Below are 57,671 nucleotides of genomic sequence, written 5' to 3'. Positions count from 1 at the left end.
GTTCGGCCGCCTCCTCCACGAGGGCGAGGACGAGGGGGACGGCCTGGAGGCGTGCCGCGGCGATCCGCGCACCCGGCGCGGTCCCGATCACGAGCCCGCGCGCCTCCTGCGCCTCGCGGATCCGCGCGAGGCGGGCGCCCACGGTGGATGCGAGGCCCAGGGTTCCGGCGAGGACGTAGCCCAGCTGGGCGGGAACGCCCCGGCGCACGAGCGCGGCGCGCAGTACCGGGACGTCGGCCCACGCCGAGAACGCGAGCATGACCACGACGAGCGCGGCCGTGCGCAGCACCGTCCTGCCCGCATGCGCGAGGCCCTCGGCCGTCACCCTGGCCGGGCCCAGCTCCGCGAGCACGGCACGGCCCTCCGGGAAGAACAGGCCGTGGATCCCGAACGCCCACAGCGCGAACGGGACGAGCACCACCGCGGCCGCCGCCGCGACCCGGCGGCCCACCCCGGCGCGCGCGGCGAGTACCGCCGCCGCCCCGAGCGCCGCGGTCCACACGGCCCAGTGGGGGAACGCCAGGCACGCCACGGCGCCGGTCCCCGCAAGCGCGAGGCCCGTGAACGGGTGGAGCCGTCCTGCCACGGGGGGCGGCTGGGGTCAGTCCTCGGACGGAGCAGCGCCAGCGCCTGCGAGGGCGTCCGCGCGCGGGCTTCCGAGGACCCTGTGGCGCCGGACGAACTCGAAGCGGCGGGCCGATCGCCGCGGCAGGGCGTAGACGAGGGCGGCGGCGAGCGTGAACGTCACGAGCTTGTCCACGAGGTCGGAGAGGATCGCCCCGGTCGTGACGGACTCGACGAGCCCCTGGCCGGTGGCGCGCGCGAGGGCGATGACGGCGCCGGTGGCCCCCGTGGCGGTGCCGCCGAACACGACGATCGCCACGGGGGTGGCGACGAGCGCGGCGACGAGGCCCGTCGCGAGGCCGGCCACCGGGACCCAGCCCCAGCGGCGCACGGCGCCGGCTCTGGCGGCGAGGCCCGCGAGCGCCCCGATCGCGGCGGCACCGGCCGCGAACGGCAGAACGGTCGGGTTGATGAAGGACCACACAAGGGTGCTCGCCAGGCCCGTCGCCGCGCCCGCGGCGGGGCCTGCGAGGAAGGCGATGAGCACGGTGCCGATCGAGTCCAGGTAGATGGGCACGAGGGCGCTTCCGACGAACTGCCCGAGCACAATGTTGAGCACGAGGGCGACCGGCACGAGGGCAAGGGTCGAGGTGGGCAGCGTGGGGAGGATCCCGGCGAAGAGGAGCACCATCGCAATGCCGTAGCCGGTCAGCGCGACGAGTGCGGAGGCGGCCGAAGGGCCGTTGATGACGTCGGCCGGCTGCGCGGCCAGGAGGAAGGCGTAGGTCGCCACGACGGCGGCTGCGCCGAGCACCGTGAGGAAGATGCGCAGGCGGGAGCGGCCGGGCGCGTCGACGGCGGATCCGGTGGTGAGGGGATACGACATGGCGGGCGTGTCCTTCGGTGGACGGCGGCGGTGCCGCCTGCGGGGTCTTCGCCTATGTCACCTCGGCGCCTGCGCCCGTCGGGGGCGCGCAGCCGAGTCTACCGCCCGGCACAGCGCTGGGCCCGTGGGACTCAGCCCCGGGCCGCCGCGAGCGCGCCGAGGGAGCGCACGACGTCGGAGAAGACCTCGGCGGGGTGGTTCGCGCTCACGATCCGCGCGGAGGGCGGCTCCCCCCACAGGCCCCGGAAGTCCGCGACGGTGGTTCCCCGCAGCCTCCCCGGGGCGGTCTCGACGTGGACGCTGGCCGCGCGGGTCGCGCAGCGCGCAGTCCCCGCCGCGACGGCCGCGGCGAACACGTCGTGGATGTGGGCCACGTAGCCCTGGTCGTAGAGCCGGTGGAACTCGAAGTAGAAGCGCAGCATGTCGCTCACGTGGCGCACGAGCGGCCGCGAGGCCCTGCTGCGCGTTCCCTCGGGGTCCTCGGGGCGGAGCAGTTCGGGCTCCGCGCAGCCTGCCGCGGCCGCGAGGGCCGCCACGTGCTCCGGGCGCATCTCGATCCGCTCGGTCGTCTCGAGAGCGCACACGATCGGGAGCCGGTCAACGGGCTGCCCCGCGAACGCCGCGAAGACCTCCGCCGCCGCATGCGGGTCCACGTGCGTGTTCCACTCCGCGGTCGGGGTCGTGTTGCCCTGGTGGTTGTAGGCGCCCCCCATGAGCACGACGCCGGCGAACAGCTCGGGCAGGCGCGGCTCGGCGCGCAGTGCGAGGGCGAAGTTGGTCAGCGGCGCGGTCACGAGTGCAGTGAGCTCGCCGGGGCGGGCCCGCGCGGCGTCGATCCAGAGCCCGACGGCGTCGCGCTCCTCGGGTGCGCGGCGCGGCGGCGGCAGCTCGGCGTACCCGATCCCCTGGGGGCCGTGCGTCTCGGGCGTCGTCACGAGCGGCACCTCGAGCGGGCGGCGGGCGCCGATGGCGACGGGAACGTCCCCGCGGCCGCACAGCTCGAGGACCGCGAGGGTGTTGCGGGCCACCTGGTCGGCGTCGACATTCCCCGGGGTGGCTGTGACGGCCACGAGCTCGACATGCCGCTGGCCCGCGAGGTACGCGAGCGCGAGGGCGTCGTCGATCCCGGTGTCGCAGTCCACCAGGAGGGAGACCGGTGCTGTCGACGGGTTCCGGGGCACGGGTCTGGACGCCTCGTTGATCGGCACGGCGGGCGGCTAGAAGAGCGCGATCTTGGGGACGGCCGGGAAGATGTCGTCGAGCTCCGCGAGGTCCTCGGGGCTCGGCTGCCACGAGGCGGCCTCGGCGTTCTCCCGGATCTGCTCGGGACGGGTGGCCCCCGCGATGACGCTCGCGACCGAGGGCTGCGCCGCGAGCCACGAGAACGCGACCTCGAGCTCGGTGAGCCCGCGCTCCTGGGCGAACGCCGAGAACCGGTCCAGCTGCTCCCAGTCGGCGTCGTGGACGAGGTGCGTGCGGGTGTGGGCCAGACGCGTCCCCTCGGGTGCGGTGCCCCGCGAGTACTTGCCGGTGAGGAGCCCGTTGGCGAGCGGGAAGTACGGCAGCAGGCCGAGCCCGTAGGCCTCTGCGGCCTGGGTGACCTCGAGCTCGGCCCTGCGGTCGAGGAGGTTGTAGTGGTTCTGGCTCGAGACGAACGGCGTCAGGCCCCGCATCCGTGCCACGTACTCGGCCTCGGCGATCTGCCATCCGGCCCGGTTGGAGTGGCCGATGTAGCGGACCTTGCCCTCGTGGACGAGGTCGTCCAGGGCGGAGAGCGTCTCCTCGATCGGCGTGTGGGGATCGGGCGTGTGGTACTGGTAGAGGTCGATCCAGTCGGTGCCGAGGCGCCGCAGGGAGGCCTCGACCGCGGTGCGGATGTAGCGGCGGGAGCCGCGCGCCCCGAAGTCCTTCCCGTTCGTCCCGTGCATGTCCATGCCGAACTTGGTCGCGATGACCACGTCCTCCCGCCGGCCTGCGAGGGCCCGCCCGAGCATCTCCTCGCTCAGGCCGGGCACCGCGCCGTAGACGTCGGCGACGTCGAACAGCGTCACGCCGGCCTCGATCGCGGCGTCCACGACAGCGTCCGTGCCCTCCTGGGTGGCGGTGGGCGTGTTTGCGCGTCCGAGGTTGTTGCAGCCGAGGCCGACGGTCGAGACGGTGAGGCCCGAGCGGCCCAGACGGCGGTAGTCAGTCATGCTGCCAGCCTAGCCATGGGGCGCACCTGCCGGGAAGCGCGACCGTCGCCGAAGCGCACCCCTCAGAGCGAGAACGAGCGCACGCCCGCCGGGGCGTGCTTGAGCCTGAAGGCCTCTGGGTCCGTGGCCGGGGCGACGGCGAGGGAGAGCTTCGTGAAGTCACTCGTCGCCTCGCGCAGGCATGTCTTGGCGGCTGCTACGGCCTTCCCGGGCTCGACGCAGCGCACGAACACGTTCAGCCGGCCCCCCGAGATCTCCGAGCCCTCGACCGTCCCGAGCCCGCGCCAGGCGAAGTGCGCGGAAAGGGCCTGCACGGCCTGGCGCTCGAGGCTCCGGTCCCGCTCGGTGCCCTGGGCGGTCTTGAGCGCGAACTGCGCCACGAGGCGCCACTGCTCGTCCTCGGGGACAGGCCCGAAGCCGTCCTCGGCGCACTGGGCCTCGAAGGCCGTCAGCAGCGCCTCGCCAGCGGCAGCGTCGACGTCGTCCGCGGAGTCCGTCGTGGACTGGTGTCCCACCGTCCCGTGGTTGACCACGAACTGGCCCGCCTCGGTGTCGTGCCAGGCCTCGCGGAACTCGAGGGTCCCGTCCTCGGTGCGGCGGTAGAGGCGTGTGTAGCTCATGGTGTCCTTCTCGTCGGTGTGCCGGTGGGAGCCGCTGGACGGCGGCCGTCAGAGCTGCGGAAGGCTGCCCGTGGTGGGAGCCGGCTGCCCGGGAAGCGGGCGCGCGAACGGCACCTTCGTGCCGAGCACCTGGGCCACGATGTCGTGGGTGATCTGGCGCGGCGTGAGGCCCACGCGCTCGAGCACCTGGGCGCGGGAGCCGTGGTCGAGGAACTCGGCCGGAAGGCCCACCTCGTTCAGCGCCGTGTCCACGCCGGCCGCGCGCATCTCCTGTCGGATCCGCGACCCGACGCCGCCCGTGCGGACCCCGTCCTCGAGGCACACGACGATCCGGTGCTGGGCCGCGAGGGAGACGACACTGCGCGGCACCGGCAGCACCCAGCGGGGGTCCACGACCGTCGAGGAGATCCCCTGGCGCTCGAGGCGCTGGGCGACGTCGAGCGCGATCTCGCTCATCGCCCCCACCGAGACGAGCAGGACGTCGGCCGAGCCGGCACCCTCGGGGCGGGGCCCGCCGTCGTGCGCGTCCGCGCCGGTGCCCACGCGGGCCAGCACGTCCACGCCGTCCTCGAGGCGCTCGACGGCCTCCGTCTCGGCGCCCACCGTTCCCTTCGAGAAGCGCACCACCGTGGGCGCGTCCTCCACGGCGACGGCCTCGCGCAGCTCCTCGCGGAGCCGGGTCGCGTCGCGGGGCGCGGCCAGGTGCAGGCCGGGGATGCTCTGGACGAGCGCCATGTCCCACTGGCCGTGGTGGCTCGCACCGTCCGGCCCGGTCACGCCGGCCCGGTCCAGCACGAGCGTGACCCCGGCCCTGTGCAGGGCCACGTCCATGAGCAGCTGGTCGTAGGCGCGGTTGAGGAACGTCGCGTAGACGGCCACGACCGGGTGGAGGCCGCCGTAGGCCAGGCCCGCCGCGCTCGCGAGGGCGTGCTGCTCGGCGATCCCGACGTCGATGACCCGCTCGGGGTGCCGCGCGGCGAACTTGTGCAGCCCCACCGGGATGAGCATGGCGCCCGTGATGCCGACGACGTCGGGACGCTCGTCCGCGATGGCCGCGATCTCGTCCGCGAACACGCTCGTCCAGCTCGTGCCGCCGCGCGACTCGGCGGGCTCGCCGGTCTCGGGGTCGATCACGCCCACGGCGTGGAACTGGTCCGCCTCGTGGTTGCGGGCGGGCGCGTAGCCGTGGCCCTTCTCGGTGATCGCATGGACGATCACGGGGCCTCCGTAGTTCTTCGCGGTGGTGAGCGCCTCCTCGAGCGCGGACTCGTCATGGCCGTCCACGGGGCCGACGTACTTGAGTCCCAGGTCCTCGAACATGCCCTGCGGCGCCCACCAGTCCTTGATGCCCTTCTTCGTGGCGTGCAGGCTCCGGTAGACGAACCGTCCGAACGGGCCGCCCTCCTGGAGGCGCCGCTTGGCGAGGTCGAGGAAGCCCTCGTACGCGGGCGCGGTGCGGACCCTGTCGATCGTGGGGCGCAGCGAGGCGAGGTAGTCGGCGAAGCCGCCCACCGTGGGCGCGTAGGAGCGGCCGTTGTCGTTGACGACGATCACGACCCGGCGGCGGGCGTCCGCCGCGATGTTGTTCAGGGCCTCCCAGGCCATGCCTCCGGTCAGGGCGCCATCCCCGATCACCACCACGGTGTACCGGTCTCCCTCGCCGGTGAGCTGGCGCGCGCGGGAGATGCCGTCCGCCCAGGACAGCGACGAGGAGGCGTGGGAGGACTCGACGATGTCGTGCTCGCTCTCGGCCCGGGACGGGTAGCCGGAGAGGCCGCCCTCCTGGCGGAGCGTCGAGAAGTCCTGCCGGCCGGTGAGGAGCTTGTGCACGTAGGACTGGTGGCCCGTGTCGAAGACGATGCTGTCCCGCGGGGAGTCGAAGACCCTGTGGATCGCGAGGGTCAGCTCGACGACCCCGAGGTTCGGGCCGAGGTGCCCGCCCGTCTGCGCGACCGTGCGGATGAGGAAGCCGCGGATCTCCTGGGCGAGGTCCGTGAGCTCCTCGTGGCTGAGGCGGGTGAGGTCCTCAGGACCTCTGACGGACTCCAAGATGCCCAAGGGCCACTCCTTGCTCGAAACGTGCACGGACCACTCTAACGCGTTCCCGCCGGTCGTCTGCCGGGCCGGGCCCGTATGCGGCAGAAGGGCCCCCACCGGTTCTGGTGGGGGCCCTTCGCGTTTTCACCCGCTCTGCCGAGTGGGCTCAGTTCGCCGAGATCTGCCGCAGCACGTACTGCAGGATGCCGCCGTTGCGGTAGTAGTCCGCCTCCCCGGGGGTGTCGATGCGCACGACGGCGTCGAAGGACTTCGCGCTGCCGTCCTCCGCAGTCGCGGTCACCTTCACGGTCTTCGGAGTCGTGCCCCCGTTGAGCGCAGTGACGCCCTCGACCGAGAACACCTCGTTGCCCGTCAGGCCCAGCGTCGCGGCCGACTCGCCGGCCGGGAACTGCAGCGGCAGGACGCCCATGCCGATGAGGTTCGAGCGGTGGATGCGCTCGTAGCTCTCGGCGATGACGGCCTTGACGCCCAGGAGCGCGGTGCCCTTCGCGGCCCAGTCGCGGGACGAGCCGGAGCCGTACTCCTTGCCCGCGAGGACCACGAGCGGGGTGCCGGCGGCCTGGTAGTTCACGGCAGCGTCGTAGACGTACGCCTGCGGCGCGCCCTCCTGCGTGAAGTCCTTCGTGAACCCGCCCTCGACGCCGTCGAGCAGCTGGTTCTTGATGCGGATGTTCGCGAAGGTGCCGCGGATCATGACCTCGTGGTTGCCGCGGCGCGAGCCGTAGGAGTTGAAGTCCTTGCGCTCCACGCCGTTGGCCAGGAGGTACTGGCCCGCGGGCGTGTCCGACTTGAAGGAGCCGGCCGGGGAGATGTGGTCGGTCGTGACCGAGTCGCCGAGCTTGAGCAGGACGCGCGCGCCCTCGATGTCGCTGACCGGGTCCGGCTGCGCCTTCATGCCCTCGAAGTACGGGGGCTTGCGGACGTAGGTGGACTTCGCGTCCCACTCGAACGTGTCGCCGGTCGGCGTCGGGAGGGACTTCCAGCGCTCGTCGCCGTCGAAGATGGTCGCGTAGGACTTGGTGAACATCTCCTGGTCGATGGAGGCGTCCATGACCTGCTGGACCTCGACCGGGTTGGGCCAGATGTCCTTCAGGAACACCGGGTTGCCGTCCTGGTCCTTGCCCAGCGGGTCGACGTCGAAGTCGAAGTCCATGCTGCCGGCCAGGGCGTAGGCGATGACCAGCGGCGGGGACGCGAGGTAGTTCATCTTCACATCCGGGTTGATGCGGCCCTCGAAGTTGCGGTTGCCGGAGAGGACGGCGGTCACGGCGAGGTCGTTGGCCTGGACGGCCTCCGAGATCTCCGCCTCGAGCGGGCCCGAGTTGCCGATGCAGGTCGCGCAGCCGTAGCCGACCGTGAAGAAGCCGAGCTTCTCCAGGTACGGGACCAGGCCGGACTTCTCGTAGTAGTCGGTGACGACCTTCGAGCCGGGCGCGACCGAGGTCTTGACCCAAGGCTTGGAGGTCAGGCCCTTCTCCACGGCGTTGCGGGCGAGGACGGCGGCCGCGAGCATCACCGAGGGGTTCGAGGTGTTCGTGCAGGAGGTGATCGAGGCGATCGTCACCGCGCCGTGGTCGAGGTCGAACTCGCGGCCGTCCTCCATCTTCACGGAGACCGGGTTGGACGTCCGGCCCGCGGCGCCGTGGGCGGCCGAGTACTTCGGCGGCTCCCGGTCCGTGTCGGTGACGTGGGTCGCGCCGGCGGTGAAGGAGGGCGCATCCGAGGCCGGGAAGGTCTCCTCGAGGGACTCGTCCAGGGTGCCGGCGTCGGCGTCGTGCGCGACGTAGTTCTTCAGGTCGTGGCGGAACTCGTCCTTGGCCTCGGAGAGCTCGATGCGGTCCTGCGGGCGCTTCGGGCCGGCGATCGAGGGGACCACGGTGGAGAGGTCCAGCTCGAGGAACTCGGAGAAGCGCAGTTCGCGGGACGGGTCGTGCCAGAGGCCCTGCTCCTTGGTGTACGCCTCGACGAGCGCGAGCTGCTCGTCGCTGCGGCCGGTCAGGCGCAGGTAGTCCAGGGTCACATCGTCGATCGGGAACATCGCGGCGGTCGAGCCGAACTCGGGGCTCATGTTGCCGATCGTGGCGCGGTTGGCCAGCGGCACCTGCGCCACGCCCTCGCCGTAGAACTCGACGAACTTGCCCACGACGCCGTGCTTGCGCAGCATTTCGGTGATCGTGAGCACCACGTCGGTCGCCGTAGCGCCGGCGGGGATCGACCCGGACAGCTTGAAGCCCACGACGCGCGGGATGAGCATCGATACGGGCTGGCCGAGCATCGCCGCCTCGGCCTCGATGCCGCCGACGCCCCAGCCGAGCACGCCCAGGCCGTTGACCATGGTGGTGTGCGAGTCGGTGCCGACGCACGTGTCGGGGTAGGCGCGCACAACCCTGCCCTGCGGCCCCTCGACCTCGCGGGTCATGATCGTGCGGGCCAGGTACTCGATGTTGACCTGGTGCACGATTCCCATGCCCGGGGGGACGACCTTGAAGTCGTCGAACGCCGTCTGGCCCCACCGCAGGAACTGGTAGCGCTCGCCATTGCGCTGGTACTCGATCTCCATGTTGCGCTCGATCGCGTTGGCGTTGCCGAACACGTCGATCTGCACCGAGTGGTCGATGACCATCTCAGCCGGCGCCAGCGGGTTCACGCGCTTCGGGTCGCCGCCGAGCTCCTTGACGGCCTCGCGCATGGTCGCGAGGTCTACGACGCACGGGACACCGGTGAAGTCCTGCATGATGACGCGGGCGGGGGTGAACTGGATCTCGGTGTTCGGCTGGGCCTCCGGGTCCCATCCGGCGAGGGCGCGGATGTGGTCCGCCGTGATGTTCGCACCGTCCTCGGTGCGGAGCAGGTTCTCCAGGAGGACCTTGAGGCTGAAGGGGAGGCTCTCGGCGCCTTCCACGGAATTCAACCGGAAAATTTCATACTCGTTGCCGCCGACGTTCAGGACGCCTTTGGCTCCGAAGCTGTCCACAGTGCTCAATGCAGGACTCCTCTCGCAACACTGCCATCTTTGTCCCGGCACCATGGCGTTGCTAGTTAGGCATGCCTAAGCCGGGCAGGGCGGCCCGAGCGGACCGCGTGCCATCGCGGCCCATCCTAGTTCGCACAGCCGTTCACGTCGCGGGTCACGCCGGGTCACGCCCCCGGGCCGGCTACCTGCCGGGCGGCAGGAGCAGACCCACCGTCCGCCCTCCCCCGGCCCTGGTCCGGGCCGGCTACCTGCCGGGCGGCAGGAGCAGACCCACCGTCCGCCCTCCCCCGGCACTGGTCCGGGCCGGCTACCTGCCGGGCGGCAGGAGCAGACCCACCGTCTCCACATGATGCGTCTGCGGGTACAGATCGAATGCCCTCAGCCGCTCCAGACGCCATCCCGCCTTGCGGAACAGCCCGACGTCCCGGGCGAAGGATGCCGGGTCGCAGGCTACGTACGCAATGGCCTGCGGCGCCGTCTCGACGAGCTGCCTCACCACCTCCTTGCCGGCGCCCGCCCGCGGCGGGTCGAGCACCACGGCGTCGAACGACCCCGCTCCCCCGTGCTGGCGCAGGACCCGCTCCACCCTGCCCTGGACGACGGCGACCTCCGGCTGCCGCTTGAATGTCCGCCGCGCGTCCCGGCTCGTGCCCGGCGCGCCCTCGACGGAGAGGACATGGCCCGCCGGACCGACTGCCGCGGCCAGCGGAGCCGTGAACAGCCCCGCGCCCGCGTAGAGGTCCGCGACCTGCGCCCCCGGCGCCAGCACGCCGTCGAGCGCCTCGAGGACAGCGCCCACGAGGGTCTCGGGAGCGCGGCGGTGGATCTGCCAGAATCCCTCCCCCGTGACGGTGTAGTGGTGCCCGAGGACATCCTCGCCCACCGCCCCGCGCCCGCGCACCGTGAGCGGCGTGCGCTCCCCGGGCGCGAGGGCACTCGCCGAGACCGCCGGATCCAGATCGGCGAGGACCTCCGTCAGGCGCGCGGGCGGGACGCCCTCTGCGAGGGTGAAGACCGCGAGCGGGGCACTGCCGGACGCAGGGGCGGCGACCTCGACGCGCTCGATCCCGCGCAGGTCCAGCTCCCACAGCCGCAGCGCGTTGACCTCCTCGGTCGCGAGCGGCATGCGGGTGACCGGGATGAGCGCGTCCGAGCGGTGGGCGTGCATCGCGAGCCGCCCGTCCGGCGTGACGTCGAAGCTGCACCGCGTCCGCCAGGCCAGCCCATCGGCGTCGCCCGCGGCCGGCCCAGCCCCCACCGGGACGGCCTCCACCACCGGGTCCCAGTCCAGCCCGGCGAGCCGCTCGAGCTGCTCTCGGACCACCGCGGCCTTGAGCGCGCGCTGCTCGCCCAGCCCGATGTGGCCGAACTCAGCTCCGCCCACGGGCAGCGTCCCGGCGGCGTGGGCGCGGAGGGAGTCCGCGAGGTCCCACACGTGCTCCCGGCGGTGCTCAGATGGCTCGAGGACCTCGACGACGTCGGCGCGCCAGAACTTTCCCTCGGGCTCCGCCTCGGTCAGGACGGCACGGACGAGCTCGCCCGGGATGCCGTGGCGGACGAAGACCACCCGGCCCTCGTGCCGTGCCACCACGTGGCCGCCGTGCGCCACACGGCCGAGCCTCAGTTCGAGCACGCTGCCCGGGCCGGCCGGTTCGCTCATGATGCTCACAGTTCCTGCAGCCTCCTGGCTTCCTCGGACGATTTGAGCTGCCACGGGACCGACGCGACCATGACGCCGGGCTCGAAGTGCAGCCGCGCCTTGATGCGCAGAGCGGTCTGGTTGTGCACGAGCTGCTCCCACCACTTGCCCACCACATACTCGGGGATGTAGACGACGATGAGGTCCCGCGGCGACTCGCTCCTGAGGTCCCGGATGTAGTCCATGAGCGGCGTGATCGTCTCACGGTATGGGCTCGCGAGCACGGTGATCGGGACCGGGATCTGGAGCTTCTCCCAGTCCGCGAGCGTCTGCGCGGTCTCATCCGGACTGATGTCCACGGTCACCGCGGTGAGCGTGGACGGGCGCGACGCGCGGGCGTAGGCGAGCGCGCGCAGCACCGGCTTGCGCACGTGCGAGACGAGCAGGACAGCGTGCACGCGGCTGGGCAGGGCACGCACCGAGACGTCGTCCCCCACCGCGAGCTCGCGCGCGACATTCGCATAGTGCCGGTGGATGCTCCACATCATGAGGAAGAGGCCCACCATGGCCAGCAGTGCGATCCAGGCACCGTACTCGAACTTCGTGACCACGACGATGACGAGGACGAGTGCCGTCATGCCGAGCCCGATCGAGTTGATGATGCGCGAGCGCTGCATCCGCACCCGCACGGGCCGGTCCTTGACCCGCTTGAGCTCGCGCGTCCAGTGGCGCACCATGCCGAGCTGGCTCGTGGTGAAGGACACGAACACGCCCACGATGTAGAGCTGGATGAGGTGTGTCACATCCGCGTCGAACACGAGGATGAGCAGGATCGCGCCCGCCGCCAGCGCGAGCACGCCGTTGCTGAACGCGAGGCGGTCACCGCGCGTGCGCAGCTGGCGCGGGAGGTAGCCGTCCTGGGCGAGGATCGAGGCCAGGACCGGGAAGCCGTTGAACGCCGTGTTGGACGCGAAGACGAGGATCAGGCCCGTTGCCGCGACCACCAGGTAGAACGGGAGGCTGCCCGAACCGAAGACGGAGCCAGCGATCTGGCCCAGCACGGGCGTCTGGATGTAGTCCCCGGGGAGGGGGCTGCCGTTGAGGAGCAGCTCGGTTGCGGGGTCCTGGACGATGTGGACCCTGGTCGCGTTCGCGAGGAAGATGATGCCGGACATGAGGGCCACGGCGATGGCGCCGAGCATGAGCAGCGTCGTGGCCGCATTCCGGCTCTTGGGCGGGCGGAAGTTGGGCACGCCGTTGCTGATGGCCTCGACGCCGGTCAGTGCCGCCGCCCCGGAGGAGAACGCCCGCAGGAGCAGGAACGCCCCCGCGAGGCCCACGAGACCCTGGTCGAACTCCGGCAGCGGCACGATCTCGAGCTCCGCGCTCTGGGAGGGCCGCAGCGTCCCGGTCATCCACTGGATGAGGCCCGTGGCGATCATCCCGAAGACCGCCGCCATGAAGACGTAGGTGGGCACCGCGAAGAGCGTCCCCGCCTCCCGCACGCCGCGCAGGTTCACGAGGGCCAGCACGAGCACGCCCCCCGCAGCGAGCAGTGCCTCCCGCCCATGCAGGGCCGGAAGGGCGGTGGTCAGGTACGTCGCCGCCGAGGAGATCGACACGGCCACGGTGAGGACGTAGTCCACGAGGAGGGCGCTCGCGACCGTGAGGCCGGCGCCTCGGCCCAGGTTCACGGTCGCGATCTCGTAGTCGCCGCCGCCCGAGGGGTAGGCATGCACGTTCTGGCGGTAGGACGCGACCACGATCAGCAGCACGAGCATGACCGCGACTCCCACGCCGGGCGAGAAGGCCACGGCGCTCACGCCCGCCAGGGCGAGGGTCAGGAAGATCTCGTCCGGGGCATAGGCGAGGGAGGACAGGGCGTCCGCGGCGAACACCGGGAGCGCGATCCTCTTGGGCAGGCGAGTGTGAACGAGTCTGTCGTTGCGCAGGGCCCGCCCCACGATGACGCGCTTTGCCGCGTTCACAATGGAGAGCACCCTGACACGGTATGCGCAAAGCAGTGCCCGTGTCATGGCGGGGTAGATTGGGAGTGCGCCCGCGTCGGGCGCGCCGTCGGGCCCGCCCCGCCGCGGACGGACCTCACGAGCACGATCGGCCAGGAAGAAGCTATGGCGCACTACGTGATCATGGGCTGCGGGCGCGTGGGCGTCACGCTCGCCCACACCCTCGAGGACGCGGGCCATTCCGTCGCCATCATCGACCAGGACGACCGTGCCTTCCGGCGGCTGCGCCGCACGTTCGGCGGGCGGAAGGTCACCGGGGTCGGATTCGACCGCGACACGATGAAGCAGGCCGGCATCGAGGAGGCCTACGCGTTCGCGGCGGTCTCGAGCGGGGACAACTCGAACATCCTCGCCACCCGCGTGGCCCGCGAGACCTTCCACGTCCCGCACGTCGTCGCCCGCATCTACGACCCGGGCCGGGCGGAGATCTACCAGCGCCTCGGCATCCCCACGGTCGCCGCCGTGCGCTGGAGCGCGGACCAGGTCCTGCGGCGCATCCTCCCCGAGTCCGGTGTCGCGGGAGACTACCGCGAGCCCTCCGGCAGGCTCGTCCTCGCCGAGGTCGAGCTCGACCCGTCATGGTACGGGCACCCCCTCAGCGCGATCGAGCGCGCGGCGCGCGTCCGGATCGCGTACCTCACCCGCTTCGGGGAAGGCCTGCTGCCCTCCCCCGGCACGAGCTACCAGGAAGGCGACACGGTCCACGCCATGATGGCCGTCTCCGACGCCTCCGAGGTGGCCCGCATCCTGTCCGCACCACCCGTCAAGGAGCCCGAGTGAAGGTCGTCATCGCGGGAGCCGGCAGCGTCGGCAGCTCGATCGCACGGGAGCTCCTCGCGCACCGCCACGACGTGCTCCTCATCGACCCCAAGCCCGAGGTGATCGGCCGCAGCGGCCTGCGGGGCGGGAAGTGGCTCGTCGGCGACGCGTGCGAGCTCGCGACGCTCAAGGAGGCCCATGTCGAGGAGGCCGACGTCGTCGTGGCCGCGAGCGGCGACGACAAGGTCAACCTTGTGGTCTCCCTGCTCGCCAAGACGGAGTTCGGCGTCGGCCGCACGGTGGGCCGTGTCAACAACCCCAAGAACGACTGGATGTTCGACGACTCGTGGGGCGTCGATGTGGCGGTCAACACGCCCCGGCTCATGACGGCGCTCGTCGAGGAGGCTGTCGAGATCGGCGACGTCGTGCGCCTGCTCACGCTCAAGACCGGCGGGTCCTCGCTCGTCGAATTCACCGTCCCGGCGGACTCCGCGATCGTGGGGCAGACCGTGGGGCAGGTCCCCTGGCCGCACGACTGCACCCTCGTCGCCATCCTGCGCGACCAGGCGCCGATCGCGCCGAGCCGCGACGACGTGGTGGACCACCGCGACGAGCTGTTCTTCCTCACGACCATCGAGGCCGAGGACCAGCTCCGCCGCCTCCTCGCGCCCACCGGGCCGGGGATGGAAGCTGAGGCCCAGGCTGTTCCGGCTGCCCCGTTCGAGGACGACGACGACCCGTTCGACGGCTGAACGGCGAGATCGCCCACGGGCACGATCGGCTGGCTTCCGCGGACCGGCGCCAGCGGACGACCACGTCAGCCGGCCGGCCGCTCCGGCGTGATCGGCCGGGTGACGAGCCACGCGAGCCAGAGGCCGAGCGCGTAGAGCGGGACACCCATGAGGAGGCGGGTGGTCCCGAGCGCCACGAGGCCCTCACCGCCCATGAAGTAGAGCGGGAGCTGCACGGCCAGTCGCAGGCCGAGGACCGCGACCATGATCCAGGTCCCGATCCGGTACTGGCGGACGCGCTGCGGATCGTCGCGCCAGCGCAGCCCCTCCGCGCGCAGGAAACCGAAGACGACGCCCATGAGCGGCCAGCGCACCGCGATCGAGACGACCATCGCGAGGATGTACACCGAGTTCGTGATGAAGCCCGAGACGTAGAAGTTCTCCGCCTTGCCCGTGAACAGCGCGAGCGCCGCGGAGACGGCGATGCCGCCGACGCCCACGAACGCCTGAGTCGGCGTCGTCCGGCCAACGAGGCGCGCCACGACGAAGACTGCGGCGACGGCGAGGGCGAGCACGACCGAGAGCACGAGGTCGGCGAGGACCGTGAAGGCCACGAGGAAGACGAGGCCCGGCAGGATGCTCTCGAGGACCCCGCGGACCCCTCCCGCGCTGCGGAGCACATCGATCCGGCCGTCGCCGTGCCGGTGCAGCCCGGCCCGCGCGGCGTATGCGGCCGCGAGGTCCGCCGCGCTCGGCGCGGCAGGTCCCGACGCTCGGTCTGCGCCCGGCGCGGGATCGGGAGTGCGCGGTGCCGGGCCTGCCTCCGGCCCACCCGGCACCGCGGGCCGCTCGGGCTCGCGCTCGTTGTCGCGGGGTGCCACGTCAGTCCTCCTTGGCCAGGATCTCGTAGCGCGGGTTGAAGATCGTCGGGACGCCGTGCTGGCGGGCCACCATGCCGGTGAAGCGCAGCCGGGTGCCCGCGCCGAGGCCGCTCACGCGCCTGCGCCCGAGCCACACGAGGGAGACCGATGCGCCCGCGCGGTGCTCGGCGTCGTCGTCGGAGACGAGGGCACTCACCTGCGGGCTGTCGGTGACCGGGACGTATGTGATGGAACGCACCACTCCGGACCCGGCCACGAAGCCGCGCTCGGGGAGGTCGGCCAAGGAGGCTGCCAGGAGCGGGGCGGTGTCAGCCAAGATGGGTCGTCTCCGGCCCCCGCTCGGGAGCCTGGGGTGGCTCGGTGGAACCGGCGGCGTCGGGGGCGGCGGCGTCTGCCTGGGCCGGAATCCGCAGGGGCAGGAGCTCGCGGGGCGGGAGGGGCGTCTCGCCGCGGTCCACCACAATGTGGCGGAACAGCTCTTCGAGCGGGCGGGCGGCCTCGCGGTCCTCGGCAGCCGGCCCGCCGATCACTCCGCGCAGGAACCACCGGGGGCCGTCAACCCCCATGAAGCGTGCAGCGCGGTAGCTGCGGCGCTCGCCCGAGGAGTCGGCGGGGAGCCGGGCCAGTAGCTCGGGGCCGAAGCCTGACTCGCTCTCCTCGACCGTCCCGCCCTGGCTCGCGACAGACTGGGCGATCTGCGCCCGGATCTCTCCCCAGAGCCCCTCGGAGCGGGGGGCGGCGAAGGCCTGGAGCTGGAGGCTGGAGCCATTGAGGTCCATCGTCACGGCGACGACGCGCTGGGTCGCCTCCTCGAGCTCGAGCCTGAGCTGGAGTCCCTCGGCAGGACGCACCAGGATGGCCCCGAGATCGACGTATCCCGTCTCGGTGCTCGCCTCGCTCGCGTCGAAGGGCCCCTTCTGGGCACGGCCGTACCCGCTCTTGTCAGGCTCAGACCGCCGCTCCTTCGACTGCCCGAGGACCGATGGGTCCTCGGCTGTCAGCTTGGCGTTCCTGCCACGTCCGAACAGCACTGCACAACTCCTTAGTCTCGCCGGCGGCCCGGCCCCCCTCGGGCGGTCCGGGCTGCCTCCCGCGCTACGGGGCGGTGAAACCGCCGGTCGAGCCGAAGCCCGACGCGCCCCGCACTGTGTCGGAGAGCTCGTCGACGGGGATGAACCGCGCGTGCTCGACGCGCTGGATCACCATCTGGGCGATTCTATCCCCGCGGCGCAGCACGATGGGCTCGGTGCGGTCCGTGTTCAGCAGCGTCACCGCGATCTCCCCGCGGTAGCCCGCGTCCACGGTCCCGGGCGCATTGACCACGGTCAGCCCGTGGCGGGTCGCGAGGCCCGAGCGCGGGTGGATGAGCGCTGCATAGCCGAAGGGGAGCGCGATGCTCACGCCGGTCGGCACGAGGGCCCTCTCGCCGGGGCCCAGGGTGACGTCCTCGCGCGCCCGGAGGTCGGCACCGGCATCCCCGGGGTGCGCGTACGACGGCGGCTCGAGCCCCTCGTCCAGCATCCTGATCTGCACCTCGAGCGTCGGCGCCCACCCGGTGTCCGGGCTGGCATTCGTACGGGATGCGGGGGCCACGGCGGCCTGCTGCTGAGGGATCACCCGACCACTCTAGCCCGCGCACGGGACGTTTGGCCCGGCGCCGCGGGGGTGGGAAGCTGGTGGCCATGCCTGACTCGACTCCCGCGCCCGCCCCGCGCCCCGGGGACACTGCCGTCTACTCCGAGCGCCTCTGGCCCGCCTGGTGGGTGTGGCTCGTGGCCCTCGGGATCTCCGGCGCCGGCATCCTCGTGTTCGCCCCGATCGGGCTTGCCGCGGGCTACGGAGCGGCCGCGGTGATCTTCGCGCTCCTCGCGGGGGGTCTCATCGCCTCGACGCCCAAGGTCGCTGTCACGGCCGAGGGCTTCCGTGCCGGACGCGCGTTCCTCCCGGCCTCCGCACTCGGTGAGGCCACGGCCCACGACGGCGAGGAGGCGACCGCGGAGCGCGGCCCCCGGCTCAACGCCCTCGCCTACCTCTGCATCCGCGGATGGATCCCCGGGCTCGTCCGCGTCCAGGTCGCGGACGAGGAGGATCCGACGCCGTACTGGCTCGTCTCCACGCGCCGACCCGCCCGGCTCGCCTCCGCGCTCGGCGCGGCCCGGACGGCGCGCTGACCGCCTCGAGGCTGCCAGTGCCGCCCAAGCGGCCGTGGAAAGCGTCAGGCCCCCGGTGCGGCTGCTCCGGGGGCCTCCTCTCCAGGCGGTGCGGGACTCAGCCCTCGCACTCCTTGCAGTACACGAGCCCGTTCTTCTCGCGCGCGATCTGCGAGCGGTGGCGGACCAGGAAGCACGAGGCGCACGTGAACTCGTCCGCCTGGGCGGGGAGCACGCGCACGAGGAGCTCTTCGCCGGACAGGTCGGCGCCCGGCAGCTCGAAGCTGTCAGCGGCCTCCGCCTCGTCCTCGTCGACCGAGGCCGACTGCTTGTCGGTGCGGCGGGTCTTCAGCTCCTCGAGCGAGTCCTCGCTGAGCTCTTCCTCGTTCTTTCGCGGCGCATCGTAGTCAGTCGCCATAGTTCTTCGTTCACGCTCCGATAGCTATCCATGTCACGTGGGCAATTCCACGCAGTCCTCTCCAACGCACTCGGCCCCCATTTTGTGCCCAGTGACGGGGAGATTGTTCCCGATGGAGGCCGAAAACGCCACTCGGCCGGGCGGCACGGCCTCCGCGATCATGCCGCAGTCTCCCAGATGACGCGTGCCGGGCCTGGTACTCCCGCCCGGCGAGCCGGGCAATTCGGGGCACACCGGGCGCGTCCCGCGCGAACCGGCAGCTGGAGATGGCACAGTGCTGTGAAGGACATCTATGCAAGGCTGGAGGCTTTCTATGCGGGAGCAACCGCAGGACCACGCGCAGCAGCTGCGGCTCGTCGGCGTCCATGAGGACGGCGCACACCTGCTCGTGAGCGCATCGTCAGGCGAGGTGTTCCGCCTCCCGCTCGACGAGGCCCTCCGGCGGGCGGTGGCCCGCCCCGCGCCCCAGAGGAGTGCCGGCGGCGACGGCTCGGCCATGTCCCCCCGCCAGATCCAGGCAGAGATCCGCGCCGGCGCCACGGCAGAGGAGGTCGCGGAGTCGTCAGGCGTCCCCCTCGCACGGGTCCAGCGCTACGAGGGCCCGGTCCTGGCCGAGCGCGAGCACATGGCGAGGCGCGCCCAGTCCGTCGAGGTTCCCGGACGGCTTCCCTCGCATGACGTCCTGCGGGGCGTGGCGGCAGAGCGGCCCGTGACGCTGGGCGAGATGGTCGCCTACCGGCTCTCGCTCCACGGAGTAGGGGCGGACGACGTCTCCTGGGACTCGTGGCGGCGCTCGGACGGCCAGTGGACGGTCGTGGCGCGGTTCCCGCTTCCCCAGGGCTCGCCTTCCACGATCGGCGAGGAGCCTCCCGCCCAGTGGACGTACCACCCCGTGCACCGCACGGTGGCCAACGCGAACCGGTGGGCCCAGCAGCTCAGCGAGCTCGAGCCGCTCGACGGGCCCGCCCCGCGCCGCCGTCTCGCCGCCGTCTCGGACCGCCCCTTCGACGTCGAGGCCGACCTCACGCCCGAGCCGCCGCACGCCGCGGCCCCGCCCGCCGCGACGGCCGCGCCGGGCAGCGACCCCGAGGGCGAACTCCTGGACATGCTCCGCGCCCGCCGCGGCCAGCGCCTGGGGGTCGACGAGGACGGCGACGACGCCCTCGCGCTCCTGCTGACCCACGGGATCCCCGCTGCCCACCCGCGGCCCTCCGAGACGGCCGCCGACGAGGGGGACGGACGGCAGGAACAGCACCCCTTCGAGGGCGAGGGCACGTTCGCCGCGACGCCGGCGGCCCAGGCATCCGAGCCTGAGCATGGAGCGCACGGTCTGCACGACGACGACGCGGAGGCCCGCGGCGGCATTACCTCGCTGCTCACCCGGCTCGAGCGGCGCGCCGAGGATCCGATCCGGGGGCACCTGGGCCTCATGCCGGGGCTGAGCACCGCGACGACCGAGATCTCGATCTCCGCGGCCACGCCGTCCGCTGCCACGTCCGGCGGCACCGACGGGGCCGAGGAAGACGGCGCACCGGCGCCGCCCGAGGGACCGCGCGGAGGCAGTGACGCCGACGATGCCCGCGAGGAGCCCTCCCCACCGCGCAGACGGGGCTCTGCCGAGCAGCCCTCCGGCACGGGCCAGCCGTCCGACCCCCCGCGCCGCGCCCGTGCGAAGCGGTCGTCCGTGCCGAGCTGGGACGAGATCGTCTTCGGAACCAAGGGCGACTAGCGCCGCCTACTCCTCGAACGGCAGGAGCTGCTCCCCCTCGCTCATGACGCCTGACATGGCAGCGGTCTGGCCGGCCATGTGGTGGCGTCGGCACAGGGTCTCGTACACCACCTCCGGCTCCTCCCCACCGTCCGGCTGGGCGCCCGCCCCCGCGACCGGTGCGACGTCGGCAACCAGGACCTGCTGGCCCTCGAGGACCATGCGCCCGCGCACCGTGCGGGCGTTGTGCGTCGCGCGGCGCCCGCACCAGCACAGCGTCTCGACCTGGAGCACCTCGACCCTGTCCGCGAGCTCGATGAGCCGGCGCGAGCCCTCGAAGAGCCTCGCACGGAAGTCCGTCGTGATCCCGAAGGCGTAGACGTCCACGCCCAGCCCGTCGACCGTGCGCGCGAGGTCCTCGACCTGTCCCGGGAGGTAGAACTGCGCCTCGTCGCACACGAGGTAGTCCACCTCCGCGGCGCGGGTCCTCTCGCGCACCACCTCGTCCCAGAAGCTCGTCTCGGTCGTGACCTCCATGGCCGGAACGCACAGTCCGAGCCGGCTCGTGATCGCCGCGGCGCCGGAGCGGTCGTGCCGCGTGAAGAGGAGCCCGCGGCGCCCGCCCGCGCGGTGGTTGTAGTCCATCTGGAGCGCGAGGGTGGACTTCCCGCTGTCCATCGTCCCGGTGAAGAAGACGAGCTCAGCCACGGCGCCGCCGCGGCTGGGCGGGCCCTGTGGCGCGGAAGGCGATCAGCGGTACGTGCCGCTCGGCCTTCGTGAGTGATCCGTGCTGGCCGACCATGGAGAACGCCGTGGGGCGGACGCGCCTGCCGTCGAAGAAGGCGACCTCCCCATGCGCCGCCACGAGAATGTCCCCGATCCGCTCCCGCACGGCCTCGGAGACGGGCCCGAAGAGCCCGTGGGCAAGCGCCTCCTCGCGGGTGAGGATCCAGGCCTGGCGTCCGAAGCGCTCGCGCCAGCGGTCCAGGACGGCGTCCCGGGCAGTCTCGTCGGCCCCCTCCTCGAGGTGCAGGTGCACCATGCGCGGCTCCCCTGCGGTGTGCCGGATGCCGTGGGTGAGCGCTGGGTCCGCGCCGAAGTCGATCCGGCCCGCCTCGGGCACGTCCACCATGCCGTGGTCGCCCACCACAAGGACGAGGGTGCCCTGGGGCAGCTGGGCGTCGAGGCGGCGGACGCACGAGTCGACCTCCTCGAGCGCCTCCTCCCACTCGCGGGAGCCGCAGCCGAACTGGTGGCCCGCCTTGTCGAGCTCGTTGAGGTAGAAGTACAGGAGCATGCGCGGGTTCGCGGCCATCGCCCCGGCCGCAGCGGTGGTGCGGGCGTGGAGCCCGGTCGCGCCGATGAACCCGCCGCCGCGCAGCGCAGCCCGCGTCATGGCAGAGCCCTCGAACTGCGGGAGGCTCACGGTGGCGACCTCGGCATGGCCCTCGAGGCGTTCGAACACCGTGGGGAACGGCTGCCACTGAAGCGGGTCCACGTCGGGGTCCCAGCCGTTGAGCTGGTTGACCACCCGGTCGAGGCCGGGTGCGAGGACGTCGTACCCGACCATCCCGTGCTGGCCGGGCGGCACGCCGGTGCCGAGGCTCGCGAGCGACGCCGCAGTCGTCGTCGGGAACGCGGCGTCGAGCGTCGCGGGGATGCCGCCCTGGCCAGCCTGGAGCTTCTCGCGCAGGAACGGCGTGTGCGCCGTGCGACGAGACAGGAGCACGCGGCCGAGCCCGTCGACCATGACGAGGCACACGCGCGGGACCTCAGGCAGGCCGAGCACGTTCTCGAAGCCCTCGGCACCGAGCGCGGCGGCGCAGCTGGGCAGGATGTCCGCGACCGAGCGGGAGCCGTAGGCCGGCGGCGGGGGAAGCGGCTGGCCCAAGGGTGCAGCGCTCACGCGCGGCCCCCGTGGGTGCGCTGCGCGCGGGGGGCGAAGGAGAGGCGTGGGCGCGGCGCAGCCTGGGAGGGAGCGCTCCCGGTGTTCACGGCCCGCAGGAGCCGGGCGAAGTGCTTGGCGTCCTGGACCGCCCGGGGCCCGTCTGCCTCGGCGCTGATGCGCAGCACGAGGTCCTCGCGGGCCACCGTTCCCGTGTAGCCGTGGTCGGCGTCGCACTGCGGGTCACCGCACCCCGCCGGCATGAGGTCGATCCGCTGCCCGCCGCTCCACGCGATCGAGAGGGTGACCTCGCGCACCGGGTCACCGGGCGTGTAGTCGACCGGCTGGGCGTAGACGTAGGAGAGGACCACGGTGGCGATCTGGGACACCGGGACGGACTCGGTCGAGACCTGCGCGGACATTCGGTGCCCCTCGTCGTCCAGGGGCGCCTCGTCGACGTGGGTGACCACGAGCATGTCCTGGGTGAGCACGAGCACCGTCACGTGGCGGCGCACCTCGGACCGCTCGAAGTGCGTCTCGAGGTGCGTGAGGTGGGAGAGCGGGGCGCGGCCGTCCAGGGCGTCCGCCACGACATCGCCGACGAGCCTCGGGTAGAACCCTGTGCGCTGGAGGGCCTCGGTGAGGGTCTCCCCCGAGGGACCGCGGTTCGGAAGGCCTGCGTTGTCCTCGGGCGCGTGGTGGCTCATGTGGCCATTCTCCCAGATGCCGGGCTGGCACCCCAAGGCGGGGCGGGCACCCCCGTGGGAGGAGCGGTCCTACTGGGCCAGCATCGCGCGGCGCGCGTTGTCCGTGCGGCGGGCCGCGTTCCCGATCCATGCGGCCACGGACAGCACCGCGAGCCCGGTCTCGCTCACGACGACGGGCCGCAGCTCGACGAGCGCGACCTCGGGATGGCGGTCCTTGAGGAGGGAGACCCGCCCCACGAGGTCCTCGAGTGCTGCGACGTCGAGAGGGGGCAGGCCCTCGTGCCCGAAGAGCTTGACCGAGGTGCGCGGCGAGCGGACCATCTCGCGGACGTCGCCCGTCGTCAGGGGGGTGATCCGGTGGGCCCAGTCGTCGAGGAGGTCCACCGCGTCCCCGGCGAGGCCGAACGAGACCACCGGCCCGAGCAGCGGATCCTCGAGCGCGCGGAGCACGCAGGCCTGGCCCACGGGGGCCATGGACTGCACCTCGAACTCCCCGCCGCCCAGGGCGCTGAGTGAGTGTCCCATCTGCTCGACCGCGCTGCGGAGGGCGGGCGCGTCCTGGACATCGAGCCGCACTGCGCCCAGGTCGAGGCGGTGCCGGAGGTGGGCGCTCGCAGACTTGACCGCCACGGGCCAGCCGAGCGCCTCCCCGGCCGCGACGGCCTCCTCGGCGTCCGCCGCACGCCGGGACGGGACGACTTGGATCCCGTACGAGGCCAGGAGCCGTGCAGCGGCCTCGTCCGGGAGCCGCGTGAGCTCGGTCCCCTCGACATCGCTCAGGTACGGCTCGATGAGCGCCTCGGCGGCATCGTCGTCATGCTCCGCCTCGAACGGCACGCCCTGGTCCACCGCGAGCCACTCGCTGTACCGCACGGTCGCGGCGAGCGCCGCGAGGGCCGGCCCCGCGCTGCTGAACGCGGGGACGCGGGGCGCGCCGGCGTCCCTGCGCCCAGGGGCGGGCAGCAGCCCGTCCGTCTCGATGCGCCGGTCGAGGATGCCCGGGAAGACCGCCAGGACGGGGGCGCCCGATGCCTCGGCGACCTCCCCGAGCGCGGAGGCCACGTCGTCGACCCTCAGCCCGGCCACGGGCAGGACGGCGACGACGACCGCGTCCACCCCCTCGCCGTCCAGCAGCGCGCGGGCCGCGCCGGCAAAGTCGGCCGCTGTGGGTCTGGCGAGGCCGAGGTCCTCCGTGGCGGCGACGGCGAGCCCGAGGGTCTGGGCCGTGTCCGCGGCGACCCGGCCCAAGGCGATCGAATTGCTCAGGACGGCGACGCCCGGCCCTGCCGGGAGAGGACCGGCGGCGATCTGGGCGACGTCCACGAGCTCCTCGACCGTGCCCACGCGGATGACGCCGGCCTGCCGGAGCATGGCGTCCAGCGCGCCGGCGGGCGCCTGCGTGGTGCGGCCCGAATGGCCCGGCGGGAGCCGCAGTCCGAGGCCCTCTCCCTTGGCCACGATGACGGGCTTGGACCGGGCCAGGCGGCGCGCGATCCGCGCGAACTTGCGCGGATTGCCGAACGACTCGAGGTAGAGCGCGACCGCGTCGGTCGCGACGTCGTCCTCCCAGTACTGCATGACGTCGTTGCCGGAGACATCCGCTCGGTTGCCGGCGGAGACGATCGAGGAGAAGCCCAGATGACGGCGGTGCGCGGCGGCGAAGACGGCCACCCCGATCGAGGCCGACTGGCTGAACAGGCCGAGCCCGCCCTGCCGGGGGAGCCGCGGGGCGAGGGAGGCGTTGAGCCGCACGTCCGGATCGGTGTTGACGATCCCGAGCGACCCGGGTCCCACGACCCGCATGCCGCGCGAGCGCGCGTGGCGGACGATCTCGCGCTGCGCCGCGAGCCCCTCCGCTCCACGCTCGGCGAAGCCGCCCGAGGCGATGACCACCCCGTGCACCCCCGCAGCCGCGCATTCGGCGACCACGGCCGGGACCTCGGCGTAGGGGACGGCGACGAGGGCGAGGTCCACCGCCTCCGGGACCTCGGAGATCCTGCCGTACGGGATCATCCCCCCGAGTTCCAGCGCCTCGGGGTTGATCGCGTAGACCGGCCCCTCGAACCCTCCTTCGACGAGGTGCTCGAGCAGCTGGTGCCCGATCGAGCCCCACGCGCGGCTGGCCCCGATGACTGCGACCGAGGACGGGGCGAGGAGCCCCAGGACGCTTCGGGCCTCGGCGCGGTGCTCGCGCGAGGCCATGACCGCGCGCGACTTCTCGGTGGGGTCGATCTCGAAGGACACGCTCACCACGCCGTCGTCGAAGCGTCGGTCGAGGGCGTAGCCGGCCTCTGCGAACACGGCGAGCATCTTGCGGTTCTCGGGGAGGACCTCGGCAGTGAAGCGGCGGATGTGGTTCTCCCGCGCCGCGGCCGCAAGGTGCTCGAGGAGGATCGAGCCCAGCCCGCGCCCCTGGTGCGCGTCCGCGATGTTGAACGCGACCTCGGCCTCGGCCGGGTCGCTGAGCCGGTCATACCGGCCCACCCCGATGATCTCGTCGCCGACCGTGATCACGAGGGCGGCGCGGTCGCGGTGGTCGACCTCCGTGAAGCGCTTGAGCTCCGCGTCGGTGAGGCGGGCCTTGTAGCTGAAGAAGCGGAAGTAGATCGAGCCTTCGGACTGGCGCCCGTGGAATGCCTCGAGAGCGGGGGCGTCCTCGGGCCGGATCGGCCGCAGGTGCGCGGTCCCGCCGTCCCGGAGGACGACATCGGCCTCCCAGTGCCGGGGATATGCAGTCTGCGTGCGCGCCTCCGCCATAGGGTTAGCCTAGTTCAGGCCCCCAGACCCAGCAGTAAGGACCGACGCAGTCTTGGCACGAGGACAGAACTCCCGCAGCGGCGGACGGAAGCCCGCCGGCGCGGACACCCTCCCCGGAACGGATGATTTCGCGGAGAACATCACCGACATCGACGTCGCGGAGGAGATGGAGTCCTCCTTCCTCGAGTACGCGTACTCCGTCATCTACTCCCGCGCGCTCCCCGACGCGCGGGACGGCCTCAAGCCGGTCCAGCGCCGCATCCTCTACATGATGAGCGAGATGGGGCTGCGTCCGGACCGCGGGCACGTCAAGAGCGCCCGCGTGGTCGGCGAGGTCATGGGAAAGCTCCACCCGCACGGCGACGCGGCGATCTACGACGCGATGGTGCGCATGGCGCAGGGCTTCTCGCTGCGGCTGCCGCTCATCGACGGCCACGGCAACTTCGGCTCGCTCGACGACGGCCCCGCTGCCCCCCGCTACACGGAGGCGCGGCTGGACGCGGCCGCGCTGGCCCTCACCGGGAGCCTCGACGAGGACGTCGTGGACTTCATCCCGAACTACGACAACCAGCTCACCCAGCCCGAGGTCCTGCCGGCTGCGTTCCCCAACCTCCTCGTCAACGGCGCCACCGGGATCGCCGTGGGCATGGCGACGAACATGGCGCCCCACAACCTCGGCGAGGTCATCGCGGCGGCCCAGCTCGTCATCGAGCGCCCCGATGCGACGCTCGAGGAGGTCATGGAGCTCGTGCCCGGCCCCGACCTCCCCTCCGGCGGCACGATCGTGGGGCTCGAGGGCATCCGCGACGCGTACAGGACGGGCCGCGGCTCGTTCAGGACGCGCGCGAAGGTCGGCATCGAGCAGCTCTCCGCCCGCCGCACGGGCCTCGTCGTCACCGAGCTGCCCTACATGGTGGGCCCCGAGAAGGTCATCGAGAAGATCAAGGACGCGGTCGGGTCCAAGAAGCTCGCGGGCATCAGCGCCGTCACCGACCTGACGGACCGCAAGCACGGCCTGCGCCTCGTGATCGAGGTCAAGAACGGCTTCAACCCCCAGGCTGTCCTCGCCCAGCTGTACCGCTACACGCCGCTCGAGGACTCGTTCGGCATCAACAACGTCACGCTCGTGGACGGCCAGCCGCAGACGCTCGGGCTCCTGGACCTCCTGCGCGTGTACGTCGGGCACCGGATCTCCGTGGTGCGCCGGCGCACGGTCTTCCGTCTGGGCAAGCGCAAGGACAGGCTGCACCTGGTCGAAGGCCTCCTCGTGGCGATCATGGACATCGACGAGGTCATCCAGATCATCCGCACCTCGGACGAGGCGGCGGCGGCCCGCGAGCGGCTCATGTCCATCTACGACCTCTCCGAGGTCCAGGCCAACCACATCCTCGAGCTGCGCCTGCGCCAGCTCACCAAGTACTCGCGGATCGAGCTCGAGAAGGAGCAGGACGAGCTGCGCCGGGAGATCGCCGAGCTCGAGGCCATCCTGGGCTCCGACGGGCTCCTGCGCGGCCTCGTCTCCTCCGAGCTCGGGGAGGTCGCGGCGCAGCACGCGACGCCGCGGCGCACCGTGCTCCTCGAGGCGGACGACGCCGCAGCGACCGTCTCACGGGCCAGCTCGCCCGCCGCTGCCGCAGGGAAGGCGAAGGCGCCCGCCCTCCAGCTCGAGATCGCCGACGAGCCGTGCTGGGCGATCCTCTCGGCATCCGGGCTCATCGCCCGCACCGAGCACGCCGAGCCCCTCACGGAGCCGGGACAGCGCTCCCGCCATGACGTGTTCCGCTCGGCCGTGCGCACGACGGCCCGCGGCGAGCTCGGCGCGGTCACCTCCTCCGGCCGCATGGTGCGCCTCCAGACCGTGGACCTGCCCGTGCTGCCCCCGTCCTCCGGCCTGCCCAACCTCGCAGCCGGGGTCCCGGCCAAGGAGTTCCTCACCCTCGGCAAGGGCGAGACGCTCGTCGCGCTCGTGCCGCTGGACACCGTGGTCGCGCTCGGGACCTCGCAGGGCGTGGTCAAGCGCGTGTCGCCCGAGTACCCGCTCAACCGCGAGGACTGGGAGGCCATTGCCCTCAAGCCCGGCGACACCGTCCTGGCGGCGGCGCCGGCGGGAGACGAGGACACGCTCGTCTTCGTCACCGCCCAGGCGCAGCTCCTGCGCTTCGAGGCCTCCGTGGTGCGGCCCCAGGGCCGCGCTGCCGGGGGGATGGCCGGCATCAAGCTGGCCGCCGGCGACGAGGCGGTCTTCTTCGGCGTCGTTCCCGCGGCTGAGGCGGGCCCGGGCGACGCGACCGCCGACGACGCCGGGCCGGGAGCGGGTGCCGTTGGCGCCGTCGTCGTCACGATCGCCGGGGGCGACGCGGCGCTGCCGGGCACGAGCGCCGGCACGGCGAAGGTGACCCCGCTCGCCGAGTACCCGGCGAAGGGGCGGGCGACCGGCGGAGTCCGCGCGCACCGGTTCCTCAAGGGTGAGGACCGGCTTGTCCTCGCCTGGGTGGGCAGGGGCCCGGCCAAGGCGTCCTCCGCGGGCGGCGTGGCCCGTTCTCTGCCGAGCGAGCATGGGCGCCGCGACGGTTCCGGCGTCCCGCTGAGCCAGGCAGTGGACCTCATCGGCCCGAGCTTCGCCTAGCACCCGTTCCGGGTACGGCATCCCGGCACGGCGGAGTCCTAGACTGCGGTCATGGCGATCACCCCTGACACCAAGGACTGGACCTGGGTCCTGGACGAGAAGTGCCCCGAATGCGGCTTCGACGCGGACTCCCTCACCCCGCAGGACGTCGCGGAGAGGATCGATGCGGCGCTCCCCCGCTGGGACGCGGTCATGAGCAGGCCCGGCGTCGCGGAGCGCCCGGACGGCTCGACGTGGTCGCCGCTCGAGTACGGCTTCCACGTGCGGGACGTGTTCGAACTCTTCCGCCACCGTCTGGGCCTCATCCTCGCCGAGGACGGCGCGCAGTTCCCGGACTGGAACCAGGACGCGACGGCCCTCGAGAAGGACTACGGCCACGCCGACCCGGAGACCGTCCGCGCCGAGCTCGCCGAGCAGGGCGCACTGGCCCGTGACGCGTTCGCCGCCGTCCCCTCCGAGGCCTTCGGCCGCCGCGGGCTGCGCAGCAACGGCAGCGCGTTCACGGTCGTGACCCTTGCGCGGTACTTCCTGCACGACGTCGAGCACCACCTGGCCGACGTGGCCGGCTGACGGGCGGCCCAGACAGCCGCACAGCCTCCCAGCCCTGGAGCCGCGCTGCGCGCACCGTCAGCCGACCGGCTGTGGCGCCCTCCCGCCGTCGAGCGCGCCCTCGAGCCGCACGAGCCGGTCCCCGGGCAGGAGCTCGGAGGCGTGGTGGGTGACCATGATCACGGTCCGGTCGGCGAGCGCGGCGTGCAGGGCCGCGACGAGGTCGAGCCCGGCCTCCGGGTCAAGGTGCGCGGTCGGCTCGTCCAGGAGGACGACGTCGGCCCCGGCGAGCAGGGTCCGCGCCACCGCGAGCCGCTGCCGCTGCCCGCCCGAGAGGTACGCCCCGCGGCTTCCGATCCGGGCATCGAGGCCGCCAGGCAGGGAGCGCACGTGCTCGAGCAGTCCCACCTTCCGCAGCGCCTCCTCGAGCTCGGCGTCCGACGGCGCGCGGTCGCGTCCGCGGGCGAGGGCGAGGTTGCCCCGCACGGTCGAGTCGAAGAGGTGCCCCTCCTGCGGGCACCACGCGACCGTGCCGCCCACCGCCGCCGTGCCCGCGCGCGGTGCGAGGAAGCCGGTGAGAAGGGCGAGCAGGGTGGACTTGCCGCTGCCGGACGGGCCCGCCACGACGACCCACTCCCCCGGCGAGGCCTCGAGGGTGAGGCGCGTGACGACGTCGGCCGCACCGGGCCAGCCGAGCGCGACCCCCCGGAGCCGCACGGCGCCCGGGCGGACGCCGGTGCCCTCGCCCGGTTCCAGGAAGGCACCCGGTTCGGCGCCGGGGGCCGGGACAGTGTCCGAGACCGGGCTCGGGGAGTCCTCGGCCGCGATGCGCGCGAGGGCCGAGCGCAGCGCGGGAAGCTGCTGGACAGCGGTGCTCGCGGCGGCGAGCGGCTCGGCGAGCGCGAGCTGGAGCAGGAGTACGGCGGCGGCCGTGGTCCCGGGCGCACCGGCGGCATCCGCGGTGGCGAGGGTGGCCACCGCGGCGAAACCGGACGCGGCGAGGACGAGGCCCTGCGCGAGGCCTTCCGCGCCGGCGCTCCGCCGTTCGAGCCGGGTGAGGCGCGCGTCCTCGGCGCGCAGGCCCGCGAGCACGACGCCGGTGCGCCCGTTCGCTGCGAGGTCGCCGGCGGCGCCGAACGCCTGCCCGATGCGCGCCAGCAGCCCTGTGCGTCCTGTGGCGGCGAGCCGCGCCGAGTGGCGGTCTGCGGCGAGGGCGACGGCGGGCGCCACGAGCAGCGCTGTGCCGAGGGCCGCAGCGAGGGCGGGCACCTGCTCCGGGAGGAGGAGCCCGACGGCGACGAGGGCGCCCGCGGCGACGAGGACCGCCGTGGCGATCGGGTGGAGGACGCGCGGCAGCTGGTCCCGCACGGCCTCGGCATCGCCCACGAGGGATTCGAGGGCTGCCCCCGGGACGAGGAGCCGCCGCGCCGCGAGGCCCTGCGCGGCGAGGGCGGCCCACAGCTTCCCGCGCAGCTCCGTGAGCGTCGAGAGCACCGCGGAGTGCACGGCGAGGCGTTCGCAGTAGCGCAGCACGGCCCGCGCGATCCCGAAGAAGCGCACGCCCACGATCGCCGTGAGGAGGAACAGGATGGGCGGCTGCTCGCTCGCGCGGACGATGAGCCATCCCGAGAGTGCCGCGAGCGCCACGCCCGCGGCGGCGGCGCCGAGGCCGGCGAGGGCCGCCAGCGCGTACCGGCCCGCGTCCGGTCGGATGAGACGGGCCAGGGCACCCAGCCACGCCCCGCTGGGTGCGTCTTCGCGGCGCGACTCACGGAGCGGGGGCGCGACGGCGTCCGGGATGTCGGCGCGGAACCTCGAGGACTCCACGCCGGAGCGCCCGGCGCCCGCGCGGGTGGACACGTCGATCACATAGTCCGCGAGCGCCGCGGTGCCCGTCTCGTGCGAGACGAGCAGGACGGTGGCGTCCGCGGGGAGCCCGACGATGGCCTGTTCGACGAGGGCGGCCGAGGCCTCGTCGAGATGGGCGGTGGGCTCGTCGAGGAGGACGGTGTCGGCGCCGTCGGCCACGCGGGCGAGACCCCGGGCGACGGCGACGCGTCGCTGCTGCCCGGGGCTGAGCTCGGCCGGGTCCGCGTGGCCGAGCGCGCCGAGCCCGAGGCGGTCGAGGAGTTCCGCGACCGTGCCCGGGCGGCGTCCTGCCTCCCCGGCGTAGAGCGCCACCTCGGCCGTGACGCTGCGCTCGGTGAACTGGGGGTGCTGCGGCACCCATGCCACTCGCGCTGGGTCGATTCCGGAGACCGTGCCGGTGACGCGGGCGCCGGCCCCGTCCCGCGTGAGGCCCGCGAGGACGGCGAGCACGGTGGTCTTGCCCGAGCCGCTCGGACCGGCGAGCAGGGTGCGGCGGCCGGCGAGCGCGGTGAATGCCACTCCCGCCACGGCGTCATGCGCCGCTCCGTCGTAGCGCACCGTGAGCTCCCCGACCCGCATGCCCCCGGCGGTCCCGGCGGAGCCGCTCGTGGAAGCCCCCGCCGCAATGGACCCCCGCACCGCGGAGGTGCCCGACGGCACGGCGAGGCGCTCGCGCACACGGCGCAGCGCCTCGGCGCCGTCCTCGCTCGCGTGGTGGGCCGTGCCGAGGTCGCGGAGCGGCTGGAAGCACTCCGGGGCCAGCATGAGCGCGAGGAGCCCCGGCGCGAGCGGCATGTCTCCGTGCACGAGGCGGACGCCGATGAAGACGGCGACCACGGCCACCGAGATGGTGGCGATGAGCTCGAGCGCGAGGGCAGACAGGAACGCGACCCGCAGGGTGGCCATGGTCCGGTCGCGGTAGCCCCTGGAGAGGTCCGCGAGCGCGGCGCGCTGCTCGCCCGCGCGGCCGAGCCCCACGAGGACGGGCAGTCCCTGGGCGAGCTCGACGAGGTGCGCGCTGAGCCGGAAGAGGGACTGCTGGGCCTCGGCGACGGCCTCGAGCGTGTGGCGGCCGATCAGGATCATGAAGAGCGGCACGAGCGGGAGGGTCAGGGCGAGGATGAGCGCGCTGACCCAGTCCGCGCCGAGGATGCGCGCGCCGAGGAGCAGCGGCACGGCGGCTGTGTGCACGAGGGCGGGAAGGTACTGCGTGTAGAGGGAGTCCAGCCCGTCGAGGCCGCGTCCGGCGAGCACGGCGGTCGCGGCGGCCGACGACGACACGCGGGCCTCGCCGTCGTCCTCCCCCGAGGGAGACGCGCCCGAGGGGGACGCGCCGCCGGCGAGCCCTGCCGCGAGCAGCCGGGACCGGAGCTCCTCCTTGACGCCGACGGCCGCCCAGCGGCCCACGGCGGCGGCGCCCCAGTGCGCGGCCGCGCGGATGAGCACGCCGGCCGCGGCGGACAGGGCCGCCTCCCGTCCGGGCAGCGCACCGGCGCCGCCTGGTCCGGGGAAGGGGCCGCTCCCGGCAGCGAGGCCCGCGAGTCCGTCCGCGACGCCCTGCGCCATGAGCACGAGCCCGGCGGCCCGCGCAACCGCGAGGAGGGCGAGGAGGGCGGCGGCCCAGCGCGTGGTGGGCCCGAGGGGGATGTCCGGGCGCATGGGCCCTAGCCCTCGCGTCCGGTGACGAGCCGGCGCACGGTCGCGGGGACCACCGTGTGCGCCGTCGGGATGCTGCCCACGGTGAGGCGGCGCCGGAACACCCAGTAGGTCCAGGACTGGTAGGCGAGGATGAGCGGGAGGCCGATCAGTGCGACGACGCTCATGAGGCCGAGCGTGTAGTCCGAGGAGGACGCGTTCATGACGGTCAGGGTGTAGGCCGGGTCGATCGTGGAGGGCAGCACGGCTGGGTAGACCGCGGAGAAGACGGCGGCGACACCGAGCGTGAGGAAGGTTCCGAGCGCGATGAACGCCCGGCCCTCGGAGCCCGCCCGGCCGAGCGAGTAGGCCACCGCTGCGGCCGCGACCGCGCCGGCGGCGAGCGCCCAGCTCCACCATTCGCCCGTGGCCGTCTGGACCGCCACGACCCAGCCCGCCAGCGGGAGGATCCCCACGGGGAGCCAGCGGACGAACGCGGCATGCGCGCGGGTGCGGATGCCGCCGTCGGTCTTGAGGGCGAGGAAGGCGAGCCCGTGCACGAGCGCGAAGCCGACCGCTGCGAGCCCGCCGAGCACGGCGTAGCCGCTGAACCATGCGAAGGGCCCGCCCACGCGGTCCCCGTTCGCGTCGAGCGGGAGGCCGGTCGTGGTGAGCGCCAGGAGCGCGCCGACGCAGAACGCCGCCGTGGCCGAGCCGAGCGCAATCGCCCAGTCCCAGCCGGCGCGCCACCGGTCGGTGTGGACCTTGCCGCGGTACTCGATCGCCACCGCGCGCAAGATGAGCGCGACCAGGGCGAGCGTGAGCGGAAGGTACAGGGCCGAGAAGAGGGAGGCGTACCAGAGCGGGAACGCCGCGAACGTCGCCCCGCCGGCGGTGAGGAGCCAGACCTCGTTGCCGTCCCACACGGGGCCGATCGTGTTGAGCAGCACGCGCCGCTCGGCCTCGCCGCGCGCGAACAGCTTCATGTGCATCCCGACCCCGAGGTCGAACCCCTCGAGGAAGAGGTATCCGAGCCAGAGGACCGCGATCGCGCAGAACCAGACGGTGGGCAGGGTTTCGATGGCTGTGGTCTCCACGGTCTGCTCCTAGTAGGCGAAGGCGAGGACGTCGTCGGCGGGCTTGGTGCCGCCGGCTGCGGTGCCTGATCCGGCACCGTCCGACGGCGGGGTCCCGGCTCCCCGGGCGAGCTCGGGCATCGCGGAGGCCACCCCGCCGCGGACGTACATCCACAGCAGGCGGACCTCGACCACCATGAGCGCCGCGTACACCGAGGTCAGGACGATGAGCGAGGCAAGGATCTCGCCGGCCTCCACTCCGGGCGAGACGGCCGCCGCCGTGAACATGAAGACCTGGTCGACGCTGCCGGCCATGGCAGGGTTCGGGGCCACGACGAAGGGCTGGCGGCCCATCTCGGTGAAGATCCACCCGGCCGCGTTGGCCCCGAACGGCGCGAGGATCCCCACCACTGCGAGGCGCATGAGGCCGCGCGAGGCCGGCACCGTGCCGCGCCGTGTGGCCCACAGTGCCGCGGCCGCTGCGGCGGCGGCGAGGGCCCCGAAGCCGATCATCATGCGGAAGCCCCAGTAGGTGACCTCCATGACGGGGACGTACTGGATCTCGGTGCCGGCGCGCTCGCCGTAGAGCGGGCGGTCCGGAAGGGTCTCGCCGTAGGCTGCCTCGTACTCCGGCAGGAGGGTGTTGACGCCCTTGACCTCGGTGGTGAAGTCGCCCTTGGCGAGGAAGGAGAGGACGCCGGGGACCTCCCACACGGCCACCACGTCGTCGCAGTCCTTCGAGCCGATGTTGCCCACGGACAGGACCGAGAAGCCGGTGCCGTCGTGGCAGGCGGCCTCAGCGGCGGCCATCTTCATGGGCTGCTGCTCGAACATGAGCTTGCCCTGGAGGTCGCCGGTGACGGAGGTGCCCGCGAACGAGACCATCGCGACCACTGCGCCGATCCTCAGCGACTTCAGCCACACGGCGTGGTCCGCCCGGTCCCGGCCGGGGACACCGGGGGCCTCCCCGACGACCACGCGGGTGCGGCCGGCCACGGTGCCGACCGTGTCGATCCCGTCGTGGCGACGCTGCCACAGGTGGTACCAGGAGATGCCGAGGAGGAAGGCGCCGGCAACGCCGAGGGCGCCCATGAGGGTGTGGGGGAAGGCGACGAGGGCGGTGTTGTTGGTGAACACGGCCCACGCGTCCGTCATCACCGGCCGCCCGTCGACGACCGTGACGCCCACGGGGTGCTGCATCCAGCTGTTGGCCACGATGATGAAGTAGGCGGAGACCACCGACCCGACCACCGCCGCCCACAGCGCCGCGAGGTGGAGGCCGGGGCGCAGCTGCTTCCAGCCGAAGATCCACAGCCCGAGGAACGTCGACTCGACGAAGAAGGCGAGGAGCGCCTCCATTGCCAGCGGCGCGCCGAACACGTCGCCGACGAACCGGCTGTACTCGCTCCACGCCATGCCGAACTGGAACTCCTGGACGATCCCGGTGGCCACGCCCATGATGAAGTTGATGAGGAAGAGCTTGCCCCAGAACTTCGTCATCCGCAGGTACTCGGGCCTCCCCGTCCGGTGCCACATGGTCTGCATGATGGCGACCACGAGGCCCAGGCCGATCGTGAGCGGCACCATCATGAAGTGGTAGACCGTCGTGATGCCGAACTGCCACCGGGCGAGCTCCACAGCGTCCACGCGCGCTCCCATCCTCGACATGGAGTTCTACGGTTTGTAGAAACTCTGACTTCTACCGAGTGTAGAACACTTTCCCGCTCCACACGCTCGCCCTCCATGCTCTCGGCGAACAGCGCACGCAGAGGGGGCCGAACTGTTCTACCTCGCGTAGAATGGTTCCGGGTGCACTGCGCGCCCCGCTGCTGGCGGATCGGAGCACAGCGGCGAGGACCGAGTGAGGACTGAGCAACATGGCAAGCCTGGGTGAACTGGAGCGATCGGTGATGGACCTCCTGTGGTCCGCTCCCGAGGCGTCCACCGCCAACGACCTCCGCGACCGCCTCGCGCAGAGCGAAGGACACGGCCACGAGGGCAAGGACCTTGCCGTCACAACCGTGCTGACCGTCCTCTCCCGGCTCGAGAAGAAGGGCCTCGTCGAGCGCGAGCGCGGAACGCGCCCGCACCGCTACCGCTCCGTCTCCACGCGCGAGGAGCACACCGCCCACCTGATGCACGAGGCGCTCGGGACCGCCCCGGACCGCGAGGCAGTCCTGGCCCGGTTCATCGGCGCCGTGTCCGACTCCGAGGCCGCGACCCTGCGCAGGCTCCTGGCCCAGGGCTGACCCTCACCGCCGGGACCTCCCCGTGCTCCTGACCGCCTACCTCCTCGCGCTGCTGGCCGTGGCGCTTGCCTGGCCCGTGCCGCTGGCGCTCTCGCGCGCGCGGTGGACGTCCCGGTCCCCTTTCGCGGCGATGGTCCTGTGGCAGTCGATCGCCCTCGCCGGCGGTCTGTCCATGATCGGCGCCATGGCCGTCTACGGCCTCGAGCCCCTCGGCGAGAACCTCGTCGCCGCCCTGCGCCGGGCCGTGCAGATCGTCCTGTCCAACCAGACCTCGGACGAGCTCCACTTCTGGCACCTCTTCGCCCTCTGCGCCGCCGCGCTGCTGGGCGTCCACCTCGTCTTCACGCTCCTCCTGACGTACGCGCGCATCGTGACGCAGCGCCGTCGGCACCGCGAGCTGCTCGCCCTCCTGAGCTCGCCCTCGGGTGCCCTCGAGCGCACCGTCGTCATCAACCACCCCGCGCCGGTGGCGTACTGCCTCCCCGGGGGCTCGCGCTCCGTCACCGTCCTGTCAGACGGGCTCATGGAGACCCTCGCGCCCGAGGAGCTCGACGCCGTCGTGCGCCACGAGCGCGCCCACCTGACCCAGCGGCACCACCTGCTGCTCTGGGCCTTCGAGGCCTGGCGGGCCGCGCTCCCGTGGCTGCCCACCTCCCGGCTCGCGCGCGGCGCGGTGAGCTCGCTCATCGAGATGCTCGCCGACGACGTGGCGCGGCGCTCGACGCCGGACCCGGTCCTCGTGCGGGCGATCGCCCTGGTGGCCGTGGGCGGCGGCGGGGACGGCGTGCCCGCGTCAGCGGTGCCGGCGGCGGTCGACGAGGGCGAGGACGTGGACGTCGCAGCGCGGCTGAGCCGCCTCCTCACGCCCCGGCCGCCGCTTCCGGCCGCGGCGACCGGGCTCATCCTCGCGGCCTCAGCCCTCCTGCTCGCCGTGCCCACCGCACTGCTCCTGCTGCCGGGGCTCGGCTGAGCCGATCCTGCTGCCCGGGCCGAGGGACCCGGCGCGAGGTCCCCTACGCGTCGATCCGCTCGCGGTCGAGGCTCTCGCTGCCCGAGACGATGAAGTCCTTGCGCGGCGCCACATCGGAGCCCATGAGCAGCTCGAACACCTCCTCGGCCCGCTGGGCGCTCTCGATCGTCACGCGGCGCAGGCTCCGGTGGCGAGGGTCCATCGTGGTCTCCGCGAGCTGGTCGGCGTCCATCTCCCCGAGGCCCTTGTAGCGCTGGATCGGCTCCTTGTACTTCTTGCCCTCTGCCTCGAGCCGCGCCAGGAGCCGGTGCAGCTCGGCCTCGGAGTACGTGTACACCATCTCGTTCGGCTTGGACCCGGCGTGGACCACCTCCACCCGGTGCAGCGGCGGGACGGCGGCGAACACGCGTCCCTGCTCGACCATGGGGCGCATGTACCGGAAGAAGAGGGTCAGCAGGAGCGTGCGGATGTGCGCGCCGTCCACGTCCGCGTCGGTCATGAGGATCACCCTGCCGTAGCGGGCCGCAGCCGCGTCGAAGCTCCGTCCGGAGCCGGCGCCGACCACCTGGATGAGGGCCGCGCACTCGGCATTGGAGAGCATGTCCCCCACGGACGCCTTCTGGACGTTGAGGATCTTGCCGCGGATCGGCAGCAGCGCCTGGAACTCGCTCGAGCGGGCGTGGCGGGCGGTCCCGAGCGCGGAGTCGCCCTCGACGATGAACAGCTCGGAGCGGGCTGTGTCGTCGGTCCGGCAGTCGATGAGCTTGGCCGGCAGCGTGGAGGTCTCGAGCGCATTCTTGCGCCGCTGGGTCTCCTTGTGGACCCGGGCCGTGATCCGGGACTTCATCTCGTTGACGACCTTCTCGAGCAGCACGGTCGTCTGGTTCTTGTCTGCCCGGGCCGTCGAGCCCAGCTTGGTCGCGAGTTCCTTCTCCACCACACGTGCGACGATCTGGCGCACCGCGGGCGTCCCGAGGATCTCCTTCGTCTGGCCCTCGAACTGGGGCTCGGCGAGCCGGACAGTGAGGACAGCCGTCATCCCCGCCATCACGTCGTCCTTCTCGATCTTGTCGTTGCCGGCCTTGAGCTTGCGGGCGTTGGCCTCCACGGCCTTGCGGAACACCTTGAGCATGGCCGCCTCGAAGCCCGCCTGATGGGTGCCGCCCTTCGGGGTCGCGATGATGTTCACGAAGCTGCGCACCGTCGTGTCGTACCCCACGCCCCAGCGGAGTGCCACGTCCACCTCGCAGGACCGCTCCACTTCGGCGATCCGGGAGTGCCCACGCTCGTCCAGGACCGGCACGGTCTCGGTGAACGAGCCCGCCCCGTGCAGCCGCCACACGTCCGTCACCGGCGCGTCGATGGCGAGGAAGTCCACGAACTCGGAGATCCCGCCGTCGTGGTGGAAGACCTCCTCGTGCAGGCCTGACTCGCCGGGGGTCCCCGGAAGCCGCCGCTCGTCACGGACGGCGATCCGCAGCCCCGGGATGAGGAAGGAGGTCTGGCGGGCGCGCGCTGCGAGGTCCTCGTAGGAGAACCTGGCGTCGGGAGTGAAGATCTGGGAGTCGGCCCAGTACCGGATGCGCGTGCCGGTGACGCCTCGCTTGGCCTTGCCGACGACATCGAGCACCGAGTCCTCGACGAACGGCTCGAAGGGGGCCGAGGGGCTCGGCCTGCCTGCATCGGCGAACCGTCCCGGCTCGCCGCGGCGGAAGGACATCTGGTACGTCTTGCCCCCGCGGTCCACCTGGACGTCGAGGCGTGCCGAGAGCGCGTTGACGACCGAGGCACCCACGCCGTGCAGGCCCCCGGAGGCCGTGTAGGAGCCGCCGCCGAACTTGCCGCCGGCGTGCAGCTTGGTGAAGACCACCTCGACGCCCGTCAGGCCCGTCTTGGGCTCGACATCGACCGGGATCCCGCGTCCGTCATCATGGACCTCCACCGAGCCGTCGGGGTGGAGGATCACGGCGATCTCATGGCCGAAGCCTGCGAGCGCCTCGTCGACCGAGTTGTCGATGATCTCCCAGAGGCAGTGCATGAGCCCTCGGGAGTCCGTCGAGCCGATGTACATGCCCGGGCGCTTGCGCACCGCCTCGAGACCCTCGAGGACGGACAGGTGCCGGGCGGTGTATTCAGAACTCGGTGCCACGCGCTGGAAACTCCTTCTCGGTGCTGCCTGGGTGCTGTCCGCGGGACGGCACAGCACAGACCAAGGCTAGTCGTGTCGGAGCCGTGCGCGCGCACGCCACTCTCGAAGGTGGCCGGACTGCGCCCTCCGGCGGCCATGGCCGTTGCCGAACCGCAATACGCCCCGAGCGAAAGTTGCGCATTCTTGGCACAGATCCGGGCACCGGCAGTGTTAGATGTAGTGACCGTGTTAGACCACCCGGTTGATTGAAGGAGGCTGAGATGACTGCAGCACTGGCGGACCGCACCCTGACAGCGGCTGATCGCTGCGATCGCTGCGGCGCCCAGGCCTACGTGCGAGTGGTCCTGGAATCGTCCGGCGGGGAGCTCCAATTCTGCGCCCACCACGCCCGTGCGGTCGAGGAGAGGCTGCGCCCGCTCTCGTCGCGCTGGCACGACGAGTCCGACCGGCTCACGGAGAAGCCCGTACCGGCTGAGGACTGACTGCCCTTCTCCCCTGGCAGGACAAAGAAGAGGGAGACAGGCGAAGGCCCGGACACTGAGGTGTCCGGGCCTTCGCCATGCTGCCTCAGTCGAGGTAGTCGCGCAGGACCTGTGAGCGGGACGGGTGCCGGAGCTTGGACATCGTCTTGGACTCGATCTGGCGGATGCGCTCGCGCGTGACGCCGTAGACCTTGCCGATCTCATCGAGGGTCTTCGGCTGACCGTCCGTGAGCCCGAAGCGCATGGCCACCACTCCGGCCTCGCGCTCGGAGAGCGTGTCCAGGACGGAGTGGAGCTGCTCCTGCAGGAGCGTGAAGCTCACAGCGTCGGCGGGGACCACGGCCTCGGAGTCCTCGATGAGGTCACCGAACTCGGAGTCGCCGTCCTCGCCCAGCGGGGTGTGGAGCGAGATCGGCTCGCGGCCGTACTTCTGGACCTCGACCACCTTCTCGGGGGTCATATCGAGCTCCTTGGCAAGCTCCTCCGGCGTGGGCTCGCGGCCGAGGTCCTGCAGCATCTGGCGCTGGACGCGCGCGAGCTTGTTGATGACCTCGACCATGTGCACGGGAATGCGGATGGTCCGGGCCTGGTCCGCCATGGCGCGCGTGATGGCCTGGCGGATCCACCATGTTGCGTAGGTCGAGAACTTGAAGCCCTTCGTGTAGTCGAACTTCTCGACTGCACGGATCAGGCCGAGGTTGCCTTCCTGGATGAGGTCGAGGAAGAGCATGCCACGGCCTGTGTAGCGCTTGGCGAGCGAGACGACGAGGCGAAGGTTGGCCTCGAGGAGGTGGTTCTTTGCACGTTCGCCGTCGTGCACGATGCGCTCGAGGTCATGACGGTGCTGGGGGTCGTAGGTGTCCCCCTCCTCGTCGAGCTTGTGCTTGGCGAACAGGCCGGCCTCGATGCGCAGCGCAAGGTCGACTTCCTGCTCGGCGTTGAGCAGGGCGACCTTGCCGATCTGCTTGAGGTAGTCCTTGACCGGATCGGCCGTGGCACCTGCGCTCGTCACCTGCTGGACCGGGGCGTCGTCCTCGTCCGCGTCCGAGATGACCATGGCGGAGCTCCCGGGCGCGCCGCCCTTGGCCTCCGAGGCGAGCGCCTCGTCCTCTGCCGCGATCTCGCCCTCGTTGGGCGTGACCGAGTCGAGGTCCTCGTCCTCGACGGCCTCGGCGTCCTCGGCCTTCTTCGCTCCCGCCTTGCCCTTGGCAACCTTCGCCGCCGCAGTGCCGCGCGCCTTGGCGGCCGCTGCAGCCGGCCGGCCCGTCGACCGCTTGGCCGCTGGGCGCGCAGCAGCGCTCTGGGCCGAGCCGTCCGCTGCCGTCTCGGCGGTCTCTTTCTCCGTGGGGGGCGTCACGATTACCTTCCTGCCGCAGTGCCGGTGCCGCCCTGCGGGCAACACCACTATGACCCTGTCAAGTCCGAGCTCCGGGCGCAGGCGCCGATCGAACCGAAGGGTCTTGATAGTCAACCCGTCGGTGGCCGAATTCGTTCCCGCGCTGCGGGACTTTCTCGGCATCCGATCCTCGGACCCAACCGGGTCTGGCGTCTATTCTCGCACGGGAGGCGGGTCAGGGTCTCCACCCGCGCTTCAGGCGCGTCATCACGCCGCGGCCGAGCGCCGCCACGCGGTCTCGCGGCTGCGTGCCCAGCCGGAGAGCTCGCCCGCCTCCACGAGCCGCTTCAGGAGGCGGGCGAGCCGGTAGTCCGGATCCGCCATGAGAGCCCGTTCGAGGCATCTCAGGGAGCGGCCGCCCCTCCCGCGAGCCCAGTGGACCCAGGCGAGGAGGGTGAGCGCCGGGGCGCGGACCTCGGGCTCCTCCGACTGGGCGAGGAGCGCGCACACGTGTTCGAGACGCCCGATCCGCTCCCAGTCGGGCGCAATGCCTGTGGCCCCCACGAGCACGAGCCCGTACTCGGTCGTGGTGGTCTCCTGAGCGGCGCCCGGATGGCCCCCGTTGCCGACCGCTTCGGCTCGCGCGGGCACTCCTTCGGCGGGCGTTCCTCCACCCGCCCCCGCCGGCCCCCCGGCGTCGCGGCCCGTTGGGTCGATTGGCGTGCGCTGCGCCGCTTCCCCACGCCATCGGTCCATGGCTGCGAGCACCGTCGCCGGGTCCGCACCTCCCGGGAGCACTGGAGGAACCTCCGGCCTGGGTCCCATCCGGAGCGGCGCCGTGGCGCGGCTGCCACGCCAGGCGAGGCCCGCGCCGGCCGCGGCGGTGACGATGACCGCATCCCGCAGGGCGGGCCGGACCAAGGTGAGGGAGAGCAGGCGCAGGCGGTACCCCGCGGCGGGCACCCGCCCGTCGAGGACCTCGTCCCACGCCGCGATGGCCGCGGTGAAGGCCAGAGGATCCCACCACGCTTCCGGATCGTCGCGGTAGCGGTCCAGCTCGGCGCTTGCCGCGGCAGGCGGGATGCGGCCGGCCCGGGCCTCAGGGACTGTGTAGGCGCCGTACGAGCTTCCCCGGTACACCATCTCGGCGCCGATCCGGCCCGTGCGCAGGGCCTCCGTCGGCTTCCCAGGCCACGGACAGCATCGCGCGTCCACGCACCTCGAGGTACGCCAGTGGTCGGAGCCCACCGTCCAGGCGTCGAGGATGGGGATCCCCGCACGGACGAGCCGCGCCTCGACCGCTGCCACGACGTCGGCGTGCGGGGGCCTCCCCGGTTCCGGCCACGGCGCATCCGTGTAGACGGCGAGCACCACAGCGTCGACCGACCTGTCTCCGGCCACATACTCGCCGACGGCGCGGGCCAGCTGCGCGAGCCCGGCAGCTCTCGGGTCCGCGCCGTGGGGCCTTGGGACCGCTGATCCCGAGGCGGCGGACACTGCAGTGGCGGACTCCGGAAAGGCGGGCACCGGGCCCGTTGATCCCGGGGCTGCGGGTCCTGGCAGGTCGACCCGGAGGGTCGCGCCGAGGGTCCCGCCGCAGAGCGTGACGGCCACGAGGCTCTCGCACGGCCATTCGCCGAGGGCATGGGGGATGTATCCGAGCACGTCCTCGGCATCGCGGATCACGAGAGGCTCGGGATGGGGCGGGTCCGCCTCACCACTGGCCGCGCCGGCGGCGTGGCCGGGGGCATGGCCCTGCGGGGCCATAAGTGGGCGGATCGGCGGGGTCTGGTTCTCGTCCATTCCGCCAGTCTGGGCGGACCGGGCCAGCCGCGGGCCGCCCGCGCAGCACATGTGGACGACACGCCGCGCCGAGCAGCTGTGGAGGAGAAGTCAGCAGAGGAGAAGCCGGCCGAGGAGGTCAGCGGCCGCGGCTGCGCCAGTAGTCCGCCCAGACTTCCCGCAGAGGTGCGACCCTGATGCCCTGCACGGCAAGGTCGCGCCGCACCTTGCGCCGGGCTCCGAGGATCCCTGCCGTTCCCACTGCCATGATGAGCAGCTGGGCAGCCAGCGCGATCCGGAAGGCGTCAAGGCTGTACAGGCCCTGGGGAGAGAGTCCGAGCGCGTGCTGGACGTCCAGGAGGTAGCCGATGAGGAACATCGCCACGAGCGCGGCGACGAAGCCGCCGGAGTTCACGATCCCGGTCGCCGTGCCGAGCCGGTGGGAGGGGTTGAAGGTCCGGGCGAAGTCGAAGCCGATCATCGAGCTCGGCCCGCCGATGGCCAGGATCGCCACGAGGAGGGCCATGAGCCACAGCGGCGCACGGCCGGGGATCGCGAGGACCGCGATCCAGGCCCCCGCGGTGAGGGCGGTGATGCCGAGCACGAGGGTCGAGCGGCGGAGCGGGAAGCGGGAGACGAACCGGCCCATGGGCGGTCCCGCGAGAAGTGCCACGGCGACGAAGAAGGCCATGAGCCCGGCGGCCTGGGCCGGGCTGTAGCCCTGCCCGGCGACCATGAACGGGAAGCCCCACGCGAGCGCGAACACGTTCCCGCTGAACTGCACGGTGAAGTGGCTCCAGAGGCCCAGCCGGGTGCCGGGCTGCCGCCAGGCGGCAGCGAGCACGGCGCGGGATCCCTCTGCCGCGCCGTCGCTGGGCGCACTGGCACCGGGCGGGGCATTCCTGATGCCCGCGAGCGCGAGGACGATGACGAGCAGGGACAGCGAGGCGAGGCCGAGGAACGCGGGGGTCCAGCCCCATACGTGCAGGAGTGCGAGGAAGGGGAGGACGCTCACGAGCTGGCCGATCTGCCCGAGCATGCCCGTGAGCTGGCTCAGGACGGGCGCGCGCCGTCCCTCGAACCACGCGGGCAGGAGGCGCAGCACCGAGACGAAGGTCATGGCGTCCCCCATGCCCACGAGCATCCGGCCGATGATGCCGGTCACGACCGTCTCCGCCACCGCGATCTGCAGCTGGCCGAGCGCCATGAAGGTGGCCCCCACCGTGACCATCATGCGCGTGCCGAAGCGGTCCACGAGCAGGCCGACAGGGATCTGGAGGGAGGCGTACACCACGAGCTGGAGCACCGTGAAGGCGGACACGAGGGTGCCGCCGGCATGGAACCGCTCGCTCGCCTCGAGCCCTACCACCCCGAAGGAGGTCCGCTGCATCACCGCCACGAGGTACGCGAGGACCCCGATCCCCCACACCGTCCACGCGCGCCAGCTGTTCACCCCCCGATCCTAGTCGGGCTCGGACCCCTCTCCCTCGGAGCGCGCGGCGAGGTACGCCTCGACTGCGGCGCCCAGGTCCTCCGCGGTCGGCAGCGCGTCCGCGGGGCCTGCGAGCAGCGATCGGCGGGGCTCGTCGGCCGAGCGGTCGTCGAACCGCTGCTCGAGGGCTGCGACGAGCTCACGCACTTCGGCCGAGGCGGCGACCTGCTCCGCGACCTGCCGCTCGACCTCACGGGCGGCCTCACGGAGCCGGTCGCTCGGGAGCATGAGGCCGGTAGCGGCGCCGAGGTGCTCGAGGCCGGTCACCGCCGCTCCGGGGTATTCGGCTTCGGCGAGGTAGTGCGGGACGTGGACGACGAAGCCGGTGACGTCGTGCCCGCCCTCGATGAGCCGGAGCTCGAGGAGGTGGCCGATGGCCGCCGGGAACTCGACTGTCGGCTTCCAGCGCGAGATGCCCTCGAGGAGGTCGGGACGGCTGCCGTGGACGGTCACACCGAGCGGCCGGGTGTGCGGCACGGGCATCGGGATCGCGTGGAGCCAGGCGGTCGCCGTCACCTCGAGGTGCTCGACGAGCCCGACGACGGCGCGGACGAACCGCTCCCACTGCAGGTCGGGCTCGGGGCCGGCGAGGAGGAGATAGGGCCTCCCGAGCCCGTCTGCGAGCCGGTACAGGGCCAGCTCGGGCGGGCTGTACCCCTCGAGGTGGTCCTCGACGAAGCGGATCCGCGGGCGCCGCGAGCGGTAGTCGAGGAGCTGGTCGGCGTCGAAGGCGACCACAGCACCCTCCGACTGCTCGCGGATGAGCTCGTCGACCACCTGCCGCACGGCCTGGCCCGCATCGGCGAAGCCGGTGAAGCCCATGACGAGGGGGAGGCCGCGCAGCCCGGGATCCTCGGAGAGTCCACTGGCGGCGGTGTAGAGGCCGGCCGGCTCCTGGAGCGGCCCGGGCACGGGATCGATCACTTTGGGGTCCTCTCTGGATTTCCTGCCACGTTCCAACACACTGCATCCCTGACCCATTCCCTCCCGTCCCTCCGCACTCCCTCCCCCCTCCGCGTCCGCCTGTTCCGATCCGCTTCCCTCCGCCCCCACCCCCCACGGGCGGCTACGATCGGAACCAGACCTGAAGCAAGTCCAGCGAAACCCGAGCGCGGCCCGGTTCGAGCCGGCGCGCAGAAGCGAGGCCACCGAAGTGTTCAGCAACCGCGAAGTCACCCTGGAAGCCGTCTCCAAGGACCTGCGCCGCACGCCGAGCGACGTCGTCGTCGTCGGCGTCGCCGCCGGAGCGGACGGCCCCGTGCTCCTGGACAGCCCCCTCGGTGCACGCAACGCGGAAGCGGTGGGCTCCACCCTGCGCTCTCTGGGCATCACCGGCGCGGTCGACCAGCTCCACCGCCTGCCCGGCTTCCCCGAGCTGGGCGCGCCCGTGCTCGCGCTCGCAGGCGTGGGGAAGGTCGACGCCGACGGCTCGCCGCGCCCGGAGGCGCTCCGCCGTGCCGCTGGTTCCGCCGTGCGGCAGCTGGCGGGCACGGACACGGTCGTCCTCGCGCTCCCTGCCCCGGGCGAGCAGGAGGTCGCCGCCGTCGCAGAGGGCGCGGCCCTCGGCGCCTACTCGTACACCGAGCTCAAGAGCGCGACCTCGGACGGGGTGCGGTCGAACGTCCGCCGCGCCGTGATCCTCTCCCCCGCGGCCGGGACGCGCGGCGCGCAGCGGGCCCTCGAGCGGGCAGGCGTGCTGGGCGCTGCGGTCAACAGCGCCCGCACACTCGTGAACATGCCTCCGAGCCACCTCTACCCCGAGGTCTTCGCCGACGCGGCCCGCGAGCTCGTCAAGGGCCTGCCCATCAAGGCCACCGTCTGGGACGAGAAGAGGCTCGCGAAGGACGGCTTCGGCGGCATCCTCGCCGTCGGCCAGGGCTCGGCCCGCCCCCCGCGCCTGGTCAAGCTCGAGTACGTCCCCGCCCGCGCCGCGCGGGCAGGCCGGGAGGCGGGCTCCGTGCACCTGGTGGGCAAGGGGATCACCTTCGACACGGGCGGCATCTCCATCAAGCCGGCAGCTCAGATGGACCAGATGAAGAGCGACATGGCCGGGGCCGCCACCGTCCTCTCAGCGGTCACCGCCGCGGCGCGGCTGGGCCTCGGCGTGGGCGTGACCGCGTGGCTGTGCATCGCCGAGAACATGCCTTCAGGCACGGCGCAGCGTCCTGCCGATGTCATCACCATCCGCGGCGGGCGCACTGTCGAGGTGCTGAACACCGACGCCGAGGGGCGCCTCGTGATGGCGGATGGGATCGCGGCCGCGAGCGAGGAAGCGCCGGGGGCGATCATCGACGTCGCGACCCTCACGGGCGCGGCCCTCATCGCCCTCGGAACCCGGACTGCAGGGATCATGGGCGACGAGGCGGTGACCGGACCGCTGCTGGAGGCCGCACGCGCCGCAGGCGAGCCGGCGTGGCCCATGCCGCTCCCGGAAGAGCTCCGGGCAGGGCTGGACTCGGCGACGGCGGACATCGCCAACGTGGGCGACCGGCCCGGGGGCATGCTCAGCGCCGCGATCTTCCTCAGGGAATTCGTCGGCGACCGGCCCGACGGGACCCCGATCCCCTGGGCGCACCTGGACATCGCAGGCCCTGCCTTCAACACGGGCTCCCCCTATGGGTACACGCCCAAGCAGGGCACCGGCTCGACCGTCCGCACACTGGTCTCGTACCTCGAGGCGCTCGCCGAGGGCGCCTCGGCCTGACCAGCCGGAGCCTCGGGGCCCGGCACGGAGAGACCACGTCCGAGCCGGGTTCCAAGATGCGGATTTGATCTTCCGAGATTCGGAAGTGCTAGAGTTCCCGTGACTCTGACCACATGCCCGAGACATTCGGACGGGTGAAGGTGGAGCATAGTCGGTCAGGGATATAGGGTTTCCCTGATACCCGGCCTGTGCTGACCGCGGCAGGCCGGAGACAAAGTCACATCCGACGGCGGAGATCACTGCCGTCATCAAAGGCGAGGAGCGTCCACGTGGCCGAGACGGCAACTGCGCAGGAATTCGACATCTTGGTCCTCGGCGGCGGAAGCGGCGGCTACGCCGCTGCACTGCGCGCCGTCCAGCTCGGCTTCACCGTGGGCCTCGTCGAGAAGGCGAAGCTCGGCGGGACCTGCCTGCACAACGGCTGCATCCCCACCAAGGCGTACCTGCACTCGGCCGAGCTCGCGGACCACGCCCGCGAGTCCTCCAAGTACGGCGTCAACGTCTCGCTCGAGGGCATCGACATCAATGCGGTCCGCGCCTACAAGGACGGCATCGTCGCCGGCAAGTTCAAGGGCCTCACGGGCCTCATCAAGGCCAAGGGCATCACGGTGATCGAGGGCGAGGGCCGCCTGGTCGGCACCGACACGATCGAGGTCAACGGCACCGCGTACAGGGGCAAGAACATCGTCCTCGCGACCGGCTCGTACTCCCGCAGCCTCCCGGGCCTCGAAATCGGCGGCCGCGTCATCACCTCGGACCAGGCCCTCGAGCTGGACTTCATCCCCAAGAGCGCGATCGTCCTCGGAGGCGGCGTCATCGGCGTCGAGTTCGCATCGGTGTGGAAGTCCTTCGGCGTCGACGTGACGATCGTGGAGGGCCTGCCCTCGCTCGTCCCGAACGAGGACGCCGCGATCGTCAAGCAGCTCGAGCGCTCCTTCAAGAAGCGCGGGATCAAGTTCAACACCGGCACCTTCTTCCAGGGCGTCGAGCAGGACGAGAACGGCGTCAAGGTCACCCTCGTCGACGGCAAGACCTTCGAGGCGGAGCTCCTCCTCGTCGCCGTCGGCCGCGGCCCCGTCACGGCGAACCTGGGCTACGAGGAGGCCGGCGTCACCATCGACCGCGGCTTCGTCATCACCAACGAGCGCCTCCACACCGGCGTGGGCAACATCTACGCCGTCGGCGACATCGTCCCCGGCGTGCAGCTGGCCCACCGCGGCTACCAGCAGGGCATCTTCGTCGCCGAGGAGATCGCTGGCCTCAACCCGGTCATCGTCGAGGACGTCAACATCCCGAAGGTCACGTACTGCGAGCCTGAGATCGCGACGGTCGGCTACACCGAGAAGGCCGCCAAGGAGAAGTTCGGCGACGACCAGATCGCCACCCAGGAGTACAACCTCGCCGGCAACGGCAAGAGCTCCATCCTCGGCACCGGCGGAATCATCAAGGTGGTCCGCCAGAAGGACGGCCCCGTGGTCGGCGTCCACATGATCGGCACCCGGATGGGCGAGCAGATCGGCGAGGCGCAGCTCATCGTCAACTGGGAAGCGCACCCCGAGGACGTGGCGCAGTTCATCCACGCCCACCCGACGCAGAACGAGGCGCTCGGCGAGGCCCACCTCGCTCTGGCCGGCAAGCCGCTGCACGGCTGATCCGACGCCCTCACCATTCGCACGAGAGAAGAACTAAGGAGCACGGGGACCTATGTCTGAAACCGTCAACCTTCCTGCGCTCGGGGAGAGCGTCACCGAGGGAACCGTCACACGCTGGCTGAAGCAGGTGGGCGACCGCGTCGAGATCGACGAGCCCCTCGTCGAGGTCTCCACCGACAAGGTCGACACGGAGATCCCGTCGCCGGTCGCCGGCGTCCTCGAGGAGATCCTCGTCGGGGAAGACGAGACCGCCGAGGTCGGCGCACCGCTGGCCCGCATCGGCGAGGGAGCAGAGAACGGCGGCGCGCCTGCCGCGGCCGCGCCCGCAGAGGCCGCCCCCGCAGAGGGGGCGCCGTCCGAGGCCGCCCCGGCCGAGTCGGGCAGCCCGGCTGCTGCCGAGGCGGCGCCGTCCCAGGCGCCCGCCGCCGAGGCACCAGCCGAGCCGTCCGCCTCCCAGGCTGCTGCTGAAGGCCACGAGGTCACCCTCCCCGCACTCGGCGAGAGCGTCACGGAAGGCACCGTCACGCGCTGGCTCAAGGCCGTCGGCGATGCCGTCGAGGTCGACGAGCCGCTGCTCGAGGTGTCCACCGACAAGGTCGACACCGAGGTGCCGTCCCCCGTTGCCGGGACGCTTCTGGAGATCCGCGTCCCCGAGGACGAGACCGCCGAAGTCGGCGCTGTCCTCGCAGTGGTGGGCTCGGGGGCTCCCGCCCAGGCTGCCCCCGTCGCCGAGGCCCCTGCCGCACAGGAGGAGCCCGCACAGCCGGCGCCGGCCGCAGAGCAGGCACAGCAGGCACCAGCACAGGAGCCGGCCCCCGCCGCACAGCAGGCACCAGCGCAGGAGCCGGCCGCCGCCGCACAGCAGGCCCCCGCGCAGCAGGCGCCTGCAGAGTCCGGTGGGTATGTCACGCCGCTCGTCCGGAAGCTCGCGAACCAGCACGGCATCGATGTCACCGCCCTCACCGGCACAGGCGTCGGCGGCCGGATCCGCAAGCAGGACGTCCTCGCAGCCGCCGAGGCCAAGGCTGCTGAGGCGAAGGCCCCGCAGGCGGCCCCCGCACCTGCAAGTGCCCCGTCGGCAGGCACTCCTGCCCCCGCAGCCTCGTCGCTGCGCGGCACCACCGAGAAGGCCCCCCGCATCCGCCAGGTGATCGCTCGCCGCATGCGCGAGTCGCTCGACACGTCGACGCAGCTCACACAGGTGCATGAGGTCGACATGACGAAGATCGCCAAGCTCCGGGACAAGGCGAAGGGCCAGTTCCTCGCCCAGAACGGGACGAAGCTCACGTTCCTGCCGTTCATCGCAAAGGCCGTCGCCGAGGCTCTCAAGCAGCATCCGAAGCTGAACGCCGAGTATGACGAGGCACAGCAGCAGATCACGTACCACAACGCGGAGCATCTCGCGATCGCTGTCGACACGGAGAAGGGCCTGCTGGTCCCGGTCATCCAGGACGCAGGCAACCTCAACCTCGCCGGCCTCTCGGCGAAGATCGCGGATGTCGCGGACCGCACCCGCAAGGGCAGGATCGGCCCTGACGAGCTCTCCGGCGGCACGTTCAGCATCACGAACATCGGCTCGGTCGGGGCGCTCTTCGACACCCCGATCATCAACCAGCCGCAGGTCGCGATCCTGGGCACCGGCGCCATCGTCAAGCGCCCGTGGGTGACCCAGAACGCCGAGGGCGACGACGTCATCGCCATCCGCTCGATGATGTACCTCTCGCTCACGTACGACCACCGCCTCGTGGACGGCGCTGACGCAGGGCGCTTCCTGCAGACGCTCAAGGCCCGTCTCGAGGAAGGCGCGTTCGAGGCCGACCTCGGCCTCTGACCTCGCTGGGAAAAGACTGACGGCGCCCGCCCCACACGGGGTGGGCGCCGTCGTCGTCCGCCTCCGGCGCCCCAGTAGACTCTGAGCCATGACCGCTCTGTCCATTACCTACAACGTCGTCGTCTTCCTCCACATCGTCGGCGCCGCCATGATCATCGGCCCGTGGATCGCCTCCATGAAGCAGCCCACGGTTGGCCCCCGCCAATTCGACGGTGCCATGACCCAGCTGCTCACGGGCGTGATCCTCATGGGCCTCATACCGGCACTGGACTTCGATGCGAACTACCCGAAGCTGATCGTCAAGCTCGTGGTCGCCCTCGTGGTGGGCGTGCTCGCCTTCATCGGCAACCGCAGGCGCAAGGCAGGCCAGACGGTCTCGCCAGGCCTCGCGCACGCAGTCGGCGGGCTCGCCCTGCTCAACGTCGCGATCGCGACCCTCTGGAACTAGCCCCGGCTCGGAACAACAGGCCCCGGCAGCAGCGTCACGCGCGGCTGCCGGGGCCGCTCTGCGCCCGGGTTGTGCCTAGGATGGCGAGGACGGCGCAGTCCCTCCCGGCTGCGCTACGGCACACCCACAGCAAGGAGCACGCATGGCTACCATCCGCAACGCGCACACCGTCTGGCAGGGCAACCTCTTCGAAGGCTCGGGCGAGACGACCTTCGACTACTCGGGCATCGGCACCTACGAGGTGACGTGGAAGGCACGCACCGAGGACGCCCGCGGCAAGACGAGCCCCGAGGAGCTCCTCGCCGCCGCGCACTCCGCGTGCTTCTCGATGGCGTTCAGCAACGAGCTCGACAAGGCCGGCTACAAGGCCGAGCGCATCGAGGCGAAGTCGGAGGTCGGGTTCCAGCCGGGCGAGGGCGTCACCGGCAGCAAGCTCACCGTCTCGGCCCGGATCCCGGGCATCGCCGAGGACGAGTTCCAGAAGATCGCCGATGCCGCCAAGAGCGGGTGTCCCGTGAGCCAGGCGCTCTCGATCCCGATCACCCTCGAGGCGACGCTGGAGTCCTGAGCCGGCGCCGCAAGGCGGCAGCGCCCGGAGTGCCCCGGGCGCCGGAAGACGCGAAGGCCCCCTCCGCACTGGGTGCGGAGGGGGCCTTCCCGCGCCCGGGGCACGGGTCCCCAGGCCCGGACCCCCGGCCTCTCAGCCCTCGTAGGCGGGCACTGCCTCCGCGGCAGCCCTGTCCTGGGGCCGCGGCGGAAGCGGTGCGGGACGAACAGAGCGGTAGCCCTCGCGCGCCGGGGGGCGCTGGGTCGGGATCTCCGCGAGCATCTCCTTGAGGACCCCGATCCCCTGCTCGAGCTGCGGGTCGATGCCGGCCCCGTAGGCGTGCGGCGGGTAGGGGACCTCGATGTCGGGCTCTACCCCGCGGTTCTCGACGTCCCAGCCGATCCCGCCGGAGAACCATGTCGCGTACCTCGGCTGGGTCACGCCGGTGCCGTCGGCCAGCCGGAACCGGTTGTCGATTCCGACCACGCCGCCCCAGGTCCTCGTCCCGATGACCGGACCGATCCCCCGCAGCTTGGCAACCTGGGTGATGATGTCGCCGTCGGAGCCGGCGAACTCGTCAGCGAGGACCACGACCGGACCGCGCGGCGCATGGTGCGGGTAGGTCCGAGGCTGCTCGCCCCGCGGCACACTCCATCCGGTCACCCGGCGCCCGATGAGCTCGGCGACCAGCTGGGAGGTGTGGCCGCCCCGGTTCCGGCGAACGTCGACGACGAGCGCGTCGAGCGCGGTCTCGGTGTCGAGGTCACGGTGCAGCTGCGCCCAGCCGCGTGCCCCCATGTCCGGGACGTGGAGGTAGCCGAACCGGCCCTCGGAGGCCGCCCGCACGAGGCGCCTGTTCGCCTGGACCCAGTCCTGGTACCGCAGCCGTTCCTCGTCCTTCACGGGCACGACGGCGATCCGCCGCCGCGCGCCGGCAGCCTCGCCGTGGGCGGGGCCGTTGAGCATGGTCAGTTCGACCGTCCTTCCGGCCGCCCCTGCGAGCGCCATCGCGGGCGGCAGGTCGCGGCGGAGGGGAACGCCGTCCACTTCGAGGACCAGGTCCCCGGGTCGCACGTCGGCGCCCGGCGAGGCGAGCGGCGAGACGGCGAGGGGGTCGGAGGACTCGCTCGCGAGGACGCGGCGCACCGTCCACCCGCCATCGAACGCGAACTCGGCTCCGAGTCGTCCCTGGCCCCCGGCCCCCGGCTCTGTGACGGTCGCGGGGATGACGTAGGCGTGGGAAGTGCCGAGCTCTCCGTGGAGCTCCCAGAGGAGGTCCAGGAGGTCGTCGTGCGAACCGAGGCGCGGGACGATCTCCCGATACCGCTCCCCGATCTCCGTCCAGTCGGCGCCTGCCATGTCCGGGGTCCAGAAGAAGTCCCGCTGGAGGCGCCAGGCCTCGTCGAAGGCCTGCCGCCACACGTCGAGCGGGTTGAGCCGGACGCGGATCCTGTCGAGCTCAACTGAGATGTGGTCGGGGTGGCTGTCCTCGGCCGGGGCAGCACTGGGCACGCTGTGCACGGTCTTCTCGCGGATGAACACGACGCGGCTGCCGTCGCCGCTCAGGCGGTACGAGTCAAGGGACTCGACGAGGGTCGTGACCGTCCCCTTGCCGAGGTCCAGCCGTTCGAGGCTCGGCAGCGGATCCTTGTCGCCGGGCTTGGCGCGGCCTTCCCCCGTGGCGCCCGCGAGGTCGCGCGAGAGCCACAGGAGAGCCCCCTCGGACGCCGTCAGGCTCGAGTAGTTGCCCTGGCGGACGGGGAGCGCCACCACGCGGTGGGCAATTCCCTCGAGGTCCACCCGGACCGGCGGGACCGAGCCGGCATCCTGGCCCTCCTCGCCCGCCCGGCGCGGGCCCGCAGCGGCGTCGTCTGCCTGCGCGCGCTCCGCCCCGAAGTCCGCGACACGGGGCCCGAAGGGTGCGGCCGTCGTGGCCGCGAGCGGGACCATGTAGGGCTTGATGGGGCTGGGGAAGGACAGGTCGAAGGAGTGCCCGTCGTAGACCGGGTCGAAGCTGCGCCCCGAGAGGAAGGCGAGATAGGCGCCATCAGGCGTGAACGCGGGCGAGGCATCCCAGAAGCGCCCATCGGTGATTTCTGCGACCGTCCCGTCCACGCAGTCAGCGATGCGGAGGCGGGACCGGCTCCCCAGTGCCGTGACAGGCTCGCTCCAGGCGAGCCATCTCGAGTCGGGGCTCCACGCGAAGTCATCGATGGTGCCTTGTCCGACACTGCTCAGAGTCTCCGCCGTGCCGTCCTCGACATCCACGAGGTGGACCTCGCCGAATGCGGTGCCGACGGCGATGCGGCGGCCGTCGGGGCTGGGGAGGAGCTCGGCGACCCGGCTCGCGGTCGGCAGCGTGATCTGCGTGCGCTGCCGGGACCCCTCCGCGACGGCGGCCGGTGCCTGCGCGTCGGCCGACGGCGTCGAAGGTGAGGCGGCCGCGCCCGGCCCCTCATCGCCCGTCTCCCCTGCGCTGCCGCGACGGCCCCGCAGGACGGCGGGCTCGAACGGCTCGGCCGCCGTTCCGTCGGCGGACCCGGCGAACGCACCGGCTGCCGGGACGGGGGCCGGGATGCCTACCGTGATGGCCTCTGCCGCCTCGGGCGCGGCGCCTTCGAGCTCGGCGGATGCCTGGGGCCCGGGGACGTTCACCGGGGCGTCCGCGAGGAGGCGCCGGATGAAGAGCCCCTCCTCTCCGCCGTGGTCCGCGATGTACGCGACCGACGGCCCCGCGAGGGGACGGGCGAGCCGAGCGCGCACGCCGGGGGTGGCCTCGACGACGCGGGACGGCCCGTCCCGGTGCGTGAGCCAGTGGACGGTCCCGTGGGCCTCGACGACGCTCGCGCGCCCGTCGGTGCTGGGCACGGCATCGCCGAGGTGCCGCCCCACGGCGAGCGGCACGGGGCGGCGCGAGGTCGATGCCGACGCGAGCGCGATCTCGAGCCGCCGCGCCTCGGCGTCGAGCTCGTCGAGGATCCACAGCTCTCCTGCGGACTCGAAGACGATGCGGCGGCCGTCGGTGCTCGAGTGGCGCGCGTAGAACCGGTCGAAGTCCGTGTGCCGGCGCAGGTCGCCCCCGCCCTGGTCGACCGAGTAGAGGTTGCCGATCCCCTCGTGGTCCGAGAGGAAGGCGACCCGGCCGTCCACCCACATCGGGTCCGAGAGGTTGCCGTCGAGGCCGGGGACAAGCCGGCGGAACCCGCCGCCGCCGTCGGCATCGATCCAGAGCCTGCCAGCGGTGCCGCCGCGGTACCGCTTCCAGGCCGCCGGCTCGCGCGAGAGGACGCTTCCGAGGACCACCGGGCGCTCGTCCCCGATCCGCGGACCATAGGCTGCTGAGGCGACCGGGCCGTAGGGGAGTTCCTCGGGCCATCCGCCGTCCAAGGGCACGGCGTACGCGTGGGTGAGCCGGGAGTCCGGCTGGTTGTGGGCGCTCACGACGACGGCCCGGCCGGCGGGGTCGAATCCCACGACTCGCGTCGAGGAGTGCCCGAAGTAGGTCAGCTGGCGGAAACCGCCGCCCTCGACGTCGGCGCACACGGCTTCCGGCGCGCTGCCCTGGACCGCTGTCCAGACCACGGTGCGGCCGTCCGGGGAGAAGCGCGGGGCCCGGGCTGGGAGGCCGAGGGAGGAGAGCCGGGACGCACGGCCCCCGGCCACGGGGGCGAGCCAGACGTCGTCCTCGGCGACGAACACGATGCGGTCACCGTGCACGTGCGGGTAGCGGAAGTAGCGGGAGCCAGTCATCCACCGATCATAGGCAGGAGCCCGGCGCGGGCGGGTCCCGCCGGACCGGCCCCGCGGCGATCGTGTCGCCGGTCACTCAGCCGCCCAGGATCTGCCCGACCTGCCAGCGCTCGGAGCCCTTCACGAGGACCACCTTCAGCTCCTGGTCCTTCCCCGCAGGCTGCTCGCCTATGCGCTCCCCCGCCTCGTCGACCACCCGGTAGCCGCTCGTCACCACGCTCACGCGCACGACGGCGGTGTCCCCCGCCGCGGCCGCACCGCCTCTCCCGGCGGGCGGCCCTGCCTCGAGCCGCGCTGCCGTGACGGTCGCGCTGAAGCCCTCGAGCCGGCGCCCCTCGCCCACAAGCGCCTGGACGAGGGACTCGTCGGCGTGGGCTGCCTGGGACCCGGGGGCGTTCACCTCGGCGAGCATCCCCAGGTCCCGGTCCGCGATGGCCCTCGCGCGGATCTCAGAGAGCGCCTGGACGGCCTGGACCGGATCGTCTGCCTCGGCGGAGCGTCTCAGGGACTCGGGAAGTCCACCCCAGCCGCTCGCCCCGGCCTGGACGGCAGACTCGGCCTGTGACCGCTGCTGCTGCGCGATGGACCCTGCCCAGACGGCGCCCGCCCCGAGGGCCACGAGCAGCAGGACCGCTGCCGCGGCCCCAGTGAGCACGGCTCGGCGCGGGACCGCGGCGGGCCCGGCAGGGTGCTGGCTTCGCGACGGCGGCGTCCTGGCCTGCGGGGCCGAGGCTGCGCCGCTGCCCCGCCGGCGGGACGCGCGGGCGGCCAGCCTGCGGTCGCGGCGTCGGCCCTTCCCGGAGGCGTCGTGGAGGCGGGTGAGCAGCTCGGGCAGGACGGACTCGTCGACTGCCGGGGCGAGGTCCACTGGCTCGGGCCGGGCGCTGCGGAAGACAGTCTGGCCGAACTCCGCCGCGGACGGCCGCTCGCGCGGGGCGTCGCGGAGCGCGGCCTCGACAGCCGCGGCGAGGGCAGCAGGGATGTCCTCGGCGACGAGCGCGAGCGGCGGCCGCTCCGCCGTGCGCGGAGGCGGCGACCCAGTGAGGCAGAACCAGACGAGGGCCCCGAGCGAGTACACGTCCCGCAGCGCGAGCTGCGCGGCGGCCCCCGGGCCCGCGCCGGGTTCCGGGGCCTCGAACCCAGGGGTCCCTGCCGCAACTGCAGCCGGGTCGCCGAGCATGCGGCCCAGGCCGAAGTCGGCCAGGATCGGCTTGCCCTGTGCCGTGAACAGGACATTCCCCGGCGAGACGTCGCCGTGCACGGTCCCCTCGGCATGCAGGCCTGCGAGCGTCTGTGCGATCGGGCCGACCGCGGTCACGGTCTCACCCGCGCTGATACGTCCGCGCGCGGCCACAAGGCGGGCGAGAGACCCGCCCGCGGCGTAGTCCGTGACGAGCGCGATGCCTGCGGCGTTCCTGCTCCCACCGTCACGAGCGGCGATGCCTGGGCACGCGCCGTCGGACTCGGCCAAGAGGACCTCGTGCACGGCCAGGATGTGCTCGTGTTCACGCGCGCCAGCGATCCTGGCCTCGCGGCGGGCGGCGGCGAGGACCTCCTCGGGGCCCGCCCCGGCTGGCCCTGGCGCGCGCACTACCTTGGCGGCGTGAAGGGCGCCCGTTGCTCCGTGGCGGACGAGCCACACGTCGCCCGACCCGCCTCCACCAAGGCGGCGGAGGGTCTCGTAGCCCGGCACACGGGGCACAGGCGCTCCCTCGGCCGGCACCGGGCTGGCTCCCTTCGGCTGCGGTTCCATGGCTCATGTCTACCGCAGATCGCGGAACGGCCTCAGAAGTTATCCACAAGCCGGGCCGCAGGCCCCGAGTGCGACCTTGGACACACGGCTTCGGCGCAGGCACGCTGCGAGGGTTAAGCTGGTCGGCATGACTCTTGCGTTCACCCACCTCGGGTTCGCGCCTGACTTCGTCGACTACGAAGCCGGGCTCGAGGCGCAGCGCAGCCTCCACACAGCCGTGGTCGCGCGCACTGCCCCCAGCACTGTCCTCCTCCTCGAGCACGCCGCCGTGTACACCGCCGGGAAGCGCACCGAGGACCACGAGCGTCCCCTCGATGGGACCCCAGTGGTCCCGGTGGACCGCGGCGGCAAGCTCACCTGGCACGGTCCTGGGCAGCTCGTCGGCTATCCGATCGTGCGGCTCGCGCAGCCTCGCGGCATCCGCGCCTACGTCGAGCTCCTCGAGGAGGTCATGATCACCGTCATCTCCGAGTATGGGATCAAGGCCGAGCATGTGGACGGCCGCTCGGGCGTCTGGGTCAGGGCCGACGAGAATGGACCGGACCGCAAGATCGCGGCCATCGGCATCAGCGTCCACGAGGGTGTGACCGGCCATGGGTTCGCCATCAACTGCAACAACAGCCTCGAGCCGTACGCCCAGATCATCGCGTGCGGCATCACCGATGCCGGCACCACCACGATCTCGGCCGAGTGCGGCCGGGATGTCAGCCCGAGCGACATCGCGGGACGCATCAGCCAGGAGCTCGCGCGCCGCGCCGGCGAGTTCGTCGCCGACGACTCGCGAGCAACCGAAGGAGCCCTCGTATGACGCTCGCCCCTGAAGGCCGCCGCCTGCTGCGGGTCGAGGCCCGCAATGCCCAGGTCCCGGTGGAGCGCAAGCCGGACTGGATCAAGGCCAAGGTCCAGATGGGCCCGGAGTTCGTCCAGCTCAAGGGCCAGGTGAAGAAGGAGGGCCTGCACACGGTCTGCGAGGAGGCCGGCTGCCCGAACATCTTCGAGTGCTGGGAGGACAAGGAGGCCACCTTCCTCATCGGCGGCTCCGAGTGCACCCGCCGCTGCGACTTCTGCCAGATCGACACCGGCCGGCCCTCCCCGCTGGACCGCTCCGAGCCGACCAAGGTCGCCCGCTCCGTGCAGTCCATGGGGCTGCGCTACGCGACCGTGACCGGCGTGGCCCGGGACGACCTCGAGGACGAGGGCACCTGGCTCTACGCCGAGACGGTCCGCAGGATCCACGAGCTCAACCCCGGCACCGGCGTGGAGATCCTCATCCCCGACTTCTCCGGCAGGCCCGAGCACATCGGCGCGATCTGCGACTCCGCCCCCGAGGTGTTCGCGCACAACGTCGAGACCGTCCCGCGGATCTTCAAGCGCATCCGCCCCGCGTTCCGCTACGAGCGCTCCCTGGACGTGATCAGCCAGGGCCGGGACCGGGGCATGGTCACCAAGTCCAACCTCATCCTGGGCATGGGCGAGACCCGTCAGGAGGTCTCCGAGGCCCTGCGCGACCTCCACGAGGCCGGCTGCGACCTGGTCACGATCACCCAGTACCTGCGCCCCTCCGAGCGGCACCACCCCGTGGAGCGGTGGGTCAAGCCCGAGGAGTTCGTCGAGCTCTCCGCCGAGGCCGAGGAGATCGGCTTCCTCGGGGTCATGTCCGGCCCGCTCGTGCGCTCCTCCTACCGCGCCGGCCGGCTCTGGGCCACCGCGATGCGCAAGAAGGGCCTGGAGATCCCCGCCCACCTGGCCCACATCGAGAGCTCCGGCACCACCCGCCAGGAGGCCGCAACCCTCCTCGCCGCCCGCAACGCC

44 protein-coding genes (1 of these 44 running past the window's edge) are annotated in these 57,671 nt (G+C 72.4%); 16 read left to right on the top strand and 28 right to left on the bottom strand.

The features are described from left to right. From ABCQ75_RS14225 to ABCQ75_RS14185, 9 genes are all read right to left on the bottom strand, one after another. Positions 1-586, bottom strand: the 5' portion of a protein-coding gene (locus ABCQ75_RS14225) for an energy-coupling factor transporter transmembrane component T family protein (protein WP_345886182.1). The gene continues 179 nt to the left of window position 1, outside the view; the window shows 586 of its 765 coding nt (coding positions 1-586); it begins with the start codon at positions 584-586; its stop codon lies beyond the left edge, outside the window. 15 nt (positions 587-601) lie between these two features. Next, complete coding sequence (locus tag ABCQ75_RS14220) at positions 602-1,450, bottom strand: ECF transporter S component (RefSeq protein ID WP_345886180.1); 849 nt, start codon at positions 1,448-1,450, stop codon at positions 602-604. Positions 1,451-1,581: 131 nt separating this feature from the next. Beyond that, a complete protein-coding gene (locus ABCQ75_RS14215; RefSeq protein ID WP_345886218.1) occupies positions 1,582-2,652 on the bottom strand; it encodes a nucleoside hydrolase in 1,071 nt (356 codons plus the stop codon). Between the two features lie 15 nt (positions 2,653-2,667). Beyond that, entirely contained in the window at positions 2,668-3,645 is a 978-nt protein-coding gene (locus ABCQ75_RS14210) for an aldo/keto reductase (RefSeq protein WP_345886178.1), read from the bottom strand. Positions 3,646-3,707: 62 nt separating this feature from the next. Beyond that, complete coding sequence (locus ABCQ75_RS14205) at positions 3,708-4,265, bottom strand: hypothetical protein (protein ID WP_345886176.1); 558 nt, start codon at positions 4,263-4,265, stop codon at positions 3,708-3,710. 48 nt (positions 4,266-4,313) lie between these two features. Then, the gene (dxs, locus tag ABCQ75_RS14200; RefSeq protein WP_345886174.1) at positions 4,314-6,323 is read right to left on the bottom strand and encodes a 1-deoxy-D-xylulose-5-phosphate synthase; all 2,010 of its coding nucleotides are present in this window, start codon (positions 6,321-6,323) and stop codon (positions 4,314-4,316) included. Positions 6,324-6,468: 145 nt separating this feature from the next. Continuing rightward, entirely contained in the window at positions 6,469-9,306 is a 2,838-nt protein-coding gene (locus tag ABCQ75_RS14195; RefSeq protein ID WP_345886172.1) for an aconitate hydratase, read from the bottom strand. A 298-nt stretch (positions 9,307-9,604) separates the two neighbouring features. After that, the gene (locus ABCQ75_RS14190) at positions 9,605-10,957 is read right to left on the bottom strand and encodes a class I SAM-dependent RNA methyltransferase (protein ID WP_345886216.1); all 1,353 of its coding nucleotides are present in this window, start codon (positions 10,955-10,957) and stop codon (positions 9,605-9,607) included. A gap of 5 nt (positions 10,958-10,962) precedes the next feature. Continuing rightward, complete coding sequence (locus tag ABCQ75_RS14185; protein ID WP_345886170.1) at positions 10,963-12,936, bottom strand: APC family permease; 1,974 nt, start codon at positions 12,934-12,936, stop codon at positions 10,963-10,965. Positions 12,937-13,068: 132 nt separating this feature from the next. Here ABCQ75_RS14185 and ABCQ75_RS14180 point away from each other — a divergent pair, with 132 nt between their 5' ends. Next, a complete protein-coding gene (locus ABCQ75_RS14180; protein ID WP_345886168.1) occupies positions 13,069-13,743 on the top strand; it encodes a potassium channel family protein in 675 nt (224 codons plus the stop codon). Then, a complete protein-coding gene (locus ABCQ75_RS14175; RefSeq protein WP_345886166.1) occupies positions 13,740-14,474 on the top strand; it encodes a potassium channel family protein in 735 nt (244 codons plus the stop codon). Before ABCQ75_RS14180 ends, ABCQ75_RS14175 begins: the two co-directional genes overlap by 4 nt. A 65-nt stretch (positions 14,475-14,539) precedes the next feature. On the opposite strand, the gene ABCQ75_RS14170 is transcribed toward ABCQ75_RS14175, so the two are convergent. The 4 genes from ABCQ75_RS14170 to dut all read right to left on the bottom strand — a co-directional run bounded on the left by ABCQ75_RS14170 (position 14,540) and on the right by dut (position 16,948). Further along, positions 14,540-15,334 carry a DUF3159 domain-containing protein gene (locus tag ABCQ75_RS14170; protein ID WP_345886165.1) on the bottom strand — a complete coding sequence of 265 codons (795 nt, stop codon included), beginning with the start codon at positions 15,332-15,334 and terminating at the stop codon, positions 14,540-14,542. A 1-nt stretch (position 15,335) separates the two neighbouring features. After that, positions 15,336-15,650, bottom strand: coding sequence for a single stranded DNA-binding domain-containing protein (locus ABCQ75_RS14165; RefSeq protein WP_345886163.1), 315 nt, complete (start codon positions 15,648-15,650; stop codon positions 15,336-15,338). Next, on the bottom strand, positions 15,643-16,365 hold the full coding sequence (locus ABCQ75_RS14160; RefSeq protein WP_345886162.1) for a DUF3710 domain-containing protein: 723 nt from the start codon (positions 16,363-16,365) through the stop codon (positions 15,643-15,645). Before ABCQ75_RS14160 ends, ABCQ75_RS14165 begins: the two co-directional genes overlap by 8 nt. A gap of 64 nt (positions 16,366-16,429) precedes the next feature. Next, positions 16,430-16,948 carry a dUTP diphosphatase gene (dut, locus tag ABCQ75_RS14155; protein ID WP_427916112.1) on the bottom strand — a complete coding sequence of 173 codons (519 nt, stop codon included), beginning with the start codon at positions 16,946-16,948 and terminating at the stop codon, positions 16,430-16,432. A 68-nt stretch (positions 16,949-17,016) separates the two neighbouring features. On the opposite strand from dut, the gene ABCQ75_RS14150 reads away from it, so the two are divergent. After that, positions 17,017-17,505 (top strand): DUF3093 domain-containing protein, encoded by a 489-nt coding sequence (locus ABCQ75_RS14150; protein WP_345886161.1) that lies wholly within the window; start codon positions 17,017-17,019, stop codon positions 17,503-17,505. Between the two features lie 97 nt (positions 17,506-17,602). Here ABCQ75_RS14150 and ABCQ75_RS14145 read toward each other — a convergent pair whose 3' ends face one another. Continuing rightward, positions 17,603-17,902: a DUF4193 domain-containing protein gene (locus ABCQ75_RS14145; protein WP_345886160.1), complete on the bottom strand. Its 300-nt coding sequence runs from the start codon at positions 17,900-17,902 to the stop codon at positions 17,603-17,605. Positions 17,903-18,215: 313 nt separating this feature from the next. Between ABCQ75_RS14145 and sepH the strand changes: the two genes are divergently transcribed. Next, positions 18,216-19,631 carry a septation protein SepH gene (gene sepH, locus ABCQ75_RS14140; RefSeq protein WP_345886159.1) on the top strand — a complete coding sequence of 472 codons (1,416 nt, stop codon included), beginning with the start codon at positions 18,216-18,218 and terminating at the stop codon, positions 19,629-19,631. Between the two features lie 6 nt (positions 19,632-19,637). Here the strand turns inward: sepH and ABCQ75_RS14135 are convergent, their stop codons facing one another. From ABCQ75_RS14135 to ABCQ75_RS14120, 4 genes are all read right to left on the bottom strand, one after another. Next, entirely contained in the window at positions 19,638-20,318 is a 681-nt protein-coding gene (locus ABCQ75_RS14135) for a thymidine kinase (RefSeq protein WP_345886158.1), read from the bottom strand. Further along, on the bottom strand, positions 20,311-21,516 hold the full coding sequence (locus ABCQ75_RS14130; protein ID WP_345886157.1) for an alkaline phosphatase family protein: 1,206 nt from the start codon (positions 21,514-21,516) through the stop codon (positions 20,311-20,313). Before ABCQ75_RS14130 ends, ABCQ75_RS14135 begins: the two co-directional genes overlap by 8 nt. Beyond that, positions 21,513-22,202 (bottom strand): DUF5998 family protein, encoded by a 690-nt coding sequence (locus ABCQ75_RS14125; protein ID WP_345886156.1) that lies wholly within the window; start codon positions 22,200-22,202, stop codon positions 21,513-21,515. Before ABCQ75_RS14125 ends, ABCQ75_RS14130 begins: the two co-directional genes overlap by 4 nt. Positions 22,203-22,271: 69 nt before the next feature. Further along, positions 22,272-24,959 (bottom strand): bifunctional acetate--CoA ligase family protein/GNAT family N-acetyltransferase, encoded by a 2,688-nt coding sequence (locus ABCQ75_RS14120; protein ID WP_345886154.1) that lies wholly within the window; start codon positions 24,957-24,959, stop codon positions 22,272-22,274. 52 nt (positions 24,960-25,011) lie between these two features. On the opposite strand from ABCQ75_RS14120, the gene ABCQ75_RS14115 reads away from it, so the two are divergent. Together ABCQ75_RS14115 and ABCQ75_RS14110 are read left to right on the top strand one after the other, a co-directional pair. Next, positions 25,012-27,585: a DNA gyrase/topoisomerase IV subunit A gene (locus ABCQ75_RS14115; protein ID WP_427916111.1), complete on the top strand. Its 2,574-nt coding sequence runs from the start codon at positions 25,012-25,014 to the stop codon at positions 27,583-27,585. 51 nt (positions 27,586-27,636) lie between these two features. Continuing rightward, a complete protein-coding gene (locus ABCQ75_RS14110; RefSeq protein ID WP_345886152.1) occupies positions 27,637-28,155 on the top strand; it encodes a DinB family protein in 519 nt (172 codons plus the stop codon). A 57-nt stretch (positions 28,156-28,212) separates the two neighbouring features. Here ABCQ75_RS14110 and cydC read toward each other — a convergent pair whose 3' ends face one another. From cydC to ABCQ75_RS14095, 3 genes are read right to left on the bottom strand one after another with little or no spacing between them, the layout of a single operon-like run. Beyond that, positions 28,213-31,662 (bottom strand): thiol reductant ABC exporter subunit CydC, encoded by a 3,450-nt coding sequence (cydC, locus tag ABCQ75_RS14105; protein ID WP_345886150.1) that lies wholly within the window; start codon positions 31,660-31,662, stop codon positions 28,213-28,215. Between the two features lie 5 nt (positions 31,663-31,667). After that, positions 31,668-32,720 (bottom strand): cytochrome d ubiquinol oxidase subunit II, encoded by a 1,053-nt coding sequence (gene cydB / locus ABCQ75_RS14100; RefSeq protein ID WP_345886212.1) that lies wholly within the window; start codon positions 32,718-32,720, stop codon positions 31,668-31,670. A gap of 24 nt (positions 32,721-32,744) precedes the next feature. After that, positions 32,745-34,361 carry a cytochrome ubiquinol oxidase subunit I gene (locus ABCQ75_RS14095; protein ID WP_345886211.1) on the bottom strand — a complete coding sequence of 539 codons (1,617 nt, stop codon included), beginning with the start codon at positions 34,359-34,361 and terminating at the stop codon, positions 32,745-32,747. A 230-nt stretch (positions 34,362-34,591) separates the two neighbouring features. Here ABCQ75_RS14095 and ABCQ75_RS14090 point away from each other — a divergent pair, with 230 nt between their 5' ends. Both ABCQ75_RS14090 and ABCQ75_RS14085 read left to right on the top strand, forming a co-directional pair. Continuing rightward, positions 34,592-34,963: a BlaI/MecI/CopY family transcriptional regulator gene (locus ABCQ75_RS14090; RefSeq protein WP_345886148.1), complete on the top strand. Its 372-nt coding sequence runs from the start codon at positions 34,592-34,594 to the stop codon at positions 34,961-34,963. 22 nt (positions 34,964-34,985) lie between these two features. Beyond that, entirely contained in the window at positions 34,986-35,933 is a 948-nt protein-coding gene (locus tag ABCQ75_RS14085; RefSeq protein WP_345886145.1) for a M56 family metallopeptidase, read from the top strand. 43 nt (positions 35,934-35,976) lie between these two features. On the opposite strand, the gene ABCQ75_RS14080 is transcribed toward ABCQ75_RS14085, so the two are convergent. Further along, positions 35,977-38,082, bottom strand: a complete 2,106-nt coding sequence (locus ABCQ75_RS14080) for a DNA gyrase/topoisomerase IV subunit B (protein ID WP_345886143.1) — start codon at positions 38,080-38,082, stop codon at positions 35,977-35,979. Between the two features lie 260 nt (positions 38,083-38,342). On the opposite strand from ABCQ75_RS14080, the gene ABCQ75_RS14075 reads away from it, so the two are divergent. Next, positions 38,343-38,564 (top strand): DUF7455 domain-containing protein, encoded by a 222-nt coding sequence (locus tag ABCQ75_RS14075; protein WP_345886142.1) that lies wholly within the window; start codon positions 38,343-38,345, stop codon positions 38,562-38,564. Between the two features lie 85 nt (positions 38,565-38,649). On the opposite strand, the gene ABCQ75_RS14070 is transcribed toward ABCQ75_RS14075, so the two are convergent. The 4 genes from ABCQ75_RS14070 to ABCQ75_RS14055 all read right to left on the bottom strand — a co-directional run bounded on the left by ABCQ75_RS14070 (position 38,650) and on the right by ABCQ75_RS14055 (position 44,098). Then, positions 38,650-39,921 carry an RNA polymerase sigma factor gene (locus ABCQ75_RS14070; protein ID WP_345886140.1) on the bottom strand — a complete coding sequence of 424 codons (1,272 nt, stop codon included), beginning with the start codon at positions 39,919-39,921 and terminating at the stop codon, positions 38,650-38,652. A 246-nt stretch (positions 39,922-40,167) separates the two neighbouring features. Then, positions 40,168-41,703, bottom strand: coding sequence for a DUF4192 family protein (locus tag ABCQ75_RS14065; RefSeq protein WP_345886139.1), 1,536 nt, complete (start codon positions 41,701-41,703; stop codon positions 40,168-40,170). Positions 41,704-41,821: 118 nt separating this feature from the next. Further along, a complete protein-coding gene (locus tag ABCQ75_RS14060) occupies positions 41,822-43,135 on the bottom strand; it encodes an MFS transporter (protein ID WP_345886138.1) in 1,314 nt (437 codons plus the stop codon). Between the two features lie 9 nt (positions 43,136-43,144). Then, positions 43,145-44,098: a proteasome assembly chaperone family protein gene (locus tag ABCQ75_RS14055; protein ID WP_345886137.1), complete on the bottom strand. Its 954-nt coding sequence runs from the start codon at positions 44,096-44,098 to the stop codon at positions 43,145-43,147. A gap of 229 nt (positions 44,099-44,327) precedes the next feature. Here ABCQ75_RS14055 and ABCQ75_RS14050 point away from each other — a divergent pair, with 229 nt between their 5' ends. From ABCQ75_RS14050 to ABCQ75_RS14030, 5 genes are all read left to right on the top strand, one after another. Further along, positions 44,328-45,878: a leucyl aminopeptidase gene (locus tag ABCQ75_RS14050; RefSeq protein ID WP_345886136.1), complete on the top strand. Its 1,551-nt coding sequence runs from the start codon at positions 44,328-44,330 to the stop codon at positions 45,876-45,878. A 269-nt stretch (positions 45,879-46,147) separates the two neighbouring features. Continuing rightward, a complete protein-coding gene (gene lpdA, locus ABCQ75_RS14045) occupies positions 46,148-47,530 on the top strand; it encodes a dihydrolipoyl dehydrogenase (protein WP_345886134.1) in 1,383 nt (460 codons plus the stop codon). A gap of 52 nt (positions 47,531-47,582) precedes the next feature. After that, complete coding sequence (gene sucB, locus ABCQ75_RS14040; protein WP_345886133.1) at positions 47,583-49,361, top strand: 2-oxoglutarate dehydrogenase, E2 component, dihydrolipoamide succinyltransferase; 1,779 nt, start codon at positions 47,583-47,585, stop codon at positions 49,359-49,361. A 97-nt stretch (positions 49,362-49,458) separates the two neighbouring features. Next, complete coding sequence (locus ABCQ75_RS14035; protein WP_345886210.1) at positions 49,459-49,809, top strand: hypothetical protein; 351 nt, start codon at positions 49,459-49,461, stop codon at positions 49,807-49,809. A 142-nt stretch (positions 49,810-49,951) separates the two neighbouring features. Beyond that, positions 49,952-50,377, top strand: coding sequence for an OsmC family peroxiredoxin (locus ABCQ75_RS14030; protein ID WP_345886132.1), 426 nt, complete (start codon positions 49,952-49,954; stop codon positions 50,375-50,377). 132 nt (positions 50,378-50,509) lie between these two features. Here the strand turns inward: ABCQ75_RS14030 and ABCQ75_RS14025 are convergent, their stop codons facing one another. Beyond that, a complete protein-coding gene (locus ABCQ75_RS14025) occupies positions 50,510-54,106 on the bottom strand; it encodes a S41 family peptidase (RefSeq protein ID WP_345886130.1) in 3,597 nt (1,198 codons plus the stop codon). 76 nt (positions 54,107-54,182) lie between these two features. Next, complete coding sequence (locus ABCQ75_RS14020; protein WP_345886129.1) at positions 54,183-55,859, bottom strand: protein kinase domain-containing protein; 1,677 nt, start codon at positions 55,857-55,859, stop codon at positions 54,183-54,185. Between the two features lie 127 nt (positions 55,860-55,986). Between ABCQ75_RS14020 and lipB the strand changes: the two genes are divergently transcribed. Next, positions 55,987-56,667, top strand: coding sequence for a lipoyl(octanoyl) transferase LipB (gene lipB / locus ABCQ75_RS14015; RefSeq protein WP_427916110.1), 681 nt, complete (start codon positions 55,987-55,989; stop codon positions 56,665-56,667). Further along, the coding region (gene lipA, locus ABCQ75_RS14010; protein WP_345886125.1) for a lipoyl synthase at positions 56,664-57,671 on the top strand (1,008 nt) is incomplete at its 3' end. The genes lipB and lipA, both read left to right, overlap by 4 nt.

Source organism: Sinomonas halotolerans (assembly GCF_039615075.1).
In the GTDB taxonomy this organism is placed as follows: domain Bacteria; phylum Actinomycetota; class Actinomycetes; order Actinomycetales; family Micrococcaceae; genus Sinomonas; species Sinomonas halotolerans.
Note: the sequence above shows the minus strand (reverse complement) of the source record. Positions and strands in the feature narration are given on the sequence as shown.

Bases quoted from the DNA above. Each gene is read 5' to 3' on its own strand.
- ABCQ75_RS14110 (WP_345886152.1), top strand. From the start codon at position 27,637: ATGGCGATCACCCCTGACACCAAGGACTGGACCTGGGTCCTGGACGAG.
- ABCQ75_RS14065 (WP_345886139.1), bottom strand. From the start codon at position 41,703: ATGGACGAGAACCAGACCCCGCCGATCCGCCCACTTATGGCCCCGCAG.
- lipB (WP_427916110.1), top strand. From the start codon at position 55,987: ATGACTCTTGCGTTCACCCACCTCGGGTTCGCGCCTGACTTCGTCGAC.
- ABCQ75_RS14150 (WP_345886161.1), top strand. From the start codon at position 17,017: ATGCCTGACTCGACTCCCGCGCCCGCCCCGCGCCCCGGGGACACTGCC.
- ABCQ75_RS14145 (WP_345886160.1), bottom strand. From the start codon at position 17,902: ATGGCGACTGACTACGATGCGCCGCGAAAGAACGAGGAAGAGCTCAGC.
- ABCQ75_RS14020 (WP_345886129.1), bottom strand. From the start codon at position 55,859: ATGGAACCGCAGCCGAAGGGAGCCAGCCCGGTGCCGGCCGAGGGAGCG.
- sucB (WP_345886133.1), top strand. From the start codon at position 47,583: ATGTCTGAAACCGTCAACCTTCCTGCGCTCGGGGAGAGCGTCACCGAG.
- ABCQ75_RS14090 (WP_345886148.1), top strand. From the start codon at position 34,592: ATGGCAAGCCTGGGTGAACTGGAGCGATCGGTGATGGACCTCCTGTGG.
- ABCQ75_RS14210 (WP_345886178.1), bottom strand. From the start codon at position 3,645: ATGACTGACTACCGCCGTCTGGGCCGCTCGGGCCTCACCGTCTCGACC.
- ABCQ75_RS14205 (WP_345886176.1), bottom strand. From the start codon at position 4,265: ATGAGCTACACACGCCTCTACCGCCGCACCGAGGACGGGACCCTCGAG.
- ABCQ75_RS14075 (WP_345886142.1), top strand. From the start codon at position 38,343: ATGACTGCAGCACTGGCGGACCGCACCCTGACAGCGGCTGATCGCTGC.
- ABCQ75_RS14030 (WP_345886132.1), top strand. From the start codon at position 49,952: ATGGCTACCATCCGCAACGCGCACACCGTCTGGCAGGGCAACCTCTTC.
- cydC (WP_345886150.1), bottom strand. From the start codon at position 31,662: ATGCGCCCGGACATCCCCCTCGGGCCCACCACGCGCTGGGCCGCCGCC.
- ABCQ75_RS14220 (WP_345886180.1), bottom strand. From the start codon at position 1,450: ATGTCGTATCCCCTCACCACCGGATCCGCCGTCGACGCGCCCGGCCGC.
- sepH (WP_345886159.1), top strand. From the start codon at position 18,216: ATGCGGGAGCAACCGCAGGACCACGCGCAGCAGCTGCGGCTCGTCGGC.
- ABCQ75_RS14190 (WP_345886216.1), bottom strand. From the start codon at position 10,957: ATGAGCGAACCGGCCGGCCCGGGCAGCGTGCTCGAACTGAGGCTCGGC.
- ABCQ75_RS14180 (WP_345886168.1), top strand. From the start codon at position 13,069: ATGGCGCACTACGTGATCATGGGCTGCGGGCGCGTGGGCGTCACGCTC.
- ABCQ75_RS14120 (WP_345886154.1), bottom strand. From the start codon at position 24,959: ATGGCGGAGGCGCGCACGCAGACTGCATATCCCCGGCACTGGGAGGCC.
- ABCQ75_RS14125 (WP_345886156.1), bottom strand. From the start codon at position 22,202: ATGAGCCACCACGCGCCCGAGGACAACGCAGGCCTTCCGAACCGCGGT.
- ABCQ75_RS14025 (WP_345886130.1), bottom strand. From the start codon at position 54,106: ATGACTGGCTCCCGCTACTTCCGCTACCCGCACGTGCACGGTGACCGC.